This window comes from Tahibacter sp., assembly GCF_032229445.1.
Classification (GTDB): domain Bacteria; phylum Pseudomonadota; class Gammaproteobacteria; order Xanthomonadales; family Rhodanobacteraceae; genus Tahibacter.
Genome location: NZ_JAVTWC010000006.1, coordinates 57266 through 113399 on the forward strand (window position 1 = coordinate 57266; position 56134 = coordinate 113399).

General features: G+C 65.7%; 54 protein-coding genes (1 of these 54 only partly in view). 25 read left to right on the top strand and 29 right to left on the bottom strand.

Annotated elements, in window-relative coordinates; genetic code table 11:
• The 9 genes from RUU78_RS01450 to RUU78_RS01490 all read right to left on the bottom strand — a co-directional run.
• Nucleotides 1-491: the 5' end (the start) of a serine/threonine-protein kinase gene (locus RUU78_RS01450; RefSeq protein WP_313912938.1), read on the bottom strand. The gene continues 2416 nt to the left of window position 1, outside the view; 491 of the gene's 2907 nt are visible here — the first part of the coding sequence; it begins with the start codon at nt 489-491; its stop codon lies off the left edge, out of view.
• Nucleotides 488-1054: an ECF-type sigma factor gene (locus tag RUU78_RS01455; RefSeq protein WP_313912939.1), complete on the bottom strand. Its 567-nt coding sequence runs from the start codon at nt 1052-1054 to the stop codon at nt 488-490. The genes RUU78_RS01450 and RUU78_RS01455 overlap by 4 nt, the downstream gene beginning before the upstream one ends.
• A 104-nt stretch (nt 1055-1158) precedes the next feature.
• Complete coding sequence (locus RUU78_RS01460) at nt 1159-1623, bottom strand: DUF3293 domain-containing protein (protein ID WP_313912941.1); 465 nt, start codon at nt 1621-1623, stop codon at nt 1159-1161.
• Nucleotides 1624-3048, bottom strand: coding sequence for an NAD(P)/FAD-dependent oxidoreductase (locus RUU78_RS01465; protein ID WP_313912944.1), 1425 nt, complete (start codon nt 3046-3048; stop codon nt 1624-1626).
• Between the two features lie 31 nt (nt 3049-3079).
• On the bottom strand, nt 3080-4141 hold the full coding sequence (locus RUU78_RS01470; RefSeq protein WP_313912946.1) for a hypothetical protein: 1062 nt from the start codon (nt 4139-4141) through the stop codon (nt 3080-3082).
• 127 nt (nt 4142-4268) lie between these two features.
• Nucleotides 4269-5549, bottom strand: a complete 1281-nt coding sequence (kynU, locus tag RUU78_RS01475) for a kynureninase (protein ID WP_313912948.1) — start codon at nt 5547-5549, stop codon at nt 4269-4271.
• Between the two features lie 7 nt (nt 5550-5556).
• Nucleotides 5557-6090 carry a hypothetical protein gene (locus tag RUU78_RS01480; RefSeq protein WP_313912949.1) on the bottom strand — a complete coding sequence of 178 codons (534 nt, stop codon included), beginning with the start codon at nt 6088-6090 and terminating at the stop codon, nt 5557-5559.
• A gap of 27 nt (nt 6091-6117) precedes the next feature.
• Nucleotides 6118-7125, bottom strand: a complete 1008-nt coding sequence (locus RUU78_RS01485) for an amidohydrolase family protein (protein WP_313912951.1) — start codon at nt 7123-7125, stop codon at nt 6118-6120.
• Nucleotides 7126-7220: 95 nt separating this feature from the next.
• Entirely contained in the window at nt 7221-7742 is a 522-nt protein-coding gene (locus RUU78_RS01490; RefSeq protein WP_313912954.1) for a 3-hydroxyanthranilate 3,4-dioxygenase, read from the bottom strand.
• Between the two features lie 240 nt (nt 7743-7982).
• Here RUU78_RS01490 and RUU78_RS01495 point away from each other — a divergent pair, with 240 nt between their 5' ends.
• Together RUU78_RS01495 and RUU78_RS01500 are read left to right on the top strand one after the other, a co-directional pair.
• Entirely contained in the window at nt 7983-8588 is a 606-nt protein-coding gene (locus RUU78_RS01495; RefSeq protein WP_313912956.1) for a hypothetical protein, read from the top strand.
• Nucleotides 8551-12288, top strand: coding sequence for an RHS repeat-associated core domain-containing protein (locus tag RUU78_RS01500; protein ID WP_313912958.1), 3738 nt, complete (start codon nt 8551-8553; stop codon nt 12286-12288). Before RUU78_RS01495 ends, RUU78_RS01500 begins: the two co-directional genes overlap by 38 nt.
• 84 nt (nt 12289-12372) lie before the next feature.
• Here RUU78_RS01500 and RUU78_RS01505 read toward each other — a convergent pair whose 3' ends face one another.
• Entirely contained in the window at nt 12373-12696 is a 324-nt protein-coding gene (locus RUU78_RS01505) for a hypothetical protein (protein ID WP_313912960.1), read from the bottom strand.
• 746 nt (nt 12697-13442) lie between these two features.
• Between RUU78_RS01505 and RUU78_RS01510 the strand changes: the two genes are divergently transcribed.
• Nucleotides 13443-13940, top strand: a complete 498-nt coding sequence (locus tag RUU78_RS01510) for a hypothetical protein (protein WP_313912962.1) — start codon at nt 13443-13445, stop codon at nt 13938-13940.
• Nucleotides 13933-15414 carry a hypothetical protein gene (locus tag RUU78_RS01515; RefSeq protein WP_313912965.1) on the top strand — a complete coding sequence of 494 codons (1482 nt, stop codon included), beginning with the start codon at nt 13933-13935 and terminating at the stop codon, nt 15412-15414. The genes RUU78_RS01510 and RUU78_RS01515 overlap by 8 nt, the downstream gene beginning before the upstream one ends.
• 26 nt (nt 15415-15440) lie before the next feature.
• Here the strand turns inward: RUU78_RS01515 and RUU78_RS01520 are convergent, their stop codons facing one another.
• From RUU78_RS01520 to asnS, 9 genes are all read right to left on the bottom strand, one after another.
• Nucleotides 15441-15926: a Rid family hydrolase gene (locus RUU78_RS01520; protein ID WP_313912967.1), complete on the bottom strand. Its 486-nt coding sequence runs from the start codon at nt 15924-15926 to the stop codon at nt 15441-15443.
• On the bottom strand, nt 15923-17296 hold the full coding sequence (locus RUU78_RS01525; RefSeq protein WP_313912969.1) for a hypothetical protein: 1374 nt from the start codon (nt 17294-17296) through the stop codon (nt 15923-15925). The genes RUU78_RS01520 and RUU78_RS01525 overlap by 4 nt, the downstream gene beginning before the upstream one ends.
• 129 nt (nt 17297-17425) lie before the next feature.
• Nucleotides 17426-18079 carry a carbonate dehydratase gene (gene can / locus RUU78_RS01530; protein ID WP_313912971.1) on the bottom strand — a complete coding sequence of 218 codons (654 nt, stop codon included), beginning with the start codon at nt 18077-18079 and terminating at the stop codon, nt 17426-17428.
• A gap of 84 nt (nt 18080-18163) precedes the next feature.
• Complete coding sequence (locus RUU78_RS01535; RefSeq protein WP_313912973.1) at nt 18164-19618, bottom strand: aldehyde dehydrogenase; 1455 nt, start codon at nt 19616-19618, stop codon at nt 18164-18166.
• 59 nt (nt 19619-19677) lie between these two features.
• Entirely contained in the window at nt 19678-20253 is a 576-nt protein-coding gene (locus tag RUU78_RS01540; RefSeq protein ID WP_313912975.1) for a hypothetical protein, read from the bottom strand.
• Nucleotides 20254-20516: 263 nt separating this feature from the next.
• Nucleotides 20517-21305 (bottom strand): SDR family oxidoreductase, encoded by a 789-nt coding sequence (locus RUU78_RS01545; RefSeq protein WP_313912976.1) that lies wholly within the window; start codon nt 21303-21305, stop codon nt 20517-20519.
• Between the two features lie 106 nt (nt 21306-21411).
• Complete coding sequence (locus RUU78_RS01550) at nt 21412-21756, bottom strand: hypothetical protein (protein WP_313912978.1); 345 nt, start codon at nt 21754-21756, stop codon at nt 21412-21414.
• The gene (locus RUU78_RS01555) at nt 21753-22058 is read right to left on the bottom strand and encodes a hypothetical protein (protein WP_313912979.1); all 306 of its coding nucleotides are present in this window, start codon (nt 22056-22058) and stop codon (nt 21753-21755) included. The genes RUU78_RS01550 and RUU78_RS01555 overlap by 4 nt, the downstream gene beginning before the upstream one ends.
• Nucleotides 22059-22060: 2 nt before the next feature.
• Nucleotides 22061-23461: an asparagine--tRNA ligase gene (gene asnS, locus RUU78_RS01560; RefSeq protein WP_313912981.1), complete on the bottom strand. Its 1401-nt coding sequence runs from the start codon at nt 23459-23461 to the stop codon at nt 22061-22063.
• A gap of 177 nt (nt 23462-23638) precedes the next feature.
• Here asnS and RUU78_RS01565 point away from each other — a divergent pair, with 177 nt between their 5' ends.
• On the top strand, nt 23639-23965 hold the full coding sequence (locus RUU78_RS01565) for an iron-sulfur cluster assembly accessory protein (protein ID WP_313912983.1): 327 nt from the start codon (nt 23639-23641) through the stop codon (nt 23963-23965).
• An 87-nt stretch (nt 23966-24052) separates the two neighbouring features.
• Here RUU78_RS01565 and RUU78_RS01570 read toward each other — a convergent pair whose 3' ends face one another.
• Both RUU78_RS01570 and RUU78_RS01575 read right to left on the bottom strand, forming a co-directional pair.
• Nucleotides 24053-25321, bottom strand: coding sequence for a hypothetical protein (locus RUU78_RS01570; RefSeq protein ID WP_313912985.1), 1269 nt, complete (start codon nt 25319-25321; stop codon nt 24053-24055).
• A 39-nt stretch (nt 25322-25360) separates the two neighbouring features.
• Nucleotides 25361-26866 (bottom strand): helicase HerA-like domain-containing protein, encoded by a 1506-nt coding sequence (locus RUU78_RS01575; protein WP_313912987.1) that lies wholly within the window; start codon nt 26864-26866, stop codon nt 25361-25363.
• Between the two features lie 129 nt (nt 26867-26995).
• On the opposite strand from RUU78_RS01575, the gene RUU78_RS01580 reads away from it, so the two are divergent.
• Nucleotides 26996-28513, top strand: a complete 1518-nt coding sequence (locus RUU78_RS01580; RefSeq protein WP_313912988.1) for a transglycosylase SLT domain-containing protein — start codon at nt 26996-26998, stop codon at nt 28511-28513.
• Between the two features lie 231 nt (nt 28514-28744).
• Here the strand turns inward: RUU78_RS01580 and RUU78_RS01585 are convergent, their stop codons facing one another.
• The 3 genes from RUU78_RS01585 to RUU78_RS01595 all read right to left on the bottom strand — a co-directional run bounded on the left by RUU78_RS01585 (nt 28745) and on the right by RUU78_RS01595 (nt 30847).
• Nucleotides 28745-29182 carry a hypothetical protein gene (locus tag RUU78_RS01585; protein WP_313912991.1) on the bottom strand — a complete coding sequence of 146 codons (438 nt, stop codon included), beginning with the start codon at nt 29180-29182 and terminating at the stop codon, nt 28745-28747.
• A 184-nt stretch (nt 29183-29366) separates the two neighbouring features.
• Nucleotides 29367-30209: an archaetidylserine decarboxylase gene (gene asd, locus RUU78_RS01590; protein WP_313912993.1), complete on the bottom strand. Its 843-nt coding sequence runs from the start codon at nt 30207-30209 to the stop codon at nt 29367-29369.
• The gene (locus tag RUU78_RS01595) at nt 30209-30847 is read right to left on the bottom strand and encodes an SCO family protein (protein ID WP_313912995.1); all 639 of its coding nucleotides are present in this window, start codon (nt 30845-30847) and stop codon (nt 30209-30211) included. The genes asd and RUU78_RS01595 overlap by 1 nt, the downstream gene beginning before the upstream one ends.
• Before the next feature lie 72 nt (nt 30848-30919).
• Between RUU78_RS01595 and prmB the strand changes: the two genes are divergently transcribed.
• The 13 genes from prmB to purF all read left to right on the top strand — a co-directional run bounded on the left by prmB (nt 30920) and on the right by purF (nt 45972).
• The gene (gene prmB, locus RUU78_RS01600; protein ID WP_313912997.1) at nt 30920-31840 is read left to right on the top strand and encodes a 50S ribosomal protein L3 N(5)-glutamine methyltransferase; all 921 of its coding nucleotides are present in this window, start codon (nt 30920-30922) and stop codon (nt 31838-31840) included.
• A gap of 61 nt (nt 31841-31901) precedes the next feature.
• Nucleotides 31902-32999, top strand: coding sequence for a chorismate synthase (gene aroC, locus RUU78_RS01605; protein WP_313912998.1), 1098 nt, complete (start codon nt 31902-31904; stop codon nt 32997-32999).
• Between the two features lie 61 nt (nt 33000-33060).
• Nucleotides 33061-34098 carry an aspartate-semialdehyde dehydrogenase gene (locus tag RUU78_RS01610; RefSeq protein ID WP_313913000.1) on the top strand — a complete coding sequence of 346 codons (1038 nt, stop codon included), beginning with the start codon at nt 33061-33063 and terminating at the stop codon, nt 34096-34098.
• A 253-nt stretch (nt 34099-34351) separates the two neighbouring features.
• The gene (locus tag RUU78_RS01615) at nt 34352-36943 is read left to right on the top strand and encodes a FimV/HubP family polar landmark protein (RefSeq protein ID WP_313913001.1); all 2592 of its coding nucleotides are present in this window, start codon (nt 34352-34354) and stop codon (nt 36941-36943) included.
• A 163-nt stretch (nt 36944-37106) separates the two neighbouring features.
• Entirely contained in the window at nt 37107-37874 is a 768-nt protein-coding gene (truA, locus tag RUU78_RS01620) for a tRNA pseudouridine(38-40) synthase TruA (RefSeq protein WP_313913003.1), read from the top strand.
• Entirely contained in the window at nt 37871-38524 is a 654-nt protein-coding gene (locus RUU78_RS01625) for a phosphoribosylanthranilate isomerase (RefSeq protein ID WP_313913005.1), read from the top strand. The genes truA and RUU78_RS01625 overlap by 4 nt, the downstream gene beginning before the upstream one ends.
• The gene (gene trpB / locus RUU78_RS01630) at nt 38514-39722 is read left to right on the top strand and encodes a tryptophan synthase subunit beta (RefSeq protein ID WP_313913007.1); all 1209 of its coding nucleotides are present in this window, start codon (nt 38514-38516) and stop codon (nt 39720-39722) included. Before RUU78_RS01625 ends, trpB begins: the two co-directional genes overlap by 11 nt.
• 44 nt (nt 39723-39766) lie before the next feature.
• A complete protein-coding gene (gene trpA / locus RUU78_RS01635; RefSeq protein WP_313913008.1) occupies nt 39767-40585 on the top strand; it encodes a tryptophan synthase subunit alpha in 819 nt (272 codons plus the stop codon).
• Nucleotides 40586-40691: 106 nt separating this feature from the next.
• Complete coding sequence (gene accD, locus RUU78_RS01640; protein WP_313913010.1) at nt 40692-41582, top strand: acetyl-CoA carboxylase, carboxyltransferase subunit beta; 891 nt, start codon at nt 40692-40694, stop codon at nt 41580-41582.
• A gap of 32 nt (nt 41583-41614) precedes the next feature.
• Entirely contained in the window at nt 41615-42880 is a 1266-nt protein-coding gene (gene folC, locus RUU78_RS01645) for a bifunctional tetrahydrofolate synthase/dihydrofolate synthase (RefSeq protein WP_313913041.1), read from the top strand.
• A 78-nt stretch (nt 42881-42958) separates the two neighbouring features.
• Nucleotides 42959-43888 carry an SPOR domain-containing protein gene (locus RUU78_RS01650; RefSeq protein ID WP_313913012.1) on the top strand — a complete coding sequence of 310 codons (930 nt, stop codon included), beginning with the start codon at nt 42959-42961 and terminating at the stop codon, nt 43886-43888.
• Nucleotides 43889-43901: 13 nt separating this feature from the next.
• Nucleotides 43902-44483 (top strand): CvpA family protein, encoded by a 582-nt coding sequence (locus RUU78_RS01655; protein WP_313913014.1) that lies wholly within the window; start codon nt 43902-43904, stop codon nt 44481-44483.
• A 13-nt stretch (nt 44484-44496) separates the two neighbouring features.
• Nucleotides 44497-45972 carry an amidophosphoribosyltransferase gene (gene purF / locus RUU78_RS01660; RefSeq protein WP_313913016.1) on the top strand — a complete coding sequence of 492 codons (1476 nt, stop codon included), beginning with the start codon at nt 44497-44499 and terminating at the stop codon, nt 45970-45972.
• A 186-nt stretch (nt 45973-46158) separates the two neighbouring features.
• Here the strand turns inward: purF and RUU78_RS01665 are convergent, their stop codons facing one another.
• Entirely contained in the window at nt 46159-46935 is a 777-nt protein-coding gene (locus RUU78_RS01665) for a class I SAM-dependent methyltransferase (protein ID WP_313913018.1), read from the bottom strand.
• A 132-nt stretch (nt 46936-47067) separates the two neighbouring features.
• On the opposite strand from RUU78_RS01665, the gene RUU78_RS01670 reads away from it, so the two are divergent.
• From RUU78_RS01670 to RUU78_RS01680, 3 genes are read left to right on the top strand one after another with little or no spacing between them, the layout of a single operon-like run.
• Nucleotides 47068-47883, top strand: a complete 816-nt coding sequence (locus RUU78_RS01670) for a ferritin-like domain-containing protein (protein WP_313913019.1) — start codon at nt 47068-47070, stop codon at nt 47881-47883.
• Nucleotides 47883-49073, top strand: coding sequence for a hypothetical protein (locus tag RUU78_RS01675; protein WP_313913021.1), 1191 nt, complete (start codon nt 47883-47885; stop codon nt 49071-49073). Before RUU78_RS01670 ends, RUU78_RS01675 begins: the two co-directional genes overlap by 1 nt.
• Nucleotides 49070-50479 (top strand): hypothetical protein, encoded by a 1410-nt coding sequence (locus RUU78_RS01680; protein ID WP_313913022.1) that lies wholly within the window; start codon nt 49070-49072, stop codon nt 50477-50479. Before RUU78_RS01675 ends, RUU78_RS01680 begins: the two co-directional genes overlap by 4 nt.
• Here RUU78_RS01680 and RUU78_RS01685 read toward each other — a convergent pair.
• The 3 genes from RUU78_RS01685 to RUU78_RS01695 are packed head-to-tail and all read right to left on the bottom strand — an operon-like array spanning nt 50409 to nt 52647.
• On the bottom strand, nt 50409-51569 hold the full coding sequence (locus tag RUU78_RS01685) for a glycosyltransferase (RefSeq protein ID WP_313913024.1): 1161 nt from the start codon (nt 51567-51569) through the stop codon (nt 50409-50411). The genes RUU78_RS01680 and RUU78_RS01685 overlap by 71 nt on opposite strands.
• Before the next feature lie 11 nt (nt 51570-51580).
• On the bottom strand, nt 51581-51961 hold the full coding sequence (locus RUU78_RS01690) for a DUF2304 domain-containing protein (protein ID WP_313913026.1): 381 nt from the start codon (nt 51959-51961) through the stop codon (nt 51581-51583).
• A complete protein-coding gene (locus tag RUU78_RS01695) occupies nt 51958-52647 on the bottom strand; it encodes a glycosyltransferase family 2 protein (RefSeq protein ID WP_313913027.1) in 690 nt (229 codons plus the stop codon). The genes RUU78_RS01690 and RUU78_RS01695 overlap by 4 nt, the downstream gene beginning before the upstream one ends.
• 336 nt (nt 52648-52983) lie before the next feature.
• Here RUU78_RS01695 and RUU78_RS01700 point away from each other — a divergent pair, with 336 nt between their 5' ends.
• From RUU78_RS01700 to RUU78_RS01710, 3 genes are all read left to right on the top strand, one after another.
• Nucleotides 52984-53721, top strand: a complete 738-nt coding sequence (locus RUU78_RS01700) for a hypothetical protein (RefSeq protein WP_313913029.1) — start codon at nt 52984-52986, stop codon at nt 53719-53721.
• A 65-nt stretch (nt 53722-53786) separates the two neighbouring features.
• Nucleotides 53787-54260 (top strand): hypothetical protein, encoded by a 474-nt coding sequence (locus RUU78_RS01705; protein WP_313913030.1) that lies wholly within the window; start codon nt 53787-53789, stop codon nt 54258-54260.
• A 318-nt stretch (nt 54261-54578) separates the two neighbouring features.
• Nucleotides 54579-55067: a hypothetical protein gene (locus RUU78_RS01710; protein WP_313913033.1), complete on the top strand. Its 489-nt coding sequence runs from the start codon at nt 54579-54581 to the stop codon at nt 55065-55067.
• Between the two features lie 236 nt (nt 55068-55303).
• Here the strand turns inward: RUU78_RS01710 and RUU78_RS01715 are convergent, their stop codons facing one another.
• A complete protein-coding gene (locus tag RUU78_RS01715) occupies nt 55304-55831 on the bottom strand; it encodes a peptidylprolyl isomerase (RefSeq protein ID WP_343232307.1) in 528 nt (175 codons plus the stop codon).
• Nucleotides 55832-56134: the final 303 nt, after the last annotated feature.

Consider the following 56134-nt stretch of genomic DNA (forward strand, 5'->3'; position numbering starts at 1 on the left):
AACCAGGGCTGTCCCGCTTCGCTGACGCCGCCGTCGAGCAGGCGCGCGATCTGCGGATGCTGCAGTTGCGCGAGGATGCGCCGTTCGCGGCGGAAGCGCGCGAGGATCTCGCCGGAGTCCATACCGCGCTTGATCCATTTCAGCGCACCCTGCTGCACGTAGCCGTCGCCGTCACGTACGGCGAGGAACACGGCGCCCATACCACCGCGGCCGAGGGTGCGCTGGATGGTCCAGCCACCGACCCGGGTACCGGTCGCGAGTTCATCGTCGGCTTCGCCAGCCAGCCGCTCGGCCATGCTGCCGGCGCCGGCATCGAGCAGGTGCGGCGCGGATTCCGCGGCCAGCAGCTGTCGCAGCAGCGCGAGCAGTGTCGGATCGCCGCTGGACTGGGCTTCGGCGAACTCGTCCCGTTGCGCCGGTTCGAGTTCCAGTGCCTCGCGCAACAGCGCGAAGGCGCGGCGCTTGCGTGTCAGGCTGTCCTCGCCGCTCATGGACGTGAAGGCGCCGGCGTCATTTCCGCGGCCAGCAGCGCGCGTGCGGCCTGCCAGTCGCGCATCACGGTGCGCACGGTCAGGCCCTCGAGTTCGGCGACCTCGGGAAACGCGAGACCGCCGAAGAAATGCAGCTGCACGACGCGGGCGGCGCGCTCGTCGATCTGCTCCAGCGTCGTAAGTGCCTGGTCGAGCGCCAGCACGTCGACCGCGTCACTGGGGTTTTCGGGCAGCGCGTCGTCGAGCGTGACCATTATCGCGCCGCCGCCGCGCTTGTCGGCCTGCACGCGCCGCGCGTGGTCGACCATCACCTGGCGCATTGCGCGCGCCGCCAGCGCCATGAAATGCTGCCGGCTCGTCGTGCTGAGCTGGCTGGCCGCGGCGAGCTTGAGATAGGTCTCGTTGACCAGCGCCGTCGTCGACAGGGTCATCGCCGCATTGCCGCGCAGCTGGTAGCGCGCGCACTGGCGTAACTCGTCATAGAGCAGGGTGAACAGGCGGTCCTGGGCAGCGCTTTCGCCGCGACTGGACGCGGCGAGCAGGGCGGTGACGTCGTCGTGCATAAGAGCTATCCGGGGAATTCGGCGGGAACTGTGCGAGTGGTACGGTAGACGCGTCAATGCAGCAGTAAGGCCGGACGGCAAATACACGCGTGCATGAAGGGCTGTCAGCGCGCGACGATCACCGTCGTGGCATCGGCGAGCGCTGCCCACTCTGCGCCGTAGAGTCGCAGTTGCGCCGCCGCGTTTCTGTGCACCAGCACGATCGCATTCTGTGAATGGCGCCACGCGAGCGCGTCGATCACGTCGAGGTTCACGCCGGCGACTAGCAGCGACGGTTCGCGCCAGGGCTGGCCCGGTATGCGCCCGACGCCGGGTCGCCAGCGCGCGCCATGCTGCTGCAGTTGGCGCAGCAGTTCGCGTTGTGCGCGGCGGTTGCAGTCGGCCGGTTGCACCGTCGAGCGCGGGTTGTACGCGGTGATGAAGGCGCACAGCGGCGCATCGACCAGCCAGGCGGCGACGGCGGCGGGCAGTGGTTCGCCGATGCGCAGCGTGTCGCGCGCGCCACCCTGCACGCGCCGCACCTCGAAATGGCAGTCACGGTAGGCCTGTACCAGCGCTACGCGGTCCACCTAGTGCGCGGGCAGCGGTGCGAGCGCGGCGACCGCGGCGTCTGCCGCGGCAAGGTCGATCTCGCCCAGCGAAGCCTTGCCACGCACGAGTTCGCGCAGCAGCTGCGCCTGCTGTTCGCCGCGCGTGCGCGCGAACGCATACGGCAGGCGCGTAAACGTGACGATGGAATAGCGCGGCAGATAGCGTTGCGGATGGCGCGCGGCGAGCACGCGTTCGAGTTCGCGCATCAGCAGGTATTCCGGATCGTCGACGCGGTCGCGCATCTCGACGTAGTTGTCCAGCGCCATCGCCGCGATCGCGTCGCTGTTGGGCTTGCGCCGGCGCTGGAACTCGGCGAACACGTCGGCCGTGTCGCCGCGATCAGTGGCGAGCAGGTCGGCCAGTTCAACCGCGTCCTCGAAACCACAGTTCATGCCCTGGCCGTGGAACGGCACGATCGCATGCGCCGCGTCGCCGAGCAGCAGTGCGCGGCCGTCGAGGTGCCAGCGCTCCAGATACAGCGTGGCGAGCAGGCCGGTCGGATTGCGCGTGAAATCGTCGAGATAGTCCGGCATCAGCGGCACGGCATCGGCGAAGTCGCGCGCGAAGAAGGCCTGCACCGCCTCGCGCGTATCCAGCGTGGAGAAGGCGGGGCCGTCGTTGATCGGCGTGCCTGGCAGGAACAGCGTCACCGTAAAGCTGCCCTCGGCGTTGGGTAGCGCGATGCACATGTAGTTGCCGCGGGGCCAGATATGCAGCGCGTTGGGATCCATCGCGAAACCTTCGCCGCGTGCCTTGGCCTCGCGCAGCGCCGGCGTCAGCGCCGCGTCGGGCAACTGTTGCAGCGGTGGTATCTCCAGTTCCTTGTAGCCATGGCCCAGCGAATCCAGGCGCTCGCCGAGATCCGTCGTCGCCTGCATCGCCTGGCGCAGCGCGGAACCCGCGCCGTCGGTGCCGAGCAGCACGCCCGCGTCGTGCCAGCGCACGCAGCCGTCGCGATCGTCGTGCAGTTGCAGGCGCGAGCCAGTCCAGTCGATCTGCTCCAGCCGCTGGCCGAAATGGATCGTCGCGCCGGCCTTTTGGGCGGCCGTCAGCAAGGTGCAGTTGAGCTGGCCGCGGCTGACCGACCAGATGACTTCCGAATCGTCGCGGCCGTAGCGCTGCAGTTGGGTGTTGCCGGCCGCGTCGTGGATCCTGCGGCCGCGCATCATCACGGCGATCGGCGCAATGGCGTCGGTAAGGCCCGCGACGCGCAGTCCGTGCCAGCCGCGCTCGGCCAGCGCGAGATTGATCGAGCGGCCGCCGAGAAAACCATGCACGCGCGGATCGGGGCGGCGTTCGAATACCGTGACGCGAAAGCCGCGCTGCGCGAGCAAGGTCGCGAGCAAGGCGCCGACCAGGCCGGCGCCGATCAGGGTGATGTCGCGGGAAGCGGGCAAGGGCATGGACTTCTACACGAATAGGATTTCGCAGTTTCTACGTCTGCACCGATCGGTTCAACCGGAAATTGGATTCTTCCCCCCGACACAGTATTACCAGTCGCGCTCCGGTTAGTCCCCAGAGCGGAACGAACAGACAGATCGCTATCGTTCCTGTTGCCTGGCCAACATGGCGCAATAACCAGCCGATCTGCTGCGCTCGCTGCAGATCGGCGCCGGCAGCGATAGAGGAATCTATCTGCGGCTGCAGGAAGACGGAAAACACATTATGCGCGACCATCGGAAATACGAATGGCGTGAGTAGCGCGACGATCACGATGCCACTGACATACCAGGCGCCCAGCATCCGGCGTCCCAGCAGCAAGGACCAAGGCAGTTGGCCGAGAAGAAGAACGGATGCCGCCATCAGCCCCAGCATCCCCTGCAGCGCAAGGAAGACCAGCTCGAGCGTGATCTCGAAGGCCGGCGGCAGCTCATCCAGGTGGCCCGAAATGGCCAGTTGGATACCAGTCGTAGCCGTCATCATGAGCAGTGCTATCAGGAAGCGTCGCCATCCTGGCCATTGCGGCAGCCACCAGCGCACGCCACTGTTGTCCCGCGTGTTACGCGGCGAGTAGAAGCTCAGCATCAGGAGCAGCGCCAGCAGTTCCGTGTAGACAAGCAAAGCCAGTAGCACATCGGACCCCGACCGAGCATGCATCACGCTCAGCATTGCGGCGGGAAGGACCAGCGTGATCGTGACCGGCCATGAGGCAGTGAGCGCGCGCGACGCGCGACGCAGGCTGGCGCCGACGAAGTGATCGGCATCCAGGTGGCTCCAGTGCACGAGCAGTCCGGCCATTGTGCCGCCAGCAGTGAGCAGTGCGACGGCCAGCCCTCCGTACAACCATGGCCATCCGGCCGCGAGCAACGACGGCAGCCCCACGCGTTGAACGCGCGTCCGCGCGTCGTTCGTGGTGTCGACAAGTTCAAGCACGTCGCTCGCCGCAAGGTCGAGGAGAACCACGCAGATCAGCAGGCTCAGACCTATCAACAAGCCGAGCACGGCGCCGACGAACGCATGCGAGCGCGGCGAAGAGGGCACGAACGTGGCAGTCATCAAATATCTCTCGCCGGTTGGTTAAAGCCCGCCGGTCAGGACGTCGGCATGATCGGCGGTGACGCGCCGTCGCCGATTGCCCCTGCGCATGCGACCGCTGGCTCACGCAGCTACCGGTATCGCCTTGCTACTGCCATCTCGCGACCGCCTCGACGAAGCGCGCCGCATCCTCGAAGCGGTTGTACAGCGCCGTCGGCGCGACGCGGATCACGTCGGGTTCGCGCCAGTCGCCGACGATGCCGCGTCCGGCCAGGTGTTCGAACAACTGCCGGCCCGCATCACGGGGTCCCTTCACGCGCAGGCTCAGCTGGCTGCCGCGGCGCTGCGGTTCGGCCGGCGTGAGGACGTCGAGCAGCTGCGGCACTTCGCGTTCGATGAGCCAGGCGAGATAAGCCGTCAAGGCCAGCGACTTCTCGCGCAGTCGCGCGATGCCGGCGCGATCGAAGATCTCCAGCGAGACGCGCAGCGGCGCGAGCGCGAGGATCGGCGGATTGGACAGCTGCCAGCCATCGGCACCGGGCGTGGGGCGGAATTCCGGCCCCATCTGAAAGCGCGTGGCCTGGTCATGGCCCCACCAGCCGGCGAAGCGTGGGCGCTGCTCGCTGTGCGCGTGGCGTTCGTGCACGAAGCAGCCGGCGACCGCGCCAGGTCCGGAATTGACGTACTTGTAGTGACACCAGACCGCGAAGTCGCAGCCGCTGTCGTGCAGATCCACCGGTACGTTGCCGACCGCGTGGGCCAGGTCGAAGCCGACCGTGCAACCTTTCGCGTGTGCCAGCCGCGTGATCGCCTTGAGGTCGAACACCTGGCCGGTCAGATACTGCACGCCGGGCAGCAGCACGAGCGCAATCCGCTCGCCGTCGCGCTCGAGCGCCTGTGCGATGGCATCGAGCGAGATCGTGCCGTTGGCCTCATCGCCATCGAGTTCGATCAGCGCCTGCGCCGGATCCAGACCGTGAAAGCGCACCTGCGACTCCAGCGCGTAGCGGTCCGACGGAAACGCGCGCTTTTCCAGCAGGATCGCGCCGCGCTGCGCCGTCGGCCGATAGAAGCTGACCATCATCAGGTGCAGGTTCGCGCTCAGCGAATTCATCGCGACGACTTCGGACGGTAGCGCGCCGACGAGTCCGGCCAGATGCTCGCGAACGAGGCGGTGATACGGCATCCACGGATTCTTGCCGCGGAAGTGCGCTTCGACGGCGAGCGCGCTCCAGTCGTCCAGTTCGTCGGCCAGCGCCTGGCGCGTCGCGCGCGGCATGAGCCCGAGCGAATTGCCGCACAGGTAGATCTGCTCGCCGGTATCGTGCGGCGGAATGCAGAACTCACCGCGAAACGCGGCCAGCGGATCGGCGCGGTCGCGCGCCTGGGCCCAGGCCAGGCCGGTCTGGAATTCCAGCGAATCGCTCATCGACGGCTCACTTCTGCAGCGACGCGGCGATCTGGTCGCAGCCCTGGTCGAACGCAGCGACCCAGGCCGGTGCGGTGCCCTTGAGGACCGGATGCACGCAGCGCAGTTGCACCGCGATGCCATTCTTGTAGAAATAGCTTTCGCGATATTTATAGCGCGTCTTCTGGTTCAGTCCGCTGTAGCGCAGGCTGCTGCCGTCGGCCCCGGTTTCGCTTTCATAGCCCGGTGTCTGTCGGGCCTTGTCCAGCGCCTGACCCACGAAGGCCTGGAACGCCTGCGCATCGTCGAGCTTGCGCGTGGTCACACTGACGCGTGTCGCCTCGCCGGTGCCATCGTCGGCCGGGTCCTTGACCTGGAACGCGACGACCTGCGGACTGCCTTCGCTCATCTGCATGATCACGGGCCAGTCGGCCGGCGCGCTGAACGCGATCGCGCCATCGTTGAGGGTGTAATCGGCGGCCGCCGCCGTGGCGGAAAATGCGGCCAGGAGCACGGCGGTGAAGGCGTTGGTGAGCAGGGTGGAAAACGGGTGGGCAGTCATCGGGCCTCCGGAGCCAAGGATCAACGGTCAGGAAAAACGTGTGGCCGGGAGACCCAGCCACTGCAGTGCGGTGCCGTGGTAGATCCGCGCGGCGGATTCGTCGTCGAGCTTCAGCGCGGCGATGCCGCTGCCGGGTTCCTGCTCGCCGAGCGGGAACGGATAGTCGGTGCCGAGCATGACGCGGTCGATGCCGGCCACGTCGACGAGATAGCGCAGCGCTTGCGGGTCGTGCACGCAGGAGTCGAAGAACAGGCGCTCGAAGTAGTCGCGCGGGCTGCGCGCGTTGTCAGTCGCGACGAGATCCGGACGCATGCGGAAACCGTGCTCGATGCGGCCAATGGTGTACGGGAACGAGCCGCCGCCGTGGGCCAGGCAGACACGCAGTTCGGGCAGGCGCTCGAGCACGCCGCCGAGGATCAGGCAGCAGGCTGCGCGCGACTGCTCGGCCGGCATGCCGACCAGCCAGGGCAGCCAGTATTTCGGCATCGATTCGCGGCCCATCATGTCCCAGGGATGCACGAGGATCGCCGCGCCGAGGTCGGCCGCGGCCTCAAAGAACGGAAACAGTTCGGGCGCGTCGAGATTCCAGTTTTCCACATGCGAGCCGATCTGCACGCCCGACAGGCCCAACTGCTCGACGCAGCGCTGCATCTCCTGGATCGCGAGCGTCGGTGATTGCAGCGGTACCGTGCCGATGCCGGCATAGTGGCGCGGGAATTCGCGGCACAGCGAGGCGGTGTGGTCGTTCAGGTGCTGATGCAGTTCCAGCGCCTGATTGGCCTTGGCCCAGTACGAGAACAGCACCGGCACGGTCGAGATCACCTGCACCTGCACGCCGAATCGGGCGTAGTCGTCGATGCGCTGCTGCGGATCCCAGGTGTTGGACCAGATCTCGCGAAAGAACTTGCCATCCTTGTAGATGCGGTGGCGGTCGTCGGTATGAACGATGACCGGAAAGCGGTCGTCGCCGTATTTTTCGGCGAGGTTCGGCCAGTCGCGCGGCAGGATGTGAGCGTGGGTATCGATCTTGAGCATGGTCATCGAGTGTAAGGCACAGGTGCGGAGGCGGTGATGCCGGTCAGGGGCCGCTGAATACGATAAGGCGAGTTCTCGCTTAGAACTTCCCGGCCTCAGCCGTAGCGCGCGGGCGCCGGGTTGACGTGGCCGCAGCCCTTGCAGGTGCGCGCCTCGGCCGAGCCGTAGAACCGGTCGAAGACCGGCGGGAAATCCGTCTCGACGCTGCCGAGCGCGAAGAATTCCTCGTAGAGTTTGTTGTTGCAGCGCTCGCAGAACCAGAGCAGGCCGTCCTGCTCGCCGGGCAGACGCTTGCGCTCGACGACGAGACCGATCGAGTCGGCCATGCGCTGCGGCGAGTGCGGCACGAGCGGCGGGAGATAGAAGACTTCGCCAGCCTGGATCGGGATGTCGCGCGGCTGTCCGTCTTCCTGGATGCGCAGGATCATCTCGCCTTCGATCTGATAGAAGAATTCCGGGCCTTCGTCGACGTGGTAGTCGGTGCGCTGGTTGGGTCCGCCGACGACCATGATGATGAAATCGCCGTCGTAGATGCATTTGTTCGCGACCGGCGGCTTGAGCAGGTGGCGGTTGTCCTCGATCCAGCGCTGGAAGTTCAGGGGCGGTGCAAGCGGCATGGGCGATCTCCGGCGAGGCGACAGCGCAGTGTAGCGTGTGTCGGTGGCCGGCCGGCGCGGCCGGGTCCGCGGTCGCGCGTCCTGCGGCGGATTTGGCGAAGCCCTCCGGCGAATGTCGCGGGACGCGGCACGCTGGCCGATTTCCCGGGTCGGCATATCCTCTGGACGATCCGCCGGGCAGCTCCGATCATACGTCCGCGCGCCGCCGGACTGGCGTAACCCCAATGCCAGGATTTCACCATGCCTAATCGGTTTTCGTGCCGTTCGCTGTGCCTGTTGGCTGTTCTGCTGTGCGCCAGCACCGGCGTTCCGGCGGCCGATTATCCCGCCGACAGCGGCTGGAACATATTCTGGGGCGCGTTCGTCGACGAACTCGTCGGTGCGCCCGGCGCCGCCGCGCTCAAGCCGCTCGGGCGATTCGAGGAGGCCGGCATCGCGTTCGACTATCCGGCTGTGTTACGCGTCAACCACGACGCCGAGGACGGGCAGTGGCGTCTCTGGCGTGGTGATTTCGAACTCGAGGTTCGCACCGGCACGTACAGCGCAGAGCACGCTCGCACGCTCATGGACATGATGGGCAGCGTGCTGCATGGCGGCGACGAACCCGCCGCGCCGCCCGAGGCCGCGCCGGTGCTGCGCCTGTGCGATCGCGACGTCGCCGGCCTGCGACTGCGCCTGACCTTCGTCGGCGACGCGCACGAGTTCCTCGCCTACGATCTGCCGCTGGCCAACGGCGAATCGCGCCTGTTCCTGTTCGACGACATCCTGCATGACGGCAAGCCCTCGGCGACGCGCGAGGCCACGCTCGATGCATGGCGCAGCAGCCTGCGGTGCACCGTGTCGTGAGCGGCGATTATCCTCGGGACACGTCCCTCGTCGTGCGCGCCTGGTCTACGACGGCGACGGCCGGCTCGTCGCACTGAACCGCTACGGCCAGAGCCAGCAGTTCCTCTACAACGAAGCCGCTCATCTTGGCGTGACCGCGAGCGTGCGCGGCTCGTGGCTCACCGGCATCCTCGACGAGGACCTGCGCCGCTACGCGACCTATGCCTATGACGACTGGGGCCGCGCGACGGCGAGCTGGCATGGCGCCGATGCGGGGCGCGTCGACGTGAGCTATCCGCTGCGGCCCGACGGCGGCCAGGACGACAGCCGCGCGATCGTGCGCACGGCCGCGCTGCGCGAGAGCACGTATACCTTTGCCGCCGGTCATCCGTACCGCGTGCCGGCGAGCATCAGCGATCAGGCCGGAACGGTCGCCTTCGAATACCACCCCGTGCATCACCGCCTGAGTGCACGCACCGACAAGCGCGGCGTGCGCACCGAGATCGAGTACAACGCCGACGGCAGTCATGAGATCGCGCGCACCGAGGCCAAGGGACGGTCCGAGCAGCGCCGGCGCGAGCGCGACTGGGACTACGCGATCGGACGGATCACGGCCGAACGTCTGTATGCCGATCCGCCCGGCGGCCCGCGCACGCTGCTGCGCGACCGCCGCTTCCGTTACGCGCCCGGTTCGACGCAGCTGATCGGCACGGACCTCGTCGATCCCGCCGACGGCCGCCACCGCACGACCGGCTATGTCTATTGCAGCACCGCCGATGTCGCGAATCCCAGTACCGGCTGCGCGTCCGCCGGCCAGCTCAGCCGCATCGACGGCCCGCGCAGCGACATCGCCGATGCCACGCAGTACCGCTACCACACCCTCACGCTGCTCAGCGGCTGCGGCACGCCCGGCGGCGCCTGCCGGCGCAAGGGCGACCTGCGCAGCGTCACGAACGCGCTGGGCCAGGTCACCGAAATCCTCGCCTACGATCGCGCCGGGCGGCCGGCACGCGTGCGCGACCCGAACGGCACGCTGACCGACTACACCTATCACGCGCGCGGCTGGCTGCTCACGCGCAGCGTGCGCGCGAACGCCGACGGCACAGCGTCAGCCAATGATGCGGTCACAATTCTGGAATACGACCACAGTGGCAACGTGACCAAGGTCATCGCACCCGACAACGGTGCGGCGCTGAGCTACACCTATGACAGCGCGCACCGCGTCATCGCCGTGAGCGACGCGCTGGGCAATCGCATCGCCTATACCCTGACCCCGGACGGCGACCGCCGCGTCGAGGAACGGCTCACCAGCCGTGGCGAGAACCTGTGGCAGCTCGAGCGCGAATTCGACGAGCTAGATCGCCTGGTGCGCCAGCTCGACGCGTTCAATCGTCCGGTGGTCCGCTTCGAGCTCGACGATGCCGCCGAGGGCATCCTCAACGGCTACGACGCGAACGGCAATCCGCGCCGCAGCATCGACGGCCGCGAGGTGCAGACCGAGCAGCGCTATGACGGCCTCAATCGCCTCGTCGAAAGCCTGCAGGATTTCGGGGGCACCGGCACCACCGCCAACGCGCTTACGCAGCTGCGCTACGACGCGGCCGACCGGCTGACCGGCGTCACCGATCCCGACGGCGTGCCGACCACCTACGTACACGACCGCCTCGGCGACCTGCGCGAAGAACTCAGCCGCGACGTCGGCAACCGCAGTTTCCTCTACGACCTGGCCGGCAACCGGCTCAGCGAGACCGACGCGCGCGGCATCACCGCAACCCACGTCTACGATGCGCTGAACCGGCGCGTCGATACCTTCTATCCCGACGCCAACCGCCGCGTGCGCCGCGACTACGACCTGCCGGACGGCCAGACCGACTGCGGGAACTCATTCCCCGTCGGTCGCCTGAGCCGCGTCACCGACGCCAGCGGTTCGACCACGTACTGTTACGACCGCCGCGGCAATGTCGTGCGCAAGCGCGTGCTCGGGCCGGGCGAGGTCTGGAGCAGCGGGCTGGGTTACGAGCTGGCCTATGCCTACGATCGCGCCGACCTGCTGAAGAGCATCATCTACCCGCACGGCGCGGTCGTGACCTACCTGCGCGACGCGAGCCGCCGCGTCACCGGCGTGAACTGGCAGCCCGCCGCCGGCGGCGCGGTCACGACGCTGGTCAGCCAGGCCGCCTACTACCCGTTCGGTCCACTCAAGGACCTGACCTTCGGCAATACCCGCCAGCTGACCAAGCGCTACGACCGCAACTTCGCGATCGACCAGATCGAAAGCACCTTGCCCGGCGGCCTGCTGCTCGACTTCGATGCCGACGTGCTCGGCAACATTACCCAGATCGCGACCGCACTCGGCGGCGCGCCGCAGCGCCGCTACGGCTACGACCCGCTGAACCGCCTCACGCAGATGCGCGATGCTGCCGATCTGCCGCTGGAAACCTTCACTTACTCACCCACCGGCGACCGCACCAGCAAGCAGATTACCGCCCAGTCGCTGCAGCCCTACAGCTACGCCAGCGGCACGCATCGTCTGGCCAGCATCGCCGGCACGTCGCGCAGCTACGACGCCAACGGCAACACCACGCAAGGCCTCGGCATCTCGGCCTATCCGCTGGTCTACGACGACACCAATCGTCTGACCACGATCACGAAAGACGGCCAGGGCGCGGCGCAGGACTACCGCTATGCCTACAACGGCCTGGGCCAGCGTACCCAGAAGGCCCTGCCGGGTGCGGCGATCGACACGGTCTACGACGAAGCCGGCCTTCGCCTCATGGACCTCAACTGGACCTCGACCTGCGGCGGCGGCGATACGAGCCGCGGCACCGACGGCACTGAAACACCCAACAGCTGCGGCCGCATCAGCCAGCTACGCACCGAATACATCTACCTCGACGGCCTGCCCATCGCGATCGCCCGCTACGTCGCGCCCAGCACGACCGCACAGCTGAGCTATCTCGAAACCGACCACCTCGGCACGCCACGCGTGGCTGTCGATGCGAACACCCAGGCGGTGCAGTGGCGCTGGGACCTGCTGCAGACGGCGTTCGGGGATCATGCGCCGGCGGTGCTGGCGCCGGGGTTTGAACTCAACATGCGCTACCCGGGGCAGCACTTTGATGTGGAGTCGGGGTTGCATTACAACTACTTCAGAGAATATGAGGCGAAGACAGGGCGGTACATTCAAAGTGACCCGATTGGGTTAGTAGGCGGCCCTGCCATATACAACTACGCCGACGCACAGCCTCTCAGCGTATATGACAGCCTTGGTCTGGATGGATCGAGCGCATGGCTGAGCGCGACGATATGGATCGGAAACGAAAACTATGGCTATCCAGATCCGCACTCGGAGGCGCGCGGTCGAATCAGATCTCTACTGGGCGGCCGATTTTCTTACAAGTGCAATCTGTTTGTGTACGACATGTTGACGGGTGGTGGTGATCCGCCCGGCAGAATCGACGGCAGACCTCCGTCGGCTTCCGAGTGGGCGGACAAGCAGGTAAAAATACCCGGATACTACATTTTGCCGACGCCGATACTCCCAAAGCCTGGTGACGTGATTGCAAGCAACGGTCATGTAGGGATATACGCGCCATTGGAAGATGGTAGTCACGGAACAGTGTCAGCGAGCACAAATGAAAATATCGTTGTACACAACGACTGGGGGTTCCGCTCAGGTGATACACCAACTATCCGAAGGTGCGAATGTGACAAGCCCTAATGTGAAGAATAGGCGGGCAGAGGCTATCGCGATATTTTCACTCGCGTCATTCGCGACTCATAAAGTATTTCCGTATCTTGCGCGTCACACCGAAATTGGCGGCGGCAGCCAGTCAGAAGTCGTCGGCTGGCTTCTAAATGATGCGTCGGTCATCGTCATGTTTTTTTTTGTGGCCCTTGCGTTGGCAATGAACTGGAGCGCCGTACCAAAACTGAGTCGAGTTGGCTTGGCTGCTAGCGCATCGGTACTGGCTATTGGCGTTTCTGGGCTGATTTTCCCTTTCGAGGGCGCGTGGATCGACGAAGTCTTTGGCAGTGCTTCAATGGATTCAATTTTTTCAACCTCTACCGTTGTTCGAACATTTATGCTCTTGGGTGCCTTGCTTTCGCCCAGGGTAACGCTCGCCATGCAGCGTGCTGCTGGCAGGAATCCACTCAGATGAATTGCGCCAGATTGAGATGAAAATCAAAAAACTTAATATATTTATGGTATTAATATAAATACTTTCAAATCTTTATTATTTGGCTACAAAAAGTCAGCTACGGGACGTAGCCAATAGGCCGGGCCAGCTTCCTTGGTGATGAATATGCGTGCCGCTAATTTCGACGACGACAGATTTTCGTTCGTTCGCTTCCAACGCGCACCTATCGACAGCGACTTCCACGAGTTCAAACCATGAAATCTGGAAATTCGGGCCTCAGATCCGTCTGGAGACTCTGCACATTTGCGGCCGTGATATTGGCGTCGGTCGTTGCGACATGCCTACTCTGGCGAACGCAACTGGCGTCGCGGCCTGTCAATGTCGGCACGGATATTGTCCGATGGGGTTTAGGCGCGGCCGTGTGCGCAATCGTTCTGTCGCTACCTATGCTAGCGACGATACGGCGGCGGAGCGCGATAGGCTATCTGCTCGTCTCCGTCGCGGCGATTGGTGTGATCACCTATCTCTACGTGAGCCAGCTCGCCTGCTCAATGAAAGTGGCAGGTCTGTGCGAACCGCTGTTTTGAGCCGAACCACCTTCCGCTTATGTGCAGCCGCCCAACTTAAGAGCGGCAGCTCAATCTGTTTGATAGCGCCCGCTCATCTGGCGTCATACTAAACGCATTACAGGGAAACGTACGTGGACAATCGGCTTTGCAGACGGATCATCGGCATGGCCGCGCTCCTCGCTATCGTCGGCAGCGGCACGGTTGTCGCGCAGCAGCTTGCCCCGGCCGTTACAGACATCAGCGTCAACGGCAACGGGACGGCCAATATCACGCTGCCGTTCCAGTGGTCGGGGCTATCCGCCAACTACTATCGCTTCAATGTCGTGGGAAACGGCTATACGTGGACGATCACGAACGTGGAGTCGGGACAGGGTTCGGCGCGGACAGGTAAGACGATTTCGCTGGCCGGACAGAATCTGCCGGTGACGCTGACCACGGCAGGACTGCCGCTGACGGGACCGACGCCGACCTCGGCGCAGTACATCGACTTCGCCGCATGCACCGGCCCGGCAAACGAATTCTGCAACTGGACTGCGGCGCGGCGCTACCGCTTCGTCGTCGATCCGAGCCTGGCCGTGTCGCGATCCACGGCGATCGCGACCAACGGCAGATCGGTGCGCGAGGGCGGCATGGAACGCACACAGGAGAATCTGCATGGATAGTTGGTTCTGCAAATTCGTCGTTATCGCCGGAGCTATCCTGGCTGTTGCTGGTGGTGACACAGGCCTCGTGGTTGCGCACGATCTGCAGCCGGAGGCCACGGAAATGTCCATCGACGGTGATGCCACGGTTGCGATCTCGCTGCCGTTTTCGACGAATGGTCTGGGCGTCAGTCACTATCAATTCAATGTCGTTGGCGATGGCTATACCTGGACGCTGACGAATGTCGGTTCGGGTCAGGCGTCGGCACGTACCGGCGCGACGATTCCATTGGGCGGGCAGAATCTTGCACTGACGGTGACGACGGCAGGTCTGCCGGTCACGGGGCCGACGGCGACTACCACGCAGTACATCGATTTCATACCGTGTACGCAGTCGCCAAACGTTCAGTGTTTCGCCACTCTCGCGAAGCGCTATCGCTTCATCGTCGATCCGACACTGACGGCCACGCCCAATTCGACGATCACGGTCAACGGCAGCAGTACGCGGCAGATCGAACTGGTGTGGTCGACCGCGCTCAATGGCCAGTCAATTGCGGCAAGCTGCGAAAAGGACGCCGGCACGCCGGCGATCACGACGATTGCGGTGAGCCCGGCGACGCGGGTCACGGACGCGAACGCTCGTGCGGACTTCGCGATCACGACCAGCGGACTGCGCCTGATCGCCGACAGCGGCAATCCGCCTTCCGGCCGCTGCACGTTCCGTGCGCACGCGTCCAGCGCCAGGACGGCCGTCGTCCCAGTGCAGGGGCAGCGCATCGCGCCGTCGTTGAACGTGAGTCCGTCCTCGGTGAACGTGCCGAACTCGGGATCCACCGAGGTCGATCGCGTCGTCGTCGTCGGCACGCGGTCGCCGGCCGAGGGTGGCGTGACGATCGACGCGAGCTGCACGGCGGAGTCGCCGGCGACGGTGAGCCTCGATGGTTCTGCTGCGGGTTCGGCGCAGAACGGCAGCAAGGTTGCCAACGCGAGCGGCGAGGTGCAGTTTCGCGTGCTTTCGCAGAACCTCGTGACCGTGCCGCCGACGGGTTCGCCGCATGTGCGTTGCCGGTTCAAGGTGCGCGAACTCGCCGAGACGTACGAGTACTACGTGAGTGGTCGGCAGATCGCGCCGTCGGTCGCGCTGAGCATGCAGCAGATCACGCAGACGGGCACGACCACGCTGACGGCGACGCTGAGCCCCGCCTATCCGGGTTTCGATATCTTGCCCAGCTGTACCACGCAGGGCCTGGCTCCGGTCAGCGCTGTGGAGACGTCCTCGACGACGAACGCGAGCGGGCAGCAGGCTTTCAATGTGATGGCGCCGGAGCTGGTAGTCACGAACCCGAACGGCGTGCAGCCGTCGGCATCATGTACGTTTCGTGTCGTGGGGGCGAACGGTGGCGTCGGCGGTGCGGGATTCCTCTCGTTCCGCAGCGGCAATACCTGCGTGATGACGCTGTCGCCACTGCCGCCAGCCTGCGGCAATCCGAACTGACGGGCTGGCTGACGTGTCGCGTGGTGTCAGCCCGCTTCCCCAACGACCGCAACGCACTTTAACTCGATCGCGATCGGCGTCGGCAGCGCGGTGATGCCGAGCGTCGTGCGGCACGGCTGCGCGGTCGTGAAGTGTTCGGCGTAGAGGCGGTTATAGGTCGCGAAATCGCGGCTCATGTCGGTCAGATAGACGGTGACGTCGACGAGGTCTTCCCAGCGCGCGCCGGCAGCTTCGAGCACGGCGCGCACGTTGGCGAAGACCTGGCGGCACTGCGCTTCGATGTCGTAGGAGACGAGGCGTTGGCCGGCGTCATACACGTTGCCGGGGATGGCGTTGCTGCCGGGCGTGCGTGGGCCGACCCCGGACAGGAACAGCAGGTTGCCGACGCGGCGCGCATGCGGATAGGCGCCGACCGGCGCAGGCGCGTTGCCGGCGTGGACGTGACCGGTCTGGACGTGGCCGGTGTGCTCGGGGTTGGCTTGTTCGGGACTGCCGTGTGCGGGGGCGCTCATGGGTTGCGTTCCTTGCTGCTGCCGACGGTGCTACCGGCGACGGTGATGTTCTGCGTGTTGACGACCTGGCTGTCCGCGCCGCTCGCGCGCACGCGATAGCGGCCGGGACGCAGGTACAGGTCGGTGCGCAACTGGTTGACGGTGCGGAACTTGCGTTCGCTGCCGGTCAGCGAGGAATCGCTCAGGCCGATCACGATGCGGTCGGCCGGGATCGCATCGTCGCCTTCGCCGATATAGCGCGCCTCGATCATGCACGGCATGACCGAGCGGCAGATTTCGCCGTCGATGGTGTAGGGCTGGCGTGTGCCGCCGAGGCTGAGCCAGCTCTGCCGGCCGTTGTCGTGCGTATACGGCGGCAGCGCGACGCTGAGGTCGTACTGGCCTTCACGCAGGCTCCAGGGCTTGCCGTCCTTCGCGACGAAGGCGACCGCGGTCTTCGGCGGCGATTTCGCCAGCAGTGCGCGGTAGTAGGGGTGATCCTGGCTGGTCTCGGTATGCGGGATCAGCATGGTCTGCTCGACGGTCAGCGGATCGATGTGCGCGATCTTGCGGAAATGCTGCGCCATGCTCGCGCCGCCGAGGTACTTGCCCGATTCGACGATATGCGCATAGCCGGCGTTGACCACGACGCGGGCCTTGGGGTCGTCCTTGAAGACGCGGTTGTACAGGTTGCGCGCCTGTTCCTTTTCGCGCGCGTCGCCGACCGCTTCGGACGCGGCCTCGTAGGCGACCACGGTGAAGCCGAGGCGGAGCGCAGTACGCACCATCTCGGCGTAGACCGGCTCTTGCGTGTAGAAGCCGCTGTCCTCGTTCGGATAGCCGCGGCCGGCCAGATTCGTATCGGTTTCGTACAACGTTTCGGCGGCGAAATGGGTGAAGCCGAGTTCCTTCAGGCGCGGCAGCATGGCGACCGTCAGCGTGCGTGTGATTGCGGCGTTGTGCGCCTCGTTGAAGAACACGGCGCGCTGGTCGGCAGCCAGACGTGCGATCGTGTCGGCGGCCGGTTCGATGCGCCAGGCATCGCCGTCGAGCGGCGAGGGCGCGTCCTGCTTGTCGCCGCCCTGCTGGATCGAGAAGGACTGCATCGCATCGTCGTGCAGGCCCAGGTAGGACTGATGCCAACTCAGGTACTGGCCGAAGATCAGGCGAAAGGCCTTGCCGTCGTCGGCGACGTAGGCGGCACGCATGATCTGGTACTGCGGCAGCAGGCCGCGGACTTTTTCCGCCTGCCGCAGAATGGATTCGGACTTTTCCGCGGCGGCGATCTGCTGCTCTTTCCAGCTCGCGGCACCGGCCAAGGTGGGCAGGGCAAGCAGCGCAAGTATCGTCAGGGCGGGGGCCGTCAGGGCGAAGGTCGGGCTGGGGCGCATGGTGGTTCTCCGGAGTCGCGCGCAGCATAGAACAGCGCCGCGCGCGGCGGTTTTGCAGCGCGTGTGCGTTGCCGCGACTGCGCGCTCATGCCGCCGAACGCGCAAGCGCGGCCAAGCACGCTCATGGCATCAATCCCGCGCCGTAAGCCGGCCCAGAGCCGCCGGGTAGGCAACGGGTAGCTGTTCGCGTGCCCCGACCGTCATGCCCAGGTCGGTGATGCGGCCGTCGAACAGGCTGTAGATCCAGCCGTGCACGCTCAGCGACTGGCCGCGCGACCAGGCGTCTTCGACGATGGTGGTCTGGCACACGTTGAGCACCTGTTCGATGACGTTGAGTTCGCACAGCCGGGCGTGGCGCAGTGCGTCGAGCTCGAGCGCGCTGAGCATGGCCGCATGCTTCTGCGCGACGTCGCCGACATGGCGCAGCCAGTTGTCGGCCAGGCCTACGCGCATGCCGGTCAGGCTGGCATGCACGCCGCTGCAGCCGTAGTGGCCGACGACCATGATGTGTTCGACCTTGAGCAGGTCGACGGCGAACTGGATGGCGCTCAGGCAGTTGAGGTCGGTATGCACGACGACGTTCGCGACGTTGCGATGCACGAACACTTCGCCGGGCTGCATGTCGGTAATCTGGTTGGCCGGCACGCGGCTGTCGGAACAGCCTATCCAGAGGTATTTCGGTGCCTGCTGGCTGGACAGGCGCTTGAAGAAATCCTTGTCCTGCGTGCGCATGGCTTCGGCCCAGGCCTTGTTGCGCCTGAGCAGGTCGGAAAGATCATTCATGGCCGGTTTCCAGGGCGAAAACCGCAAGCATAGCCGCGGCCGGGCAGGGTACGGAAATGACGGCGGACAGATTGACGTGCGGGCTCAGTCGAACGCGATGCACACGTTCTTCGCCTCGGTGAAGAAGCGCAGCGCCTCGGTGCCGCCTTCGCGGCCGACGCCGGACTGCTTGACGCCGCCGAACGGCGTGCGCAGGTCGCGCAGCATCCAGCAGTTGATCCAGACGATGCCGCTGTGCAGTTGCGCGGCGACGCGATGGGCGCGATTGAGATCGCGTGTCCACACCGTCGCGGCCAGACCGTACGCGGTGCCGTTCGCGATCGCCAGCGCCTCGGCTTCGTCGTCGAACGGCTGCAGTGTGACCACGGGACCGAAGATTTCTTCCTGGTTGGTGCGGCAGCCGGCGCCGAGGTTGTCGATCACGGTCGGCTGGATGAACCAGCCGTCGGCGCAGCGTCCGGGGACGCTGGCGGCTTGCCCGCCGACCAGCACCTCGCCGCCTTCCTGCCGGGCCAGCGCGATGCAACCCATGACCTTGTCGAAATGCGCCTGCGACACGACGGCGCCGAGATCGCTGCCGGGCAGATCGGGGTCGCCGACGCGCAGCGCCCGCACGCGTGACACGAAGCGGTCGCGGAACTCGGCATAGACGCGCCGTTCGACGAGGATGCGCGAACCGCACAGGCAGATCTGCCCCTGGTTGGCGAAGGCGGAGCGCACGATGGTGTCGAGCTGGGCTTCGCTGCCCTCCCAATCGGCGAACACCAGCGTCGCGTTCTTGCCGCCGAGTTCCAGCGAGGTTTTCTTGAACTGCCGTGCCGCGCTCTGCGCGATCTGCGCACCGACGCGCGTGGAGCCGGTGAAGGAAATCGCCTTGACCGCAGCGGCGTCGACCAGCGCCTGGCCGGTCTGCGCGCCGCTGCCGAGCAGGATGTTCAGAACACCGGGCGGAAAGCCGACGTCGATGCTGGCCTGGGCCAGCATCCAGGCCGTCAGCGGCGTGACCTCGGAGGGTTTCGCGAGCACGCAGTTGCCGGTCGCGAGCGCCGGCGCGATCTTCCAGGTAAACAGGTACAGCGGCAGATTCCACGGGCTGATGCAGGCGACCGTGCCGAGCGGCTGGCGCAGGGTGTAGTTCAGGGCTCGGTCTTCCATCGCATGCGCTTCGCTGGACCATTGCGTGATGGCCGCGGCGAAGAAGCGCAGGTTGCTGACCGCGCGCGGGATGTCGACGCTGCGCGCGAGCTGCAGCGGCTTGCCGCTGTCCCGCGATTCGGCCAGCGCGAAGGTTTCCTGCTGCTGCTCGATCGCGTCGGCGAGTCGGTTCAGCAGCTGCGCGCGCTCCCCTGCGGGTAGACGCGACCATGCTGGAAACGCACGCTGAGCCGCCTCGGCCGCGAGCGCGACGTCGGCCGCGTCAGAATCCGGACAGTACGCATGGAGCTGGCCCGTGGCCGGTTCGAATACATCGAGATAGCGGCCGCTGGCCGGCGCGGTCAGGCGACCGTCGATGAGGTTGCTCAGGGTCTGGATGGTCATGCGCCGATGGTAGCGTGTGTTCGGCGAGGCTCGGAGTGTCTGGCCTGTGATGCGCTGTGCTACGACTCGTGCCCGTCGTCCGTCTTGCGCGTGATCGCGCGTGCATGGCGCAGACCGATCTCGTGGAGTTGCTGGAGCTCGCGCGCGTCGCGCCGCGGCGGATGGCCGCCGGCCGCGCGCCACAGCAGCAGCGGGTTGCAGAACGCCCAGAGCATGCCGGTCAGCACCGACATCACGGTGTAGGGCAGACCGTCATTCTGCCATCCGTCGCCCGGCGCGGCGTCGGGCAGCAGCCGGAACCAGACGCCGAGTACGGCGCACTGGACCAGCACGAGCACGACGATGGGCCGGCCCTGCCCGTCGATGTGATCGGGCGTGGCGGAAAACCGGCGCAAGCCCCAGGCCGCCGTCGCGCCGAGGGTCAGCGCCAGCAGCAGCGGCAGCAGGCCCGCCACCCACACGAGCACGGCCGCAACTCCCATGCGCAGCCAGCCCATGTAGCCTTCGGCCATGCTGAACAGCCAGCCGGCGCGGTCGAGCGCCTGGATGGTACGGGATCCGTCGAGTCCGACCAGCAGCGTCTGCGCCACGACGATGGCGGCCAGGACGGTGGTGCGGACGGTGGTCGGTTGCACGCAGCGGTACCTCGATGGCACGGACCCGCGCCGCCCGCGCGGCGCACGGTGACAGTGTGCGTCGCAATGTCTCCATCAGGGGCCGCCGTGTGTTGCGGCTGCACCGGTTTGACGTTGCGAGTCTTGACTGTCTGCCGGGGTTGTCCCATTGCGGCGCTGAACCAGGCCCGTACCGGACGATGAGCTCGCCGGCGGAACACCTTGAGGCACTTACAGCGTTGTGGCCGCCGCTCTGCACGGCAACGACCGGACGGACCGCCGGTTCACAGCGACTGCATGCGCCCGCCATCGACCGGCAGGTTGACGCCGTTGATGTAGGCCGCGGCCGGCGAGGCGAGGAATGCGATCGCTGCGGCGATTTCCCCGGCGCTGGCAAAACGGCCCGCCGGCACGCTGGCGAGCATCGCCTGTTCGATGTCCTGCTCGCTCTTGCCCGTGGCCTGGATGCGGTCGCGCACGATCTGCTCGAGGCGCTGCGTTCGGGTGTAGCCGGGCAAAACATTGTTGACCGTGATGCCGTAGGGGCCGAGCTCGGTCGCGAGCGTCTTGGCCCAGCTCGCCACGGCACCGCGGATCGTGTTGGACACGCCGAGGTTGCGGATCGGTTCCTTGACCGAGGTCGAGATCACGTTGACGACGCGGCCGTAGCCCGCTTCGCGCATGCCGGGCAGCACGCATTGCAGCAGCGCGTGATTGGCGAGCAGGTGATGCTGGAAGGCCTCGACGAAGGCCTCGGCTTTGGCCGATTGCGCCGGTCCGCCCGGCGGCCCGCCGGTGTTGTTGACGAGGATCTGCACCGGTGCGGCGTACGCGGTACTTTCCACTTTGCGGCGCAGCACTTCGGTGTCGGCCATGTCGGCGGCGATGAAGCCGTGCGTCTGCGCGGCATGCACGCTCGGCAGCGCGGCCACGACAGCGGCCAGTGATTCTGCGTTGCGTGCGAGTACGGTGACGTTGGCGCCGAGCAGGGCGAGTTCGTGCGCCGCAGCGCGGCCTATGCCTTGCGAGGCGCCGCAGACCAGTGCGTGACGGCCGTTCAGATCGAGCTGCATGGGAATCTCCGTCGACGAGTCGAAAGCGTGAAAGCCCTCCCTTTCAAGGGGAGGGCTTGTGCATAGCTTCTGCGGAGTGGCTGAGCATTCGCTGGACGCTCCTGAACTAAGCCAGACCGCGCGCTATCTTGTGCACCATGCGCGGCAGCAATTCTTCGTCGCTGTCTCCGCGCGGTATGTCCATGGTGTCGAGGTCGAACCCCATGATCGCGGCATCCTCCTCGTCCAGACCGTCGAACTCGCGGAATTCCGCATCGAGCAGTGCCATGCGTGCACTGGCTTCGTCGTCGTAGCGCAGGTATTCGCCGGTGGCGCCGAACACTTCGGCGATACCGCTGTCGAGTATGTCCAGGCGCGACCAGATCAGCGTGTCGCCGAATCCCGCGCACCACCAGTAGGTTTGCGCAGGTATCGCGGCGATGCTGTCGGTATTTTCGGTTTCTTCGCTCATACCACGACTCCAGTGATGCGCAGCAGCAGCAGTATCGCCGCGCAGGTGCTGCCGATGGCGATGGCCCAGGCGGCGATGCTGCCGGGAAGGGCGAGGAAGCGCAGGTTCTGGTCGGCTGAGGTGCGCCAGGCGAAGCGCAGGAACCAGCCGAACGCGCGTGGCGAAAACGGCGTCGCGCCCATCAGTGGACGATGCTGCGGATGCCGGTCGCGCAGTTGCGTCGCGACCAGCGGCCAGCTCATGACATAGGCGGTCAGGCCGAAGATGGCGAAGCCCAGCGCGAGCAGCAGCAGGAACAGCACGTTCAAAATTCTGCGTGGCCGGGGACGCGCGGATATGGAATCGCGTCGCGGATATTGGCCAGGCCGCAGGTATAGACGACGAGGCGCTCGAAGCCCAGGCCGAAGCCCGCGTGCGGAACGGTGCCGTAGCGGCGCAGGTCGCGGTACCACTGGTAGTGGACCGGGTCGATGTGCATCTTCGCCATGCGCGCATCCAGCAGGTCGAGCCGCTCCTCGCGCTGCGAGCCGCCGACGATCTCGCCGATACCCGGCGCAAGGATGTCCATCGCGGCGACGGTCTTGCCGTCGTCGTTGAGGCGCATGTAGAAAGCCTTGATCTGCTCCGGATAGTTCATCACCACGGCCGGGCGGCCGACATGCTGTTCGACGAGATAGCGTTCGTGTTCGGTCTGCAGGTCCATGCCCCATTCGACCGGGAATTCAAAGGTCTTGCTGGAGTTCTGCAGGATCTTGACGGCTTCGCTGTAGTCGATGCGCGCGAACGGCGCGTCGATGAAGTTTTCCAGACGTGTGATCGCGGTCTTCTCGACGCGCTCGGCAAAGAAAGCCATGTCGTCGCCGCGTTCGTTCAGTACTGCGCGGAACACATATTTCAGCAGCGCCTCGGCGAGGTCGGCATCGGCGGACAGGTCCGCGAACGCGATTTCCGGCTCGATCATCCAGAACTCGGCCAGGTGGCGTGAGGTCTGCGAGTTTTCCGCACGAAAGGTCGGGCCGAAGGTGTAGACCTTGCTCAGTGCCAGGCAGTAGGCCTCGACGTTGAGTTGGCCCGAGACGGTCAGGAACGCATCCTTGCCGAAGAAATCCTTGGAATGATCGACGGCGCCCTTGTCCGTACGCGGCAGGTTGGCGAGGTCCAGCGTCGATACGCGGAACATCTGGCCGGCGCCTTCGGCGTCGCTGGTCGTGATGATCGGCGTGTTGATCCAGAAATAGCCGTTTTCGTGGAAGAAGCGGTGCACGGCCTGCGCGAGGCAATGGCGCACGCGCGTGATCGCGCCGAAGATGTTGGTGCGTGGGCGCAGGTGGGCGACCTCGCGCAGGAACTCCATCGAATGCGGCTTGGGCTGGATCGGATAGGTCTCGGGATCGTCGACGAAGCCGGTGACGTCGATGGCGGTGGCCTGGATCTCGAAGCTCTGGCCCTTGCCCTGTGACTCGACGACGGTGCCGGTGGCGATGACGCCGCAGCCGGCGGTGAGCTTGAGTACGTCGATTTCGTAGTTCGGCAGCGTGTTCGGCGCGACGATCTGGATAGGGTCGAAGCAGGAGCCGTCGCTGAGATTGACGAACGAAAGGCCGGCCTTGGAATCGCGCCGGGTGCGTACCCAGCCGCGGACCGTGATTTCGCTGCCGATCGGGTGCGTCCCGGCCAGCGCGGCCTTGATGCTGACTACCGCCATGGATCTCTACTCCGCCAAATCGTGAGGCGCCGGGTGCGCCGGGGAAGCCCGCGATGATAACGGAACTGCGCTGCTGCGGTCGCCGGCCTTGCTTTCGGTCCAATAGGCCCCATCCCCTGCGGCACGATAGCGACACGTGTTATTGGTAGTCCCGGCCAAGGCCATTAGAATCCGATCATGTCCATTTCCCTGACTCCCGCTGCGCGTCAGCGCATGCACGATTTTCTGGCTCGCGATGCGACGGCGAAAGCCGTGCGTTTCGGGGTCAAGCGCACCGGCTGTTCCGGCTACAGTTATGTCGTCGACCTGACCGATACGATCAGCGACGAAGACCAGTGGATCGACGACGCGGGCGTCAGGCTCGTGGTCGATCGCAAGAGCCTGCCGCTCGTCGACGGTACGGCCATCGACTTCCAGAAGACCGGCCTCAATGCGGAATTCGTATTCAGCAATCCGAACATGACCGGCGAGTGCGGCTGCGGCGAGAGTTTCACGGTCGGTTGAAACGGCGGTCTCTTGCGTAATCGAGAGGCCTCAGCGCGTTCCGGAACGCACGGCCCGCCATAAACGCGGGCCGCGCGTGTGTGTGGCTCAGTCCGCCGCCGGTTTCTTCGCGCTCACGCTGTCGATCAGCTTCATCAACGCATCGATCTGTGGAACCAGCGCGTGATTCGGATAGGCGCCGCGGATCTGCGTCAGCAGCGCTTTTGCTTCCGCGTCCTTGCCCATGCGCTCGCTGAGCAGGCGTGCCGCGAGGAGGTACATCGCCGGTATGTCGGCGCTTTTCGGGTGGCGCTTGTGGAAGCCGTTGATCAGGCGCAGCGCCAGCTGCGCATGGCCGAGCGTCGACGCGCGTTGGGCCATGCGCGCGTTCGATTCGGCGTCGGTGAGGACGAAGGTCGGATCGAGATCGGTCAGCTCGCGGCAGAGCTCCACGGCGGTCTTCTCCTTCTCCTGAGCCAGCAGCATCGGAAGCCACTCCTTGCCGTGGCGTATCAGTTCGTTCCTGTCGCCCTTGAGCCGCACGAGTTTGCGGTATTGCGTATGCACGGCTTCGGTGCCGCCGCGCTCGCGCAGGTGTGCCTGCAGCGCCTCGGTGGCCATGTCGGTCTCGCCGTCCCGCACCATCTGCGCAGCCTCGTCGAGGATGTACTGGTCCGTATCGGCATTGCGATGGAGCTGCAGCGTTGGCACCGCGTCGGGCGTGAACCCGAGTTCGTCCTGGTACTGCCAGATCAGATAGCCCATCAGGTGGAAGGTTGCGATCAGTGCATAGCCGGAAATGAAGTGAAACACCGGCAGGCCGACGGCCAGCGGCAACAGCTTGGCGAGCCACGCCTGGGCGTTGCCGGCACTGATGAAAATCACGAGGATGAGGCCGAATGCAACGAAATACGGCCATCCCAGCCGCGTCATGATCTGGACCCAGGTGCCTGGATTCAGTGCATGGCCGAGGTTCTGGTCGATCGCGAGCGACATCACCGCGCCGGGATAGCCAACGAGCATGACGACACACAAGGCGAGGCCGATCCAGCCGAGCAGGACGACCAGCAACACCGCTGCGATGATGAAAATCAGCTGCAGCCAGATCGCGAGCCAGCCGGAAGACTGCGCAGTCTCGCCCATGCCCTCGGGCGGCTCCATGCGGCCGTTGGCGGTGGCGCGCAACACCTCGAAAGCGAACCGGTACAGCGCCACCGTGACCAGCAGATCGAGCAGCCAGCCGGCCAGCCCGGGCAGCAGGCCCAGCAGCCGCGCGAGCGCCAGTACGCCGATCGTGATCATGGCGGCGGGTTTGGCCGGATAGAGGGTGATTTCGCTCAGCCGCTGCCAGAATGGCACGATGGTTTGGTCGGTCATGAAAGTCTGCTGGTCAACTGTGGAAAATGATAAAAATTTTCAGCGCTTGCCGCCCATGATCGAACCGAGCACGCCGCGCAGAATCTGGCGGCCGAGCTGGTTGCCGACCGAGCGCATCGCCGACTTGGCGGTCGCTTCGATGACGCCCTGGCGCCGGCCGGTGCCAAACAGCGCACCCTTGATCATGTCGCCCCAGCCGCTGGGCGCATCGGCGCTCTTGCCGGTCTTCTTCTTATCGACCGGTTCGGCGTCCTTGGCAGAGGCCGCGGTTTCCGCGTTGCGCGCGGCGATTTTCTCGTAAGCCGACTCGCGGTCGACGGTGGTGTCGTACTTGCCGCCGACCGGCGAACGCGCACGCATCGCCGCGCGCTCGGCATCGCTGATCGCGCCGATGCGACAGCCCGGCGGCACGATAAAGGCGCGTTCCACCGGCAGCGGCACGCCGCCATCCTGCAAGGTGGTCACGAGGGCTTCGCCGACGCCGAGCTGAGTGATGACGTCGGCGACTTTCTTGATCTTGGGATTGGGCGGGAATGTTTCCGCGGCCGCCTTGACCGCTTTCTGGTCACGCGGCGTAAACGCGCGCAGCGCATGCTGCACACGGTTGCCCATCTGGCCGAGGATGGTCTGCGGCACGTCGTCCGGATTCTGCGAACAGAAGTACACGCCGACGCCCTTGGAACGGATCAGCCGCACGACCTGCTCGACGCGCTGTACCAGCGCAGGCGGCGCGTCGTCGAACAGCAGGTGCGCCTCGTCGAAGAAGAACACGAGCTTGGGCTGGTCGATGTCGCCGACTTCCGGCAGCCGCTCGAACAGTTCCGACAGCATCCACAGCAGGAAGGTCGAATACAGCTTTGGCTTGAGTATGAGCTGATCCGCGGCCAGCACGTTGATGATGCCGCGACCGCCCATGTCCTGGCGCAGGAAATCGGCGAGATCCAGCGCCGGTTCGCCGAAGAACTGGTCTCCGCCGGCCTGATCCAGGCTCAGTAGTGCGCGCTGGATCGCCGCGATCGACGTCGAGGAAATCAGGCCGTAGCGCTGCGAGATGACTTTCGCGTTTTCGGCGGCGAAGGTCAGCAGCGCGCGCAGATCCTTGAGGTCGAGCAGCAGCAGGCCTTCGTCGTCCGCGAGCTTGAACACGACTTCGAGCACGCCGGCCTGGGTATCGTTGAGCTCCAGCAGACGACCCAGCAGGTTCGGACCCATCTCCGAGATCGTGCTGCGCACCGGATGGCCTAGCGTGCCGAAGATGTCCCAGAACACGACCGGATTCGCGGCGGCCTTCCAGTCGACCTTGAGTTCGGCCACGCGCGTATCGATCCTGGTATTGCCGCCGCCGGGTTCGCACAGGCCGGCGAGATCGCCCTTGACGTCGGCGAGGAACACCGGCACCCCCATCTGCGAAAAGCCCTCGGCCAGACGCATCAACGTGACCGACTTGCCGGTGCCGGTGGCGCCGGCGATGAGGCCGTGGCGATTGGCGTATTTGGCGCGCAGGAGGACGTCAATGTCGCTCTTGCCCAGCAGGATGTCGCTCACGGCTGCTCCGGGTGTCGTTGCATGGGTAATGTGAAGGCCGATTGTAGCGACGGATTCACGCGCGCAGGCAATTGGACTGCGGTTGTATCGCTTCTCCGCGCTGTGTAACGTGCGATCGATCTGTCAGGAGTGTCTGTCTTGCGAATTCGTCTTGCTGCGGCGTTGGCTGCGTGTGTTCTCCTCACGGCCTGTGCCGGTACACCATCGAAAGGTGTCAAACCGGCTGCCGGCGCCACGGCCGACGAGAGCGAGATCGGCGCGTTGTATGCGCGTCTGGGTGAAGCGGTCAAGCGCTACGAAGGCAGCGCGGAACTGGCCGATGCGGGCGAGCGCGAACGTGCGGCGCGCGAAGGCAACGCAGCGCTGGACGATCTGCGCGCCGCCGCGCAACGCTGCCAGCAATTGCCGGGATGCGAGAACGAACGTTTTCTCTCGGCCTTCGACGGCCTGCTGCGACGTGACGCGCCGATCGCGACAGTGACCGGCGAGGGCGAGAAGCCGGTCGGCGAGGACGCGGTTCCCGAAGCGGTGGGCGAAGGCTCTCCGGTGGTGTCCGACCTGCCCGAGACGGCTCGCTCGATCACCTTGCTCAAGGGCCGCCCGCTGGCGGAAATCATTGCTGTCAACGAGCCGGTCAAGGCCGCGCTCGAGGAGTGGCTGACACAGTACCGGCCGAATCTGATCCAGGCCTACATCAACTATCAGTACATGCGCCAGCTGATGTGGCCCGAATACCAGAAGGCCGGACTGCCCGAGGCGCTCCTGTTCGGCTTCATCGCGAAGGAATCGGGCGGCAAGGTGCATGCGGTGTCGCGCTCCGGCGCCAGTGGCCCGCTGCAGTTCATGTATGCGACGGGGCTGCGCTTCGGCCTGACGACGAGCGACGGCTTCGACCAGCGCTTCGATGCGGCCCTGTCGGCACGCGCGAATGCGGCCTATTTGAATGAACAGCTGCGCGTGTTCAACAACGATCTCGAACTCGTGCTGGCTGCGTACAACGGCGGCGAAGGTCGCATGGGCCGGCTCGCTGGCGGCGGCCGTGCGCGCTTCTGGGATCCGTCGGTCTACGGAGCGCTGGCACCGGAGACGCGCGAATACGTGCCCATGGTGCTCGCCGCGGCCTGGCTGTTCATGCACCCGGAGCGCTACAACCTCGAATTCCCGCGCATCGATACGCGGCTGGGCAGCGTGGTGCTGCCGCGTTCGATGTCGTTGTCGGAGCTGTCGATCTGCTTCGGCCAGGAAGGTGGCAGTCGCGACGGCTGGTTCCGCGCCTTGCGCAATCTCAACCCGGCCTACGACCATCAGGCGGCGATAGCCCCAGGCACGCGCCTGACGGTACCGCTGGCGCTGGAAACGGCGTTTCCGAAGACCTGCGCGGAAGGGCCGTGGCAGACCCTGGCGGCCGAACTGCATGCGGCTACGGTGCCTCAGGTCGCCATGACGACCGGCCCGGCGGCGCGCGGCAGTACTGCCAGCCGCGGCCGCGCCCGCTACACCGTACGCAAGGGCGATACGCTGGCGGCGATCGCGCGCAAGCATCGCTGCGGTGAAGTCCGCGAGATCGCGAGCCTGAACCGCCTGCGTGCGCCGAGCTATGCGATCAAGCCGGGGCAGACATTGCAGATTCCCATTTGCTCGCGTTAGACGTGGTGCTCGCGTCAGACGCGGTGCCAGGCACCAACACCAGCGCTGTCTGGCTGGCGCTGTCTACGCGGCTGTAGCGGGAAGGCGCGGCGGGCGCGGCGTTTCGGGTCGCACCACGAGCCGTGGTACGCGGCACGTGCGAGTTGCAGCGACCCAGTGACAGTCAAAACGAAAAAGCGCGCCATCCCTGGCGCGCGACGTCCCACTGGCCCGACATCAAAGAATCAGGGATTACGCGGCCTGTTCGCTGGAAAACCAGCTCTCGGCCGTCGCGGTCGGCGCGGATTCGCGCAGGAAGCGCAGCGCGCGGAGCAGTGAACGGTGTACGCCGTCGAGCGCGGGCAGGGTCGTGCCGCGGGTTTCGTGATAGGCCACGGTCAGCCAGAGGGCAATGCCGCGGATACGCACGGGAAGATTGTCGGAGCGCGCTCGCGACAGGCCGATTTCCGTACCGCTGCCCCAGGCGCTGTAGCGCTGCTCCGGCGGCGTGCCATACAGATGCGGGAATTCGCTCTTGGCCGCGGCGGAGAATTCCTTCTGGGTCAGGGTCGCCAGCTGCAGACGGGCCGCGTTGCTCAGGCCGTTCATGAGCTTGTCGATTTCCTTGAACTCACGCTGCAGCTGATAAGCACGTTTGGTCGCAACGAGGCGCCAGATCAACTGCTGCATGATTTTCCCCTTCAGGTGGTTCGACAGATCGCCAGCGATGGTAGTGCGGCCGGCGGAGGAGATTAGCCGAACCGGTCACAAACTGACAATCCGCGTCACCTACGAAATTGAAAACAATCCACGCCGCGTGTGAAGCCGCGCGGCGAGGTTTACCCGGCAGGCGTCCGGTGGGGGGGGGCAGCGATCAGCGGACGCTGCCGATGCGCTGGCCGACCTTGACCGCCTGCTCCGGTGCGAGGCCCGTGTCGATATCGCCGACGGCGGGGGGCAGCAGCACGATGACCGTGGAACCCATGTTGAAGCGGGCCATTTCGGCGAAGCGCGCAAGATGGATGTTCTTTTCGCGCCAGTCCCGGCGCGTCACGCGGCTCGCGTAGGGCGGTATTTCCAGGCCGGACCATACGGTCGATACGCTGGATACCAGCATCGCACCGACCATTACCACGACGAAGGGGCCGTGCTCGCCCTTAAAGTGGCAAACCAGGCGCTCGTTACGCGCGAACAGGCGCGGAATCGCAGCGACCGGCGCGGGTGCGACGCTGAACAGCCGTCCCGGCACATGGACCGTGCTCTGCAGCACGCCGCTCAGCGGCATGTGCGCGCGGTGATAGTCGCGGGGCGACAGATAGACCGTGACGAAGCTGCCATCGGCATAGGCAACGGCATCCTCGTCCGAGGCGAGCAGTTCGGCAACGGTGTAGTCCTGTCCCTTGGCCTGGACGATGCGCCCGGCGCGGATCGGCCCGGCCTGGCTGACCTTGCCGTCGGCGGGGCAGAGCAGCGCATCGGCCGAGGGATCGGCGCTGCGCGCGTCCTGTTTCAGCGCGCGCGTAAAAAACGCATTGAAATGCTCGAACGCGGCCGGATCCGGTGTTTGTGCTTCGCTGAGGTCTACCTGGAAGCGACGCACGATCTGGCCGATGAGGAAACCCTTCCATGGCTTCCAGGTCCAGCGCGTCGCCCAGTACACCGTCCGGGACAGCAGGCGATGCGGCAGAACGTATTGCAGCAGGATCGACGGTTTCATCAGCGGGAGCGCACCAGGGTCAGGATGTCCGCGCCGATTGCGGCGGCATCCAGCGGCGGACGGAACAGGCCGACGAGCCGGGCCTGCGGATCGACGACGACGATGGACGCACTGTGGTCGACGTTGTACTGGCCGTCTTTGGCCGGCTCGCGCGTGTACATGACGCCCAGGGAGCGGGTCAGCCGGTCAAGTTCCTCGTCGCTGCCGGTAGCGGCGATGAAGCCGGGATCGTAATACGCGACATAGCGCGCCAGGATCTCCGGCTGGTCGCGCTGCGGGTCCACCGATACGAAATGAATATGCACCTGATCCGAAGCGCCGGCCTTGACCAGATGTGCGCGCACTTGCTTGAGGACGCCCAACGTATTCGGACAGATGTCCGGGCAGTTGGTGAAACCGAAGAAGAACAGGTTCCAGTGGCCTTTCAGATCGGCCGCAGTCAGCGGCTTCGCGTCGCTGCGCGTGAGCTGGAATTCAGCGACGGCGCGCGGCACCGGATAGCGCGTGATGGCCGTGGTGCCGATGCCCGCGGCGCCGAACTGCTGGCTCAGCAGCCACAAGCCCAGACCGGCGGCGAAGGCGACGACGAGGATCAGGGCTGTAGGAAAGGTGCGGCCCGAGTTATGACGTGTATTCATTGCGCGAGTATAGACGCGGACGCCGCGGGCTCCGCGTCCTATACTCTGCGGCCCATTGTCGCTGCCCGCCCCATGACTGCCGAACTTTCCACGATCGTCGACTTCATTCGCTATGGCGCAAGCCGCTTCGCCGGCGCCGGCCTGACCTTCGGCCATAGCTATGACAATGCGCTCGACGAAGCCACGCATCTGGTGCTCTGGGCGCTACACATGCCGCACGATCTGTCGCCCAACTACGGCCACGCCAAGCTCGTCGCGGATGAGAGGAACACCATTCTTGCGCTGATCGAGCGGCGCATCACGGAGCGCAAGCCGGTCGCCTATCTGACAGGCGAGGCCTGGTTCGCCGGCCTGCTGTTCAAGGTCAACGAGAGCGTGCTGGTGCCGCGTTCGCCGATCGCCGAGCTGATCCAGAGCAGTTTCTCGCCGTGGCTGGACGACGTTGACATCGAGCGTGCGCTCGACCTGTGCACCGGCTCGGGCTGCATCGGCATCGCGATGGCGTCGCACAATCCGGGCTGGCAGGTCGACATCGTCGACATCAGTCCGGCGGCCCTGGAGCTTGCTCAGGCGAACGTGCGTTTCCAGGACGTGCAGGATCGTGTACGGGTGATCGAGTCGGACCTGTTCAACGGCCTGCAGGGCGAGGTATACGACCTCATCGTGACCAACCCGCCGTATGTCACGGAACAGGAATTTGCCGATCTTCCGCCCGAATACGGCCACGAACCGGCATTAGGCTTGAAAGCCGGTCACGACGGCCTGGACTTCGCGCTGCGCATCCTGGCCGCCGCGCCGGCGCACCTGTCCGAGCAGGGTTTGCTCATCGTCGAGGTCGGCGAGAGCGAGCATGCGCTGGCGGCGCTGTTGCCGCGCATACCGTTCACCTGGATCGAGTTCAACGTCGGCCAGATGGGCGTGTTCGCGCTGGACCGGCGCGATCTGGTCGCGCATGCCAACGAAATCCACGCTGCGCTGCAGGCAAGAAGCTAGTCACCGTCGGGCTGCGCGCCGCAAAGCCCGACGCCGCGGTTCCACGCGATCGAGTCCCTCCGTGTCCAGCAATTCGTTCGGAAAACTGCTTACGGTCACGACCTTCGGCGAAAGCCACGGCCCGGCCATCGGTTGCGTCGTCGACGGCTGTCCGCCAGGACTGGCCATCGCCCCGGAAGATTTCCGCGATGATCTGGACCGGCGCGCGACCGGCCGCAGCCGCCATACCTCGCAGCGGCGCGAAGCCGACGAGATCGAGATTCTTTCCGGCGTGTACGAGGGCCTGACGACGGGCACGCCGATCGCCTTGCTGATCCGCAACACTGACCAGCGTTCGAAGGACTACACCGAAATCGCCGAGCAGTTTCGCCCGGGCCATGCGGACTACACCTATTGGCAGAAATACGGCCTGCGCGACCCCCGCGGTGGCGGCCGTTCGTCGGCGCGCGAGACGACGATGCGCGTCGCCGCAGGCGTGATCGCCAAACGCTGGCTCGCGCAGCGCCACGGCATACAGGTGCGCGGCTGGCTCGCTGCACTCGGGCCGCTGGTGCCCGCGGCTTTCGACTGGGACGCGATCGAAGGCAATCCGTTCTTCTGGCCCGATGCGGCAATGGTCGTCGAGCTCGAACAGTTCATGGACAGGCTGCGCAAGTCGGGCGATTCCGTCGGCGCGCGCGTCAGCGTGCTGGCGTCGAACGTGCCCCCAGGCTGGGGCGAGCCGATCTATGGCAAGCTCGACGGCGAACTGGCTGCGGCGCTGATGAGTATCAATGCGGTCAAGGGCGTGGAAATCGGTGACGGCTTCGCCGCGGTGACCCAGCGCGGCAGCGAGCATCGCGACGAGATCACGCCGGCCGGATTCCTGTCCAACCACGCCGGCGGCATTCTGGGCGGGATCTCCAGCGGCCAGGAAGTGCTCGCGTCCATAGTCCTCAAGCCGACCTCGAGCATCCTGATTCCAGGACGCAGCGTGAACGTGCGCAACGAACCTGTCGAGGTGGTCACCAAGGGCCGCCACGATCCTTGCGTCGGCATCCGCGCGACGCCGATCGCCGAGGCCATGGTCGCGCTGGTGCTGATGGACCAGGCGCTGCGCCATCGTGCCCAGTGCGGCGACGTGGCTGCGGTCGAGCCGAGAATTCCGGCCAAAGCCTGAGAGTCCGCGCGGACGTGATGCATCGTCCGCATTCCTGAAGTATCAAACTGGAGAAAGGTAAATGTCTGCAAGCTCGGCGGGGCGCACATTCAAGGTTGCCATGGTCGGTGCGACCGGTGCGGTCGGTGAAACCCTGATCGGCATCCTGAAAGAGCGCAAATTCCCGATCAGCGAGTTCGTCGCACTGGCGAGCGAGCGTTCCGCCGGCGGCGAGGTCGACTTCGGCAACCGCAAGATCACGGTGCAGGATCTCGCGACGTACGATTTCGATGGTGTCGACATCGCGTTCTTCTCTGCCGGAGGCAGCGTAAGCCGGGAGCACGCGCCGCGCGCGGCGGCGGCAGGGGCCGTCGTGATCGACAACACCTCGGAGTTCCGCTACCAGGACGACATCCCGCTCGTGGTCGCCGAGGTCAATCCCGACGCGATCGCCGACTACACCACGCGCGGGATCATCGCGAATCCGAATTGCTCAACGATGCAGATGTTGGTCGCTCTTGCGCCGATCCATCGCGCCGCCGGCATCACGCGGGTCAATGTCGCGACCTACCAGTCCGTTTCCGGCGCCGGTCGCAGCGGCATGGAAGAGCTGGGTCGCCAGACCGCGGCAATCCTGAACTTCCAGGAGTCCAAGCCGCAGAAATTCCAGGCCCAGATCGCGTTCAACCTGATTCCCCAGATCGACGACTTCCAGGCCAATGGCTATACGAAGGAAGAGATGAAGATGGTCTGGGAGACGCGCAAGATCCTCGGCGATCCGGCCATTGAGGTGAACCCGACCGCGGTGCGCGTGCCGGTGTTCTATGGCCATTCCGAGGCCGTCCACATCGAAACCCGCGACAAGATCACAGCAGAGCAGGCCCGCGAACTGTTAGAAAGCGCGCCCGGCATTGTCGTCGTCGACGAGCGTGTGCCCGGCGGCTATCCGACGCCGGTTTCCCATGCGGCCGGTCAGGATGCGGTGTTCGTCGGCCGCATTCGCGAGGACATCTCGCATCCGCGTGGACTCAATCTGTGGGTCGTTTCCGACAACATCCGCAAGGGGGCCGCCTTGAATGCGGTCCAGATTGCTGAGCTATTGGTGAAATCGTATCTGTGATCTATAGTTACGGTTGTGTTATAAGGCATTTTCGAGATTGTCCGGCGGCTCTAAAGGTCGCGGGATACGGCTGCGCAGGGACGCGTGGTTAGAGCCAAGGTCTTGCAAGTGGTTGATCAGGTTTGAAAAACGCGTGGGACTAACGCTGCGAAGGGGATCGGTAGATGTTTGCGCATTCGCCGGTGGTTCGCGGGGCTGTACCGACAGAGCTAAGACCAGGCCTTAGGCCACTGCCACCCAGGGGGCTGACCTCATGAATGGATCGCTGAAATTAACACTGGCCGTTGCGCTCGCACTGGGCAGTACCAATGTGCTGGCGCTGGGCCTGGGAATGATCCAGGTCAAGTCGGGCTTGAACGAGCCCCTGGTTGCCGAGATCCCGGTGACCGGCGGCCCTGACGAAACAGCCAGCGTCAGCGTTGCGCTGGCAGCGGCTGCCGATTTCGAGCGCGTGGGTCTGTCCCGCGCGCGCATCGTCGTCCCTCTGGAATTCACGCTGGCCACCGGTGCCAAGGGCAACGCGGTCATCAAGGTCACGACCAAGGATGCGGTACGTGATCCGTTCCTCGACTTCCTCATCGAAGTGAACTGGTCCAAGGGCAAGTTGCTGCGCGAATACACCGTGCTGTTGGATCCGCCGACCATGGCACCGGCGATCAAGGGGTCGCGCGCGAGCACGGCACCGGTCCGCGACGGCACCACGCCCGCCGCCTCGACCCAGCTTCCGGCGACCAAGCCACCGGCCAAGACCACGGCCAAGCCGGTTCGAGGCAGCGATACGGCTTCGACGCCGCCGGCCGCTCCGTCGCCAACTCCGGAACGCACCGCCGCCAGTGGCGAATACGGTCCGGTTGCCGCAGGCGAAACGTTGTCGGAAGTCGCCGCCTCGACGCGACCCGACGAAAGCGTTTCGGTGAACCAGGTAATGATCGCGTTGCTGCGCGCGAATCCGAACGCGTTCTACCGGGACAACATCAATTCGCTCAAGCGTGGCGCGATCATGCGCGTGCCGAGCGCGGACGAGATCCGCGCTGCGGGCAGTGCCGCCGCCGCCGCTGCCGAGGTGCGCAACCAGAACGAAGCTGCCCGGGGTGGCGCTGCCGCACCGACCCTGGTCGCCGATACGGGCTCCCGTCAGGTGTCGTCCAGCACGTCGTCCAGTACTGCCGCGACGAAGCCCAGCGATCGCCTTGAGCTGGTACCGCCCAGGAGCGGCAAGGATTCGTCCGCGAGTGCCGAACGGCCGGGCGCCGGCGGAACCGGTGATTCCAGCGTTCGCGCCGAACTGGCGCGGGCCAAGGAAGCGCTGGCGAGCAGCAACCAGGAAGCCGGTGAGCTGAAGTCGCGTGTGCGCGAACTCGAGGAGCTGAAGACCAAGAACGACAAGCTGCTGACGCTGAAGGATTCGGAACTCGCCGCGCTGCAGCAGAAGCTCAAGGAGCTGCAATCGGCAAAGCCGGCCACCAGCAGCGCATCGACGAGTACGCCGCCGCCCACCGCGACGCCGCCGGCTTCGAGGCCGGTCGTATCGACGCCGCCGGCCACCACGACGGTGACGGCGCCGAAGTCCGGCGAGAAGGCGCTGACCAAGGAAGAGATCTGGGGCGCAGCCGCGGGTACCCCGCCGGGCACGTCGACGCCGGCTGGTGCCACGACGCCGGCTACCGCATCGCCGACGCCGCCGGGCACTACACCGGCAGCGCCGACCCCGACGCCGCCGGCATCGAGCACGGTCACGCCTCCGGCGTCAGTGACGTCGCCGTCGACCACCAGCACGACGAGTCCGACTACGGCGCCCGACGGTTCGGCCGCAACGCCGGCCTCGACGCCGCCGGTCTCGACCACTCCGCCGGACGCTGCCGCAACGACTCCGTCGACGCCAGCTGTCACGCCGGCACCGCCGACCACGACTCCGGCCAAACCGGCTACCAGCACCACGGTACCGGCCAAGCCGTCGACGCCGGCCAAGGTGCAGCCGCTGCCCACCGCCAAGCCGTGGTACAGCGACCCGAATATCTGGATGTATGGTCTTGGCGGTCTCGCCGTGCTCGGCGCGCTGGGTTTCCTGGCCTCGCGCCTGCTCGGCAAGAAAACTGCACCGGCTGCCGCAGGCGGAGCCGCGTATGCCGAAGCCACCTCGCCGCTGCAGGACGAGGAAGATGCGCTGCTCGATCGCCTGGCCCAATATCCGGATGACACGTCGGCTCACCTGGAACTGACCAGCCTGTACTACTCGCAGGGCGATGCGGACAAGTTCGAGGCCGCGGCCCAGGCCATGTACGCGCACATCTACGACACCAACATGCCGGAATGGCAGCAGGTTCAGGCGATGGGCCGCGAGCTGGTGCCGACGAACCCGCTGTTCGCCGAGCCGCTCGCTGCAAGCGCACCGTCGTTCGGCAATTACGACGCGGCACCGGAACCGATGCGCTTCGACGGGTTCGACGACAGCTTCGGCGCGCCGCCGCCGGCGGCTCGACCGGCTGACGACGACGCGTTCGATTTCGATCTGGCCGATCGCAGCGCGCCGACCGTACCGCCGCCGTCCGCCGCACGTGACGATTTCTCGTTCGACCTGACTCCGCCGCCGGCACCGGCCCCAAGCAACTACCAGACCCAGGTGCAGCCGTTGCCGCCTATCCCGGATCTGGCGCCACCGCCGTCGCGCATCGACGACGACCTGCTTGCTTCGGACGACGCCATCGGCACCAAGCTCGACCTGGCCAAGGCCTATCTCGACATGGGCGATCCGGACGGTGCGCGCTCGATGCTCGAGGAAGTGCTGATCGAAGGCTCCGAGTCGCAGAAGGGCGAAGCGCGCAAGCTTCTTGCGGAAATCCGCTAGACCGGCGGGCTTGGACGGACTGCAACGAAAGGCCGGCGCAAGCCGGCCTTTTTTTAAAGTCTCGTGAGGCTGCCGCGGTCTTCCGATAGCCAGGCGACGCGGATTGAGCCCGGCCGGCGCGTTCGGGCTACAATCGCGCCCCTTTGATTCCGCCGGAGCCGGCTTGCGCATCGCCCTCGGCGTCGAATACGACGGCACGGATTTCCTTGGATGGCAGCGGCTGGAGTGTGGCCGCACCGCGCAGGGCGTGCTCGAACAGGCCTTGTCTTTCGTGGCGGCCGCGCCGGTCGCGGTGACCTGTGCAGGACGCACCGACGCCGGCGTGCATGCGCGCTGCCAGGTTGTGCATTTCGAACCACCGGTGGAGCGCGCTGACCGCAGCTGGCTGCTCGGCGCCAATTCGCGCCTTCCCGATGACGTCTGCGTACGCTGGATCCAGCGCATGCCGGACGAATTCCACGCGCGCTTCTCGGCGCGCGCGCGGCGCTATCGCTATACCCTGCTCAATCGCCGCGTGCGGCCGGCGCTCGACGCGCGTTATGTCGCGTGGGAGCGGCGGCCGCTCGACGCCGCACGCATGCAGCAGGCGGCTGCGCATCTGCTCGGCGAGCACGATTTCAACGCCTTCCGCACGGCTGCGTGCCAGGCGCCCAATCCCGTGCGCACGGTGCACGCGCTCAGCGTGTCGCGCGAGGATGAGCACATTCATTTCGACATCCAGGCGAACGCGTTCCTGCATCACATGGTGCGCAATATCGTCGGCAGCCTGCTGCCGGTCGGCCTCGGCGAGCGCGAGCCGGACTGGGTGGGCGAGGTGCTGGCCGGGCGCAACCGCAGCCGTGCCGGTCCGACCGCGCCGTCGCAGGGGCTGACCTTCCTGTGTCCGCTCTATCCCGCTCACTGGCAGCTGCCTGTGGAAGTGACGCTGTGAACTCGCGGGTACGCGTCAAGTTCTGCGGACTGACCCGCGCCGAAGACATCGCTGCGGCGTGCGCGCTCGGGGTGGACGCAATCGGACTGGTCATGACGCGGCACAGCAAGCGATTCGTCACGCTGGAGCAGGCCGCGGCGCTGCGCGCGGCGGTGCCGCCGTTCGTCGCCGTGGTCACCCTGCTGCTCGACGACGAAGACGACTGGGTGCGCGAAGTCATTAGCCGGGTCGAGCCGGATCTGCTGCAATTCCACGGCGAGGAAAGCGCGGCGCGGTGCAGCGCATTCGGTCGGCGCTATCTCAAGGCCGTGCCGATGGGCAGCGTCGACGATGTTTACACGTACGTTCGTGCGCATCCGCAGGCGGCCGGGTTCCTGCTCGACAGCCATGCGACCGGCGCGCAGGGCGGCAGCGGAGTCGCGTTCGACTGGGCGCGCGTGCCGCGCGATCTCGGCCGGCCGTTGCTGCTGGCCGGAGGGCTTCATGCGGGCAACGTCGCGGCGGCAGTCAGCACGGCGCAGCCGTTTGCGCTGGACGTGTCGAGCGGTATAGAAAGCGCGCCCGGCATCAAATGTGCGCGAAAGATGCAGCAGTTCATGCAGTCGCTGGCCAGCGCCGGCACCGACCAGGAAAACCGACGTGAGTATTGATTTCCACACTTTGCCAGATGCCCGCGGCCGCTTCGGCGAGTATGGCGGTGTCTACGTAGCTGAAACGCTGATGGCACCGCTTGCCGAACTGACCGCCGCCTATGAGCGCTTGCGCGTCGATCCGGCCTTCATCGCCGAATTCGACTACGACCTCAAGCATTACGTTGGCCGGCCCAGCCCGATCTATCACGCCGAGCGCCTGTCGCGGAAAGTCGGCGGTGCACAGATCCTGCTCAAGCGCGAAGACCTCAACCACACCGGCGCGCACAAGATCAACAACACCGTCGGCCAGGCACTGGTCGCCAAGCACATGGGCAAACGCCGCATCATCGCCGAGACGGGCGCCGGCCAGCACGGCGTCGCCAGTGCGACGGTATGCGCGCGACTGGGCACGCCCTGCGTCGTCTACATGGGCGCCGTCGACGTCGAGCGCCAGGCGATCAACGTCTACCGCATGAAGCTGCTCGGAGCCGAAGTGCGGCCGGTGCATTCGGGTTCCAAGACACTCAAGGACGCGCTCAACGAAGCCCTGCGCGACTGGGTCACCAACGTTGACGACACGTTCTACATGATCGGCACCGTGGCCGGGCCGCATCCGTATCCGCAGATGGTGCGCGACTTCAACGCCGTAGTCGGGCGCGAGGCGCGCGCGCAGATGCTGGAACAGTACGGCCGCCTGCCGCATGCGCTGGTCGCGTGCGTCGGCGGCGGTTCCAACGCGATCGGCCTGTTCCACGCGTTCCTCAACGACGCGGCCGTGACGATCTACGGTGCCGAAGCGGCCGGCGACGGCATCGGCACCGGCCGTCACGCCGCGTCGCTCACCGCCGGACGTCCCGGCGTGCTGCACGGCAATCGCACCTACGTGATCTGCGACGACAACGGTCAGATCATCGAAACGCATTCCGTATCCGCCGGCCTCGACTATCCCGGTGTCGGTCCGGAGCATGCCTATCTGAAAGACAGCGGCCGTGCGCAGTACCTTGGCATCACCGACGACGAGGCGCTGGCGGCATTCCATGAGCTCGCGCGCACCGAGGGCATTCTCGCTGCGCTGGAATCCAGCCATGCGATCGCGCAGGGCATCAAACTTGCGCGTGACCTGCCGAAGGACCAGCTGATCCTCGTCAACCTGTCCGGCCGCGGCGACAAGGACGTGCATACCATCGCGAGGCGTGAAGGCCTGAGCCTGGCCTGACGCCGACGTTTTTTCATCGCCTACATCCGGGGCCACTGTCACACATGAGCCGCATTTCCGATCGTTTCGCCGCGCTCGAGGCCGCCCGCCGGCCGGGCCTCATTCCGTTCATCACGGCCGGAGATCCGCTGCCCGAAGCGACTGTCGCGATCATGCATGCACTGGTCGACGCCGGCGCGGATCTGATCGAGCTGGGTGTGCCGTTTTCCGACCCGATGGCCGACGGACCCGTAATCCAGCACGCCAGCGAGCGCGCACTGGCCAGAGGCATAGGGCTCAGCCATATCCTGGGTTGGGTACGTGAGTTCCGCGCGCGCGACACGCAGACTCCGGTCGTGCTCATGGGCTATCTGAATCCGGTGGAGATCTGCGGGGTGGCGCGATTTGCGACCGATGCGGTCGAGGCCGGCGTCGATGGCGTGCTGCTGGTCGACTGCCCTATCGAGGAGATCGCGACCGCGCAGCCCTTGCGTGCTGCCGGCCTGGACCAGATTTTTCTTGCCGCGCCGACTACCGACGAGGCGCGCCTTGAACAGGTCTGCGCCGCGGCGCAAGGATTTCTGTACTACGTGTCGGTTGCCGGCATCACCGGTGCGGCGCACCTGAGCACGGATGCGGTCCGCGAGCGTGTCGCGGCAATACGCCTGCGCGCGCGTACGCCGGTCGCGGTCGGTTTCGGCGTGAAGGACGCAGCCACGGCCGCGGCGATCGCGACCTTCGCTGATGCGGTGGTGATCGGCAGCGCGCTGGTCGATACACTTGCGCAGGCAGCTGACGCGGCCGACGCGGTTGCCCGTGCGACGGCCTTCCTGGCACCGATCCGCGCTGCGCTTGACGCGCTGCCCGCAGGTCATGCCGCCTAGGCGCGAGCACGATCCCGCGCAGAACCCGGCACCGCCCGTGGCGGAGCCTTTGCTTGAATCGACGCCGGCACGACTGCCGCCGGCGGATACCGGAGAGGTGGGTGACATGAGTTGGCTTTCCAAACTGATGCCGTCGCGCATCCGTACCCAGGGCACCGGCGCCAAAGGCAAGGTGCCCGAGGGGCTGTGGGAGAAGTGCGAGGGTTGCGCTGCCGTGCTGTACCGGCCGGAGCTGGAGCGCAATCTCGAAGTTTGCCCGCAGTGCGGCCACCATCATCCGATCGGCGCGCGCAAGCGTCTGCTCGCCTTCTTCGACGAAGGGTCGACCGAGGAGATGTCTGCCGACCTCGAGCCGGTCGATGCGCTGAAGTTCAAGGATTCCAAAAGGTACAAAGACCGTATCGTCGCGGCGCAGAAGCAGACCGGCGAGAAGGACGCGCTGATCGCGATGCAGGGCCTGCTCAAGGGCCGGCCGCTGGTCGCGGTCGCGTTCGATTTCAGTTTCATGGGTGGATCCATGGGCTCCGTGGTCGGCGAGAAATTCGCGCGCGCGGCCGAACGCGCGCTGGCGCAGCGCACGCCGCTGGTGTGCTGGTCGGCGACCGGTGGCGCTCGCATGCAGGAAGGCCTGTTCTCCCTGATGCAGATGGCGAAGACCTCTGCCGCGCTGGCGCGCCTGCGTGCCGGCGGCCTGCCGTACATCTCCGTGCTGACGCATCCGACCACGGGCGGCGTGTCGGCGAGCCTGGGCATGCTCGGTGATCTCAACATCGCCGAGCCCAAGGCGCTGATCGGGTTCGCCGGGCCGCGCGTGATCGAGCAGACCGTACGCGAGACCTTGCCCGAGGGCTTCCAGCGTTCGGAGTTCCTCGTCGAGCACGGCGCGATCGACCTGATCATGGACCGGCGCGAAACGCGCGACCGGCTCGCCGACATACTGGCCATGCTGATGCGCCAGCCGCGCCACGGCGCGGCCGTGGCCGGAGTCGCGGCCTGAGCGCGAATCCCGCATCCCTGCCGCCGCGCACGCTGCAGCAGTGGCTGGACTATCAACTTGGCGCACACCCGCGTTCCATCGAGCTGGGTCTCGCCCGCGTCGGCGAGGTCTGGCGGCGGTTGGGCGCGCCGCGGCCCGCGCCACTCGTCATCACCGTCGCCGGCACCAACGGCAAAGGTTCGACAGTCGCGTTTCTGGAGGCCATGCTCGCTGCGGGCGGCTACAGGACCGGCGCCTACACCTCGCCACATATCCTGGCCTACAACGAACGGGTGCGCATCGCCGGCGCCGATGCGGGCGATCACGCGCTGACCGAGGCGTTCGCGCGCATCGATTCCGCACGCGGCGGCGTCGCGCTGACCTATTTCGAGTTCGGCACACTCGCGGCCCTGCTGCTGTTTGCCGACGCTGCGCTGGACGTTGCGGTGCTCGAGGTCGGCCTCGGCGGCCGGCTCGACGCGGTGAATCTCGTCGACGCGGACGTGGCCATCGTCACCGGCATCGCGCTGGATCATCAGGACTGGCTCGGCAGCGACCGCGACAGCATCGGTCGCGAGAAAGCCGGCGTGGCGCGGCCGGGACGGCCCCTCATCGTCGCCGAAGCCGATCCACCGACGGGGTTGCTGCAGGCAGCGGCCGCACACGACGCGGTCGTTATGCGCGCCGGAATCGATTTTTCGATGGAGCGCGACGGCAACGCCTGGCGCTGGCGCTGCGGCGACGCCATGGCGCCGGTGCCGTCTCCGCAGCTCGCCGCGGGTTGCCAGCCGGCCAACGCGGCGGCGGCGATCACCGCGCTGCATTGTTTGCGCGATCGCCTGCCGTTGCCGATGCAAGCCATTGCGCACGGCGTCGCGACGGCGGCCGTGCCCGCACGACTGCAGCGTGTGCGCATCGGCGCGGGCGAACTCGTCATCGATGTGGCGCACAACCCGCAGGCGGCGCGCGTGCTGGCGGACTGGCTCGCGCAGCAGGCCGACCGGCCGAACCTCGCCGTGTTCGGTGCGCTCAGCGACAAGGACCTCGCCGGCATGCTGCAGCCGCTGCAGCCGCACATCGCCGAGTGGCACCTGGTCGATCTGGCCGCGGAGACGGAGCGAGGTCGCGACCTGCTCGCGCTGGAGACTGACTTCAGCACGGCATTGGGACCGGTGCGGCGCCGCTGTTGGGGCGAGGTTGCAACGGCGCTCGATACCTTGGCACCGCGCCTGCACGACGGCGCACGCGTCATCGCGTTCGGATCGTTCTATATCGCCGCCGCGGCGCTGCGCTGGTTGCAGCGAACTACGGCGACCTGATCATAGTGCTGCGGGTTATACGCGAACGACGCGTATAATCCCGCCGTTCCTGGAGGCCAGCCGGCTATGGATTCCGCATTGAAACAGCGTCTCATCGGTGCCGCCGTACTGATCGCCCTTGCGGTCATCTTCGTTCCCATGTTCCTTTCCGGTTCGCCGCCCAGCACTGAGACGGTGACCGAGAGCCTCAGTATCCCTCCTGCGCCCGAACGCGAATTCCAGACCCGCGTGGTCGCGGCCGAAGGCGGCAAGGCCACGACGCCGACACCGCTGGCCGAGCATGCCGCCGGCAGCGGCGACAAGGTCGCCACGGTCGATGCGGGCGCCAATCCGCGCCTCGCGTCCGAAGTGGCGTATCCGCAAGCCGGCGCAAACCCGACGGCGACACCTGCGCTTTCCAATCCTGCGGTTGCGACGACCAGGCCGATTGCCCCGACGCCACCCAAGCCCGTTGTCGAGCGCGCTGCGCCGACGGCCAGCAGTACCGGCCGCTACGCGGTTCATCTCGGCATTTTCGCGAACAGCGGCAATGCGGATGCGCTGGTGGCGAGTGCGAAGAAGCATGGACTGACGGCCTATGTCGAGTCGGCCGAGGTCGACGGCAAGCCCGCGACGCGAGTGCGACTCGGCCCGTACGAAGACCGCAGCACGGCAGAAGCTGCGCGCCTGAAACTGCAGAAGGCCGATGCGAAGCTCAAGGGCAGCGTGGTCGAAATTGTCGCCGCGCAGCCCAAGGCCGATGCGCCTGCGACCGCGTTGTCGGCCAATCGTGCGGGCGGCTGGGCGGTGCAGCTAGGTGCGTTCAAGTCGCACGACGAAGCGAACAAGCTGTCGGCGCGCGCCAAGGGTGCGGGTCTGCCGAGTTTCGTCGACAGCACCGGGCAGGGCGCCGAAAAACTCTGGCGCGTGCGCCTGGGGCCCGAGCCTGATCGCGCCGGCTCAGAGAAGCTGCGCGACCAGGCCAGGCAGAAGCTGACGATCAGCGGCATGATCGTGACGGTCCCCTGAGATCGCGGGCGCCGTGAACTGGGCCGATTACTGCATCCTCGCCGTGCTCGGCTTGTCCGTTGTGATCGGGCTCTGGCGCGGACTGATTTCCGAAGTCATGGCGCTGGCCTGTTGGGCTGCCGCGTTCTGGGTGGCCTGGATGTTCGGCGACAAACTCGCGGCCCTGTTCACCAGCATCGAGGTGCCGTCGGTACGGCTGCTGCTGGGTTACGGCCTGTGTTTTCTCGGCGTGCTCGTGGCGGGTGCGTTGGTCGCCTTCGTGGTGCGCAAGCTCGTGGCCGGGAGCGGTCTCAGCGGCACCGACCGGCTGCTTGGCATGATGTTCGGGCTGGCGCGCGGCGTCCTGCTGGTGCTGCTGGCCGTGCTGCTGCTGGGTTTCACGCCATTTCCGCGCGATCCGTGGTGGCAGCAGTCGCGCCTGATGCCAGGTTTTCAGAACGGTGCCGAATGGCTCGCGGCCAAGCTGCCGGACAACGTGACCAAGTATCTCGATTACCGCGGCCTGCTGACCTTGCCCGCATTGCAAGGCAAGCCGGCCGCCCCCAGTTCGCCGCCGCCGGTCGAGGCCGGGGCTGCGAAAAATTCTTCCTCTTAGCGGTAACGTCGTCATGTGCGGAATCATTGGAATTGTGGGCAAGTCCGAGGTCGCCTCGGCTCTCTACGACGGCCTGACGGTGCTACAGCACCGCGGCCAGGACGCGGCCGGCATCGCGACCGTGGACGGCTCGCGTCTGCGTCTGCACAAGGCGCGCGGCCTCGTCCGCGACGCATTCCAGCGCGACGACATGCTGAAGCTGCGCGGTCGCGTCGGCATAGGTCATTGCCGCTATCCGACCGCGGGCTCAGACGATGTCGGCGAAGCGCAACCGTTCTACGTCAACTCGCCCTACGGCATCGCGCTCGCGCACAACGGCAACCTCGTCAATGCCGAGGCCATCAGCAACGAGCTGTTCGAAGGCGATCGGCGCCACATCAATACGAACTCCGATTCGGAAGTGCTGCTCAATGTGCTCGCGCACGAGCTGCAGATCCAGGAGCGCATGAGCCTGACGCCCGACCACCTGTTCAAGGCGGTTGCCGGCGTGCATTCCCGCGCGCGCGGCGGCTACGCGGTCGCCGCGCTGGTGCTGGGCTACGGCATTCTCGCGTTTCGCGACCCTCACGGCATTCGCCCGCTCGTGCTCGGCGAGCGGGAGACGCCCGAAGGCAAGGAATACGCGGTCGCGTCCGAATCGGTCGCGCTGGACATCCTGGGCTTCCGCCGCGTGCGTGACATCGAGCCCGGCGAAGCGGTGCTGCTCGGTTTCGATGGCAGCCTGCATCATCGGCGCTGCGCCGAAGGCTATGCGCATACGCCGTGCATCTTCGAATACGTCTATCTTGCCCGGCCCGACTCGATGATCGAGGACGTGTCGGTCTACAAGGCGCGCCTGCGCATGGGCGAACGGCTCGCCGCGAAGATCCGCCGGCTGCGCCCGGACCACGGCATCGACGCGGTGATCCCGATTCCCGATACGGCACGTACTGCGGCGAGTTCGCTCGCCAGCGAACTCGGCGTGCCGATGCGCGAGGGCTTCGTCAAGAACCGCTATATCGGCCGCACCTTCATCATGCCGGGGCAGAGCGAGCGCGTGAAATCGGTGCGTCGCAAGCTCAACGCGATCGACCTGGAGTTCCGCCGCAAGACCGTGCTGCTCGTCGATGACTCCATCGTCCGCGGCACCACGTCGAAACAGATCATCCAGATGGCGCGCGAGGCCGGCGCAACCAAGGTGTACTTCGCGTCGGCGGCGCCGCCGGTGCGCTTTCCCAATGTCTATGGCATCGACATGCCGGCACCGGCCGAGCTGGTCGCGCACAACCGTACGGAAGAAGAAGTGGCCGAGCTGCTGGGCGCGGACTGGCTGGTCTACCAGGACCTGAGCGACCTGATCGCCTCGGTCAGCGAAGGCAACGAGGACCTGACCACGTTCGACACCTCGTGCTTCTCGGGCGAATACGTCACCGGCGTGCAGGCCGACTACCTGCGCGAACTGGAATTCGAGCGTTCGGACGAGGCCAAGAATCTGCGCCGCGCGTCCTAGTGCGCCAACCCCGAAGTTTTCCAACATTCTGGTGACTTTCGCCGCGATACGTCGTTGCGCCTGGTCGCGCCAGTGCGGCACGACACCGCGCCGTGCCTGGCATCGCGGCGAGATCCATCCGGAATCTCCCGTTCTAAAACCTGGCGGCCGGCCACTCGCGTTCGCGTTGCGACCGTTCGATCGGTGTCAGAAGCCTTCGCAACGTCGCGCGATCAGCCATAGCGTTGCGCTGAAGCGGCGCAGCGGCCAGACATTCTCCAGCGCGTTCAGCGGCTGCACCGCGGCGACGAGACGGCTAAGCCACGGACGCCGCCACGCGGCGGGCAGGCTCGACGGCATCAGCTGATGATGACCGGCCGCGACGGTGTCGAAACCGTGGTGCAGCAGGCGCTGGCGGAACGCGTTCAACGCGTAGCGCCGCGCATGCGCCTGCGCCGGAAACCAGAGTCGCGAAATGAACTCGGTCCAGGAAGCGGTGTTCGGCAGGTGGGTGATCAGTAACGCGCCCCCAGGCTTCAGCACGCGCCATAGTTCGGTCAGCGACTCGCCGTCGTTGGGCACATGTTCCAGCGTGCCACCGGCAAGCACCGTGTCGAACTGCGCGTCCGGATAGGGCAGGCGCCAGGGATGCGCGAGGCGCGTGTAGTGCAGCCCGCAGCGTGTGTGGAAGGCAGCGTAGTCGTCGGTTGCGCAGACGTCGCAGCCGTGCAGTTCGATGCGTTCGCCGAACTCCGCGCGCGCGAGCCAGGGCAGCGCCGCGTGGCGACATCCCCAGTCGAGTACGCACTGACCGGGCAACAGCGCCGCGCGCACCTTCGCGTACGCCCGCGCCAACTCGATGCCGGAGGTCTGCAGCGCACGCTTGGCGGCGAGATAGGGGTCCGCGCCATCCGCGCCGGCAGTAGTCAGGAAATCGCTCAGGGCTGCAGCCAGGGCGGGCTCGCCAAGTTCAGGTATACGCATGCTGTCGCTCAAGCCGGAGTCCTCGGCGCAGGTCGCCGTCAGGTCGGCCTGCTGCGCGTTGACAGGACACTAGCATTCAGCACGCCCGCTGCGGGCATAATCGCTGTCAGATCCGCGCCCGGCCGGGATGCCATGCCTGCTATTGCACCGACCAACCTGTTTGCCGTTGCGCAGCAATGTCTGGCCGAGGCCGTGCCGCAGCGCAAAGTGGAATTGACACGGGACGCCGCCGCCGCGTTCGCCGCGCGGCAGCTCGATCGTGCCGGTGCGGTGCCGCTGATTCCGATCGGCGAACCGGGCCGGCCATCGCGCCCCACCCTCGTCGCGCCGCGTGAGCTCGCCCAGCGCGGGCTCGGCAGCCAAGCCGGCCGCGCCGCGCTCGTGCACGCGGTGGCGCATATCGAATTCAACGCCATCAACCTGGCCTGGGACGCGGTCTATCGTTTCCGCGACATGCCGGACGCGTTTTATGCGGACTGGGTCTCCGTGGCGAACGACGAGGCGCGGCATTTCTCGCTGTTGGTGCGTCGCCTAGCCGATTTCGGCCTGAGCTACGGCGATCTGCCCGCGCACGATGGGCTGTGGGACATGGCGCGCCGCACCGCGCACAGCTGCCTGGAGCGGATGGCGCTGGTGCCGCGCGTGCTGGAGGCGCGCGGCCTGGATGTCACGCCTGGAATGATCCAGCGCCTGCGCGGCGTGGGCGACGTGGCGACCATCGCTATCCTTGAACAGATCCTTGCCGAAGAGGTCGGGCATGTCGCCGCCGGTACACGCTGGTTCGGCTGGTGTTGCGCACAGGCGGGTGTCGACCCGGGGGACACGTTCGAGCATCTGTTGCAGTACTACTGCCGTGGCGCGCTCAAAGGCCCGTTCAATCGACGCGACCGTCTGGCGGCAGGCTTCACGCCACGGGAGCTGGATCGCCTCGACAGTCTGGTCGCCTGATGCGGCGCGCCCTCGCCGCCATTGTCCTCGTCTGGTTCCTGCTGATCGGCATCTTCGTCGAGATCTCGCCGTTCCAGTCGCCGTGGCCGCAGCAGCGCTACGCACTGGAGGGTGCGGAATTCGCCGCGCTGACCGGCGGCCAGATCGATGGCAGCGGGCTCGCCATCACGACCGCCGACGAGAACTACGGTGCCTTGCTGGTGCGTGGCGTCGAGATCGCCGATGCCGCGCAGTGGCCGGTGCTGCGTTACCGCATCGACTCGCTGGCGCCATCGCTCGAGGTCGCTTTCCTGTATCGCCGCGCCGATTCGCCCGGTGACGTGCGCACGGTCAACCTCACGCGCAGCCGCGGTGCTACGGGCAGTATCGACCTGAGCCGCGAAAGCGACTGGCGCGGCGCCATCTCAGAGATCGGCTTCGCGGTCTATCCGGTGACGCAGTCGGTACCGCCGGAGCAGGCGTTCCGCCCCTTCGTGCTGCGCGGGGCCGAATTCTGGTCACCGTCCTGGATCGGACGCGGCGCTGCGGTGGCGACGGAGTGGTCGGGACGACGTGCATGGTCGCTGATGTCGATCAGTGCCCTGGGTCCCGACAATGGCGTGGTGCGAGCGCGATCGCCGGTATTGCTGCTCGCGCTTGGGTTGAGCTTCACCCTGTTGTTGCTTACCCAGTTCACGCCCGCGACGCGGTCGCGCACCGTGCGCGTGATCTTCGCGGCTGTGGCGGTGGCCTGGATCATGCTGGACCTGCGCTGGAGCCTGAGCTTTGCCGACCGGCATGCCGCGACACGCCAGATCTACGCACCGCTGGACTGGCCGCAGCGCCAGCAGCAGTTGGCGGATGCCGACGTTCTGGCAGCGGCGCACAGCGCGCGTCAGGCGTTGCGTGACGACGGCGCGGACCCGGACCGGGTGCGGCTGCTGGTCGATGCGAAATCCGATTTCCTGCGCGCGCGATTCATCTATCACCTTGCGCCGGCGCGTACGGGGCCTCTGAACCTGACCGGCTGGCGAGTCGCCACGGCAGAAACGGGACCGATCTATTTTGCAACCTTCGAACAGCCCGAGCCGATGTTCGACGCGGCTGATTCGCGTCTGCGCCTCGATGACGATATTTCCGTGCCCGCGCGACAACTCATTGATGTGCCGCCGCTGCGTCTGTACCGCATCGGTCCAGAGAGCCCGCCATGAGCATGAGTCTGCTGCTGGGCTGGCTATGCAGTCTGCTGCTGGGCAGCTCGATCTGGCTTGCGATCGCCGGTCCGCCACGACGATTGAGTGATGGACTCGCGGCGGCCGGCTACTCCGTGTTGCTCGGCGTGTTGGGCAGCGGCCTGCTGGTCGGATTGCGCAGCGAGATTTCCGGCGAAGGGATTTTTGTTGCGACACTGCCGCTGCTGGGCGTGATCAGCGCGTTTTTCCTGGGTGTGGGGTATTGGCGTTGGCGTCGCGCGACACCGGCGTTTCCAGTCCCGGCCGCATCCACTGAGTCGCTGCCGCGCTGGTGCTGGCTACTGCTGGTGCTGATCGCGATCCGCTTCGCGTTCGTGCTCGACGAGGCGATGTTGCGCCCTGTATTCGCCTGGGACGCCTGGAATGCCTGGTCATTGAAGGCGAAGACCTGGTTCAGTCTCGGTCAGGTGCCGTATCTGGAACCGGCAGCGTGGTGGCAGGACAGCGGCACGGCCGGCCATACCGCACTGGCCTGGCGCTATCCGGAATTGCTGAGCCGCGCCGAGCTTTGGTTCGCCGGTGCCGCCGGCGGGTGGAACGAAGGAGCCGTGGCGACCGCATGGCCTTTGCTGTGGCTGGCTTTGATCAGCGGTTGCGCCGGACAGTGGATGGCGCTAGGCGTGTCGAGGCTTCACAGCCTGATCCTGGCTTACATGCTGGCGTCGCTGCCGCTGCTTTCCGTGCACGCAGGCCTTGCGGGCTATGCCGATATCTGGGTCGCCGCCGCGTTGACCTTCGCGGTACTGAGCTGGATGCGCTGGGTGCGTGATGACGACCGGGCCCAACTGCTGTTCGCGTTGCTCTGTATCGCGCTGCTGCCGCTGCTGAAGTTCGAGGGCGCGGTATGGGCATTACTGCTGGTCGGTCTCGCGCTGTTGGCGCAAGTTCCCGTGCGCTGGCGCTGGGCGGGCCTTGGCGCCGGCCTATTGCTCGCTCTTCTCGCGATGCTGGTGTCGTGGCTGCTGCAGTTGCCCTGGCTAGCCTTGGTCGGCGAGACACTCAGCGGCGTAACGACGAACGGCGGCGAGGTGTCTCGCGTGACAGCGGCACTCGCGTTTCTCAATGGCCTGTTCGGCCAGAACAACTGGCATCTGCTCTGGCCACTGCTGGCCGCTTGCGTGATCTGGCGCCGCGACGTTCTGCGCCGGCAGCGTGAAACCGCGTTGCTGGCAGTGCTCGTGGCCGGTGGGCTTGCGGCGCTGTTCTGCCTGTTCGCGTTCACGCCGGCGGCGAAATGGGCGGCTAGCGAGACGGCGACCAACCGGCTGGTCCTGCATTGGGTACCGTTGGCGCTCAGCCTGCTTGGACTGTTGCTGCGCGACGTGCCTTGGCCAACTCGTACACCTCCCGTGTCGCCGCGCTGACCGCTGCCGGACGGTAGTGTTCACGCCAGCGCAAGCGGCCCGCACGGCCCAGCCGCGCGCGCAGACCCGCATCGTTGTGCAGCCGGCCCAGCGCCGCGGCCAGTGCGGCCGCGTCGCCCGGCGGAACCAGCAGTCCACTTTGTCCTTCGGCAACGACCTCGCCCACGCCCGAACCGGCGATCGCGCTGGCGACGCAGGGCAGGCCGGCACGCATTGCCTCCAGCAACACCATGCCGAAGGCTTCGGCGCGATCCAGTGAAGGCAGGCAGAAAATTTCCGCCTGGGTATAGGCCTGTTGCAGAAACGCATCGTCGACCTGACCGGTCATCCGCACTCGCTCCTGCAGGCCGCGCCGTTGGATGTGTTCACGCAGCGCCGCCTCGCGCTCGCCGCCCCCGATCAGAACCAGGGCAAAGTCCGGTAGCGAAGCCATGCTGTCCAGCAGCACGTCGAATCCCTTGTAGTGACTCAGACGGCCGACGGCGAGCAGGCGCCGTTTGCCTGCAGGCCACAACGGCGTACCTGTTTCCGGCGTGCTCGCATCGCCGAGCGCGAGCGGCACGATGACAGTCTTGTCATGCCAGCGGGCGAGCGCATGGCTGGCGTCGCGATATGCCGCCGATGTGGCGATGACCAAATCAGCGCGGCGCAGCAGCGCCTGTTCCCACGGTCGATAGAACGGATACGCAAAGCGCAGCAGGCGGCTGGCACTATCCAGCGGAATGTCCGCGTGCCAGTGCACGACCCAGGGCAGCCGTCGCGCCGCCGGCACCAGCAGCGCGGCGAACGCCGACGTGTTAGGTACATGGATGTGCAGCAGATCAGGACGGTGTCGGGCGATGCAATGCTGCAATTGCAGCGGAAACGCGGGGCTCAGCGGCGCGTAGGCGAGTTGGCCAAACCGCCCGACTTCGCGCACGATCACAGCGCCATCGTTGCGCTGCACGGTGCGCCAGCGACGCTCCGCGGCATGGGCCAGTACGACGGCCTCGTCTCCGCTTGCGGCTTGTTCGCGAGCGAGGATCGCAGTGAACGTTTCTATGCCGCCCGGCGCGGGCGGGTAGTACTTGCCGAGGTGGAGTACGCGCATGCGGCGGCCAGTCAGGCCGGCCGGTTGCTGGTGTCGGATCGTGCCGCCACGTTGCGGCGCAGTGAGGTCAGTTCTTCTTCCAGTATGGCGAGCTTCTGATTCAGGCGGCGGATCTGGCGCTCCTGACGCGAGCGCTCGATATCGAGTTGCAGCAGGCGCAGCAGGATCAGCGACAGGCCGATGATGATCGGCAGCACCGGCGGATAGCCGATGCCGCTCAGGTGTGCCAGCCAATCGATGGTGCGCGGAACGAAGCCGAGTACCAGGGTCGCCGCGGCCACGATCAGCCACCACAGCGCATAAGGGCCATGCAGGTGATCGCGCCGGACCAGATAGAGAATGCTGCCGGCCAGAGCCAGGCCGAGCAGGGCCGCGGTGATCTGGGCGTTCATTGAGCCGGAGCCTCTGTACCGCGGCCGCGGCGTTCACGGGCACCGACCCGGGCGATACTGAGCACAGTCGTTGCGACCATATAGCGCGCTACGGTGAACCAGGACGAGAAAATGCGCGAACCGCCGTTGCGCCGGGCTGACATAACCGTGGGCGCTTCGGCTATGCGTAGCGACTTGCGGCGCAGAAGGATCAGCACGCCAATGTCCTGATAGTCGATCAGGCTCGCCTCACGCGAGGCCAGCGCCCGTATCGCGCGGCGGCCGTAAACACGCAGCCCGGAGGTGAAGTCGGTGACACTGAGCCCCGTGATCAGCCGGAAATAGGCCCAGGCCAGGCGTTTGGCGGCGCTGAGCCTCTCGGGGCAGATACCGATGGTCACGTCAGAACCGCCCTCCATATGAGCGCGCAGCAGTCGCGGCAGTTGGTCCGGATGGTGCTGGCCGTCGGCGTCGAGCGTGATCACGCGCTCGTGCCGGTTGCGCAGGGCATAGCGCATTCCGGCCTGGGTCGCGCCCCAGGCCCCCAGCTGGAACGGCAGGGTTATGACTGTAGCGCCGGCCTGAGCCGCCACGGCGGCCGTATCGTCGGTGCTGGCATCGTTGATCACCAGCACTGCGCAGTCCAATGCAGCCATCACGCCGCGCACGACCTCGCCGACCGTGTCCTGCTCGTTGCGTGCAGGCATAACGGCCAGGCAGGGACATGAGCCAATCTGTTGATTTGACACGGGACTCCGGCTTGGGCGAAAAGCTGATTGTCCCAAGCGCGGTCAACCAACGTCAACGCAAAATAAAGGTTGGCGAAAGTGTCCGCTTACACGGCCCGGCTGCGTTACTAGCTTCCGAGTACCCGTGGCGGGTGCCGAACAGGTTCATCAGAATAAGGGTAATCGCCAGCAAATCCGTCGCTAAAGCATTGACGGCGTTTGATTGTGCTGTTTACACTCCTTTTCTGTCGGGCCCCATGAATTATCCGTGGGCAGGAACTCAGCTTCCGCCCGATCCAACTTGGGAGAGTACAAATGAAGGCCAATGTCATGATGAAGACGCTGTCGCTGGCGGTGTTGGGTCTGGTGGGTGTGTCGTTTGCTGGCGCCTCCATGGCGCAGTGCCCGACCAATCCGGCTGCTCCGGACGGTCCGTGGAGCTCGAAGTCGGTTCTCGGTGGCTCCATTGCAATCACGAGCCCGGGCCTCAACGCCACGACCTGTAAGATGGATGCATCGATCACGTCGACCGCTTTCGGTTCGGCATTCGTTCGCGACAACACGCCAACCGCAGAGACGCGCTACCGCGCTGCGTTCTTGGTGGATGTGGATGCGCTGACCGGTTTGAACTCGATTCAGTCGGTTCGTCTGCTCAGTGTCAATACAGACACTCCGTACCTTGGAATCACCGAAGCGCTGCGCGTGTCAGTCTCGGGCAATCTGGCCGGTACCGCGAAGGTCCTCGGCATCGTCGCCGGTTGCGAAGGTCAGCCCAGCAATCTGTGCTCCAACACGGTCGCGCTGCCGGCCACGGGCACGCAGAAAGTACAGATTGAGTGGGTCAAGGGCGCCGCTGGCGTTGTCCGCGTGTGGCTCAACAACAACACGGAAGCCAGTCCGAATCTGACGCTCAACGGTAACACCAACGGCTGGGCCGTCGATTTCGCGACAATGGGCCTGTCGAACCCGAGTCCGAACTTCCGCACCGTGCAGACCAATCGCGTCGTGAAGTTCGACGAATTCGATTCGCGCCGTACGACCTTCATCAACTGATCTACCCTGCCGTAGTTTTGCGCCCGCTTTGATAACAGGAGTGACTATAAATGAAAAATAATCTGATGGCCGCGGTTGCTGTTGCCATTGCTCTGTTCGGTGGCCAGGCCGCTGCACAGACTTGTGCAAACCCGCTTCCGATCGTGTCGAACGTGCCGGTTTCGGGCGACACCTGCACCGCGGCGAACTCGCTGCCGTCGTACGGTGGTACGACCAGCGCCCAGAACGAAATTGTGTATAGCTTCGTTGCTGGCCCGACCCCGCCGACCTACGGAGATCTGCTGATTGCACAGACCGGCGGTTTTGCAGGTTCCGCGGGTGGAGTGTTTCTGCTGCCGGCGTGTACCGCGTCGACGGATCCGATCGCCTTCGGCGTTGTTGGCGCGCCGCTGAGTGTTTCGACGTCTGGTATTACGCCAGGTCAGACGTACTATGTCGTTGTGACGGCCGATCCGGGCGGTCCGGCCGCCGGTTGTGGCCAGTTCACGATCACCCCGGGGTATCTGCCGGTTTCGCTGCAGAAGTTTTCCGTCGAGTGAATCGATGGTTGTAAGTCGTAGATAAGAAAACCCGTCCTCGCGACGGGTTTTTTTTTGGTGCGCCCGGCAGGGTGCACCTGCTCGGAGGTGAAAGTCCTCAACTCGCCTGGCAGGGAAGAGTTAGCGGAAGGCAAGAGTGCTACGGTCGCGTGGTCGTCTACCTCACGATGGAGCGGTCGGACCCTGCCCCGGACTTCCACAGCGTTCAGACCAGTCGTGTCCCGAAATTCGACGCAATCGATTCACGCCGTATGTTTATCAACTGATCCATTTCGGTCGTGGTTTTGCGCCCGCTTTGATTACAGGAGTGGCCTGTAAATGAAAAATATCACGATGCTCGTAGTCGCCAGTATGGCTGCCGTGTTCGGTGGCCAGGTCGCCGCGCAGACCTGTGCAAGCCCGTTGCCGCTCATCTCAAGTGCCGCAATCAGCGGTGATACCTGTACAGCAACGAATTCGCTGCCGTCGTACGGTGGAACGACGAGTGCCCAGAATGAAATTGTGTACAGTTTTGTGGCTGGTCCGACCCCTCCAGGCTTTGGACCCATGGTCATAGGGCAGACCGGTGGTTTCGTGGCTACCGCGGCTGTTGTTTTTCTGTTGCCGGCCTGCACGGCGTCGACGGATCCGATCGCTTTCGGTTTTCCGGGCAGCCCGATGAATCTCGACGCCACTGGTATGACGCCAGGTCAGAGATACTATGTCGTCGTAACCGCTGATCCGGGCGGTCCGAACACGGGCTGCGGCCAGTTTTCGCTGGTCTATGGCTATCTGCCCGTTTCGCTGCAGAAGTTTTCCGTCGACTGAGTCGATGAGCTGTCAGCTGCATGGTGGAAAACCGTCCCGGCGACGGTCTTTCGGTGCGCCCCAGGGCTCACCTGGTTGAGTTCGACTGTCCCTGACTCAGCTCATGCGGCAAGGAGCGAGTTGGCCGATGGCATGAGGCTACCTCTGCGGTTGAGTGGTCGTCTCAAGGAAGCCCCCGTGCCAAGCCTGCGCACGGGGCGTCGCGTTTCGAGGAATCGAGTGAGGCGGTTGGCCGATTATTGCGGAGCGACGACTTCGGCCTTGTCGATGGTGATCGCGACTTTGGGTACGTCGCCCGGCAGCGGACCCTGCGCCGACGTTTCGACCGCCTTGATCTTGTCGACCACATCCATGCCGGACGTGATCTTGCCGAACACGGCGTAGCCGTAGGTCATGCCGCTCTGGTCGCTGACGTAGTCCAGGCGCTTGTTGTCCACGATATTGATGAAGAACTGCGCCGTGGCCGAGTGCGGGTCATTGGTGCGCGCCATCGCGACCGTGCCCTTGAGGTTCGACAGGCCGTTGTTGGCCTCGTTCTGGATCGCCGGACGCGTGCGCTTCTGGGTCAGATCCTTGGTGAATCCACCACCCTGCACCATGAAGCCATTGATGACGCGGTGGAACACGGTGCCGTTGTAGAAGCCATCCTTGGTGTATTGCAGAAAGTTTTCGACCGACTTGGGCGCCTTGTCCGGGTACAGCTCGATCGTGATATCGCCCATGGACGTGTGCAGAACGACCTGGGGGTGAGCGCTCTTGGCCACGTCGGCCGGCGCTTCCGCAACCTTGGCGGCTGCGGGCTTGGCCTCGGCGGCCTTGGGCGCGGGCTTGGGCTGGCTCTGGGCCCCGGCGGCCAACGGCAACAGCAGGGCAAAGGCGAGCAGATGGTGCTTCAGCACGGTAGCGACTCCTTGAGAGTGGGGTTGGCAATGATACGCGGCCAGCCCGGAACCGGGCAGTGCGCCGCCGTGGAGGTCATCTGACAGATGGTTCAGAAAGGGGCCAATGCCACTCTAGTGTAGTGCTTCGTAATTGATGAAACGTATTGATTTCCCTGCTGTCCCAGG

Bases quoted from the DNA above. Each gene is read 5' to 3' on its own strand.
- can (WP_313912971.1), bottom strand. From the start codon at position 18,079: ATGAATGATCTTTCCGACCTGCTCAGGCGCAACAAGGCCTGGGCCGAA.
- RUU78_RS01515 (WP_313912965.1), top strand. From the start codon at position 13,933: ATGGATAGTTGGTTCTGCAAATTCGTCGTTATCGCCGGAGCTATCCTG.
- accD (WP_313913010.1), top strand. From the start codon at position 40,692: ATGAGTTGGCTTTCCAAACTGATGCCGTCGCGCATCCGTACCCAGGGC.
- RUU78_RS01595 (WP_313912995.1), bottom strand. From the start codon at position 30,847: ATGAATACACGTCATAACTCGGGCCGCACCTTTCCTACAGCCCTGATC.
- purF (WP_313913016.1), top strand. From the start codon at position 44,497: ATGTGCGGAATCATTGGAATTGTGGGCAAGTCCGAGGTCGCCTCGGCT.
- RUU78_RS01675 (WP_313913021.1), top strand. From the start codon at position 47,883: ATGCGGCGCGCCCTCGCCGCCATTGTCCTCGTCTGGTTCCTGCTGATC.
- RUU78_RS01535 (WP_313912973.1), bottom strand. From the start codon at position 19,618: ATGACCATCCAGACCCTGAGCAACCTCATCGACGGTCGCCTGACCGCG.
- RUU78_RS01520 (WP_313912967.1), bottom strand. From the start codon at position 15,926: ATGAGCGCCCCCGCACACGGCAGTCCCGAACAAGCCAACCCCGAGCAC.
- trpA (WP_313913008.1), top strand. From the start codon at position 39,767: ATGAGCCGCATTTCCGATCGTTTCGCCGCGCTCGAGGCCGCCCGCCGG.
- prmB (WP_313912997.1), top strand. From the start codon at position 30,920: ATGACTGCCGAACTTTCCACGATCGTCGACTTCATTCGCTATGGCGCA.
- RUU78_RS01585 (WP_313912991.1), bottom strand. From the start codon at position 29,182: ATGCAGCAGTTGATCTGGCGCCTCGTTGCGACCAAACGTGCTTATCAG.
- RUU78_RS01550 (WP_313912978.1), bottom strand. From the start codon at position 21,756: ATGAGCGAAGAAACCGAAAATACCGACAGCATCGCCGCGATACCTGCG.
- RUU78_RS01480 (WP_313912949.1), bottom strand. From the start codon at position 6,090: ATGACTGCCCACCCGTTTTCCACCCTGCTCACCAACGCCTTCACCGCC.
- RUU78_RS01610 (WP_313913000.1), top strand. From the start codon at position 33,061: ATGTCTGCAAGCTCGGCGGGGCGCACATTCAAGGTTGCCATGGTCGGT.
- RUU78_RS01695 (WP_313913027.1), bottom strand. From the start codon at position 52,647: ATGCCTGCACGCAACGAGCAGGACACGGTCGGCGAGGTCGTGCGCGGC.
- RUU78_RS01495 (WP_313912956.1), top strand. From the start codon at position 7,983: ATGCCTAATCGGTTTTCGTGCCGTTCGCTGTGCCTGTTGGCTGTTCTG.
- RUU78_RS01465 (WP_313912944.1), bottom strand. From the start codon at position 3,048: ATGCCCTTGCCCGCTTCCCGCGACATCACCCTGATCGGCGCCGGCCTG.
- RUU78_RS01700 (WP_313913029.1), top strand. From the start codon at position 52,984: ATGAAGGCCAATGTCATGATGAAGACGCTGTCGCTGGCGGTGTTGGGT.
- RUU78_RS01685 (WP_313913024.1), bottom strand. From the start codon at position 51,569: ATGCGCGTACTCCACCTCGGCAAGTACTACCCGCCCGCGCCGGGCGGC.
- RUU78_RS01470 (WP_313912946.1), bottom strand. From the start codon at position 4,141: ATGACTGCCACGTTCGTGCCCTCTTCGCCGCGCTCGCATGCGTTCGTC.
- RUU78_RS01485 (WP_313912951.1), bottom strand. From the start codon at position 7,125: ATGCTCAAGATCGATACCCACGCTCACATCCTGCCGCGCGACTGGCCG.
- RUU78_RS01525 (WP_313912969.1), bottom strand. From the start codon at position 17,296: ATGCGCCCCAGCCCGACCTTCGCCCTGACGGCCCCCGCCCTGACGATA.
- RUU78_RS01565 (WP_313912983.1), top strand. From the start codon at position 23,639: ATGTCCATTTCCCTGACTCCCGCTGCGCGTCAGCGCATGCACGATTTT.
- RUU78_RS01490 (WP_313912954.1), bottom strand. From the start codon at position 7,742: ATGCCGCTTGCACCGCCCCTGAACTTCCAGCGCTGGATCGAGGACAAC.
- asnS (WP_313912981.1), bottom strand. From the start codon at position 23,461: ATGGCGGTAGTCAGCATCAAGGCCGCGCTGGCCGGGACGCACCCGATC.
- RUU78_RS01665 (WP_313913018.1), bottom strand. From the start codon at position 46,935: ATGCGTATACCTGAACTTGGCGAGCCCGCCCTGGCTGCAGCCCTGAGC.
- RUU78_RS01455 (WP_313912939.1), bottom strand. From the start codon at position 1,054: ATGCACGACGACGTCACCGCCCTGCTCGCCGCGTCCAGTCGCGGCGAA.
- RUU78_RS01545 (WP_313912976.1), bottom strand. From the start codon at position 21,305: ATGCAGCTCGATCTGAACGGCCGTCACGCACTGGTCTGCGGCGCCTCG.
- RUU78_RS01500 (WP_313912958.1), top strand. From the start codon at position 8,551: ATGCATGGCGCAGCAGCCTGCGGTGCACCGTGTCGTGAGCGGCGATTA.
- RUU78_RS01570 (WP_313912985.1), bottom strand. From the start codon at position 25,321: ATGACCGACCAAACCATCGTGCCATTCTGGCAGCGGCTGAGCGAAATC.
- kynU (WP_313912948.1), bottom strand. From the start codon at position 5,549: ATGAGCGATTCGCTGGAATTCCAGACCGGCCTGGCCTGGGCCCAGGCG.
- RUU78_RS01615 (WP_313913001.1), top strand. From the start codon at position 34,352: ATGAATGGATCGCTGAAATTAACACTGGCCGTTGCGCTCGCACTGGGC.
- RUU78_RS01690 (WP_313913026.1), bottom strand. From the start codon at position 51,961: ATGAACGCCCAGATCACCGCGGCCCTGCTCGGCCTGGCTCTGGCCGGC.
- RUU78_RS01510 (WP_313912962.1), top strand. From the start codon at position 13,443: ATGGCCGCGCTCCTCGCTATCGTCGGCAGCGGCACGGTTGTCGCGCAG.
- RUU78_RS01705 (WP_313913030.1), top strand. From the start codon at position 53,787: ATGGCCGCGGTTGCTGTTGCCATTGCTCTGTTCGGTGGCCAGGCCGCT.
- asd (WP_313912993.1), bottom strand. From the start codon at position 30,209: ATGAAACCGTCGATCCTGCTGCAATACGTTCTGCCGCATCGCCTGCTG.
- RUU78_RS01710 (WP_313913033.1), top strand. From the start codon at position 54,579: ATGAAAAATATCACGATGCTCGTAGTCGCCAGTATGGCTGCCGTGTTC.
- RUU78_RS01670 (WP_313913019.1), top strand. From the start codon at position 47,068: ATGCCTGCTATTGCACCGACCAACCTGTTTGCCGTTGCGCAGCAATGT.
- RUU78_RS01505 (WP_313912960.1), bottom strand. From the start codon at position 12,696: ATGGCGAGCGTTACCCTGGGCGAAAGCAAGGCACCCAAGAGCATAAAT.
- RUU78_RS01680 (WP_313913022.1), top strand. From the start codon at position 49,070: ATGAGCATGAGTCTGCTGCTGGGCTGGCTATGCAGTCTGCTGCTGGGC.